This is a genomic window from Aquabacterium soli (genome assembly GCF_003933735.1).
Lineage (GTDB): Bacteria > Pseudomonadota > Gammaproteobacteria > Burkholderiales > Burkholderiaceae_C > Aquabacterium > Aquabacterium soli.
The window spans coordinates 54,642-109,721 of the sequence record NZ_RSED01000012.1 but is presented as its reverse complement, the minus strand read 5'-3'; the positions used below and the strand labels follow the sequence as shown (position 1 = coordinate 109,721).

General features: G+C 67.2%; 54 protein-coding genes (2 of these 54 running past the window's edge). 18 read left to right on the top strand and 36 right to left on the bottom strand.

What is annotated here, in order from left to right:
- On the top strand, positions 1 to 105 hold the final stretch of the coding sequence (locus tag EIP75_RS15870) for a hypothetical protein (protein ID WP_125244248.1). Its footprint begins 312 nt before the window's first position; the window shows 105 of its 417 coding nt (coding positions 313-417); its start codon lies off the left edge, out of view; it ends in the stop codon at positions 103 to 105.
- 151 nt (positions 106 to 256) lie between these two features.
- On the opposite strand, the gene EIP75_RS15865 is transcribed toward EIP75_RS15870, so the two are convergent.
- The 8 genes from EIP75_RS15865 to EIP75_RS15830 form a co-directional block, all read right to left on the bottom strand.
- Positions 257 to 1,024, bottom strand: a complete 768-nt coding sequence (locus EIP75_RS15865) for a ParA family protein (protein WP_125244247.1) — start codon at positions 1,022 to 1,024, stop codon at positions 257 to 259.
- A 66-nt stretch (positions 1,025 to 1,090) separates the two neighbouring features.
- Positions 1,091 to 1,351 carry a cell division topological specificity factor MinE gene (gene minE, locus EIP75_RS15860; protein WP_125244246.1) on the bottom strand — a complete coding sequence of 87 codons (261 nt, stop codon included), beginning with the start codon at positions 1,349 to 1,351 and terminating at the stop codon, positions 1,091 to 1,093.
- Positions 1,352 to 1,355: 4 nt separating this feature from the next.
- The gene (gene minD / locus EIP75_RS15855) at positions 1,356 to 2,171 is read right to left on the bottom strand and encodes a septum site-determining protein MinD (RefSeq protein WP_125244245.1); all 816 of its coding nucleotides are present in this window, start codon (positions 2,169 to 2,171) and stop codon (positions 1,356 to 1,358) included.
- Between the two features lie 44 nt (positions 2,172 to 2,215).
- A complete protein-coding gene (minC, locus tag EIP75_RS15850; protein WP_125244244.1) occupies positions 2,216 to 2,980 on the bottom strand; it encodes a septum site-determining protein MinC in 765 nt (254 codons plus the stop codon).
- Between the two features lie 141 nt (positions 2,981 to 3,121).
- Positions 3,122 to 3,958, bottom strand: a complete 837-nt coding sequence (locus EIP75_RS15845) for an alpha/beta fold hydrolase (protein WP_158622870.1) — start codon at positions 3,956 to 3,958, stop codon at positions 3,122 to 3,124.
- A 94-nt stretch (positions 3,959 to 4,052) separates the two neighbouring features.
- Positions 4,053 to 5,192, bottom strand: a complete 1,140-nt coding sequence (locus EIP75_RS15840; RefSeq protein WP_125244242.1) for a thiolase family protein — start codon at positions 5,190 to 5,192, stop codon at positions 4,053 to 4,055.
- A gap of 79 nt (positions 5,193 to 5,271) precedes the next feature.
- The gene (locus tag EIP75_RS15835; RefSeq protein ID WP_125244241.1) at positions 5,272 to 5,886 is read right to left on the bottom strand and encodes a TetR/AcrR family transcriptional regulator; all 615 of its coding nucleotides are present in this window, start codon (positions 5,884 to 5,886) and stop codon (positions 5,272 to 5,274) included.
- Between the two features lie 96 nt (positions 5,887 to 5,982).
- Complete coding sequence (locus EIP75_RS15830) at positions 5,983 to 8,475, bottom strand: YgiQ family radical SAM protein (RefSeq protein ID WP_125244295.1); 2,493 nt, start codon at positions 8,473 to 8,475, stop codon at positions 5,983 to 5,985.
- Positions 8,476 to 8,890: 415 nt separating this feature from the next.
- Between EIP75_RS15830 and EIP75_RS15825 the strand changes: the two genes are divergently transcribed.
- Positions 8,891 to 10,060 (top strand): hypothetical protein, encoded by a 1,170-nt coding sequence (locus tag EIP75_RS15825; RefSeq protein ID WP_125244240.1) that lies wholly within the window; start codon positions 8,891 to 8,893, stop codon positions 10,058 to 10,060.
- A gap of 132 nt (positions 10,061 to 10,192) precedes the next feature.
- Positions 10,193 to 10,831 carry a hypothetical protein gene (locus tag EIP75_RS15820; RefSeq protein ID WP_125244239.1) on the top strand — a complete coding sequence of 213 codons (639 nt, stop codon included), beginning with the start codon at positions 10,193 to 10,195 and terminating at the stop codon, positions 10,829 to 10,831.
- A 2-nt stretch (positions 10,832 to 10,833) separates the two neighbouring features.
- Here the strand turns inward: EIP75_RS15820 and EIP75_RS15815 are convergent, their stop codons facing one another.
- From EIP75_RS15815 to dbpA, 3 genes are all read right to left on the bottom strand, one after another.
- Positions 10,834 to 11,682 carry a metallophosphoesterase family protein gene (locus EIP75_RS15815; protein ID WP_125244238.1) on the bottom strand — a complete coding sequence of 283 codons (849 nt, stop codon included), beginning with the start codon at positions 11,680 to 11,682 and terminating at the stop codon, positions 10,834 to 10,836.
- The gene (locus EIP75_RS15810) at positions 11,682 to 12,677 is read right to left on the bottom strand and encodes a diacylglycerol/lipid kinase family protein (protein WP_125244237.1); all 996 of its coding nucleotides are present in this window, start codon (positions 12,675 to 12,677) and stop codon (positions 11,682 to 11,684) included. The genes EIP75_RS15815 and EIP75_RS15810 overlap by 1 nt, the downstream gene beginning before the upstream one ends.
- A 101-nt stretch (positions 12,678 to 12,778) precedes the next feature.
- The gene (gene dbpA, locus EIP75_RS15805) at positions 12,779 to 14,251 is read right to left on the bottom strand and encodes an ATP-dependent RNA helicase DbpA (RefSeq protein WP_125244236.1); all 1,473 of its coding nucleotides are present in this window, start codon (positions 14,249 to 14,251) and stop codon (positions 12,779 to 12,781) included.
- Positions 14,252 to 14,365: 114 nt separating this feature from the next.
- On the opposite strand from dbpA, the gene EIP75_RS15800 reads away from it, so the two are divergent.
- Positions 14,366 to 15,343: a Tim44 domain-containing protein gene (locus EIP75_RS15800; protein WP_125244235.1), complete on the top strand. Its 978-nt coding sequence runs from the start codon at positions 14,366 to 14,368 to the stop codon at positions 15,341 to 15,343.
- A 638-nt stretch (positions 15,344 to 15,981) separates the two neighbouring features.
- Here the strand turns inward: EIP75_RS15800 and EIP75_RS15795 are convergent.
- On the bottom strand, positions 15,982 to 17,811 hold the full coding sequence (locus EIP75_RS15795; RefSeq protein ID WP_125244234.1) for an ABC transporter ATP-binding protein: 1,830 nt from the start codon (positions 17,809 to 17,811) through the stop codon (positions 15,982 to 15,984).
- 163 nt (positions 17,812 to 17,974) lie between these two features.
- Positions 17,975 to 18,889, bottom strand: coding sequence for a polyphosphate kinase 2 (gene ppk2, locus EIP75_RS15790; RefSeq protein WP_125244233.1), 915 nt, complete (start codon positions 18,887 to 18,889; stop codon positions 17,975 to 17,977).
- 153 nt (positions 18,890 to 19,042) lie between these two features.
- On the opposite strand from ppk2, the gene EIP75_RS15785 reads away from it, so the two are divergent.
- The gene (locus EIP75_RS15785) at positions 19,043 to 19,624 is read left to right on the top strand and encodes an NAD(P)H-dependent oxidoreductase (protein WP_233584900.1); all 582 of its coding nucleotides are present in this window, start codon (positions 19,043 to 19,045) and stop codon (positions 19,622 to 19,624) included.
- A 120-nt stretch (positions 19,625 to 19,744) separates the two neighbouring features.
- Positions 19,745 to 20,626, top strand: coding sequence for a 1-acylglycerol-3-phosphate O-acyltransferase, YihG family (gene yihG, locus EIP75_RS15780; RefSeq protein WP_125244231.1), 882 nt, complete (start codon positions 19,745 to 19,747; stop codon positions 20,624 to 20,626).
- Here yihG and EIP75_RS15775 read toward each other — a convergent pair.
- The 3 genes from EIP75_RS15775 to EIP75_RS15765 all read right to left on the bottom strand — a co-directional run bounded on the left by EIP75_RS15775 (position 20,598) and on the right by EIP75_RS15765 (position 23,304).
- Positions 20,598 to 21,365, bottom strand: a complete 768-nt coding sequence (locus EIP75_RS15775) for a hypothetical protein (RefSeq protein ID WP_125244230.1) — start codon at positions 21,363 to 21,365, stop codon at positions 20,598 to 20,600. The genes yihG and EIP75_RS15775 overlap by 29 nt on opposite strands.
- 14 nt (positions 21,366 to 21,379) lie before the next feature.
- Positions 21,380 to 22,138 carry a class II aldolase/adducin family protein gene (locus tag EIP75_RS15770; protein ID WP_125244229.1) on the bottom strand — a complete coding sequence of 253 codons (759 nt, stop codon included), beginning with the start codon at positions 22,136 to 22,138 and terminating at the stop codon, positions 21,380 to 21,382.
- 194 nt (positions 22,139 to 22,332) lie between these two features.
- Complete coding sequence (locus tag EIP75_RS15765) at positions 22,333 to 23,304, bottom strand: bifunctional helix-turn-helix transcriptional regulator/GNAT family N-acetyltransferase (RefSeq protein ID WP_125244228.1); 972 nt, start codon at positions 23,302 to 23,304, stop codon at positions 22,333 to 22,335.
- A 127-nt stretch (positions 23,305 to 23,431) separates the two neighbouring features.
- Between EIP75_RS15765 and EIP75_RS15760 the strand changes: the two genes are divergently transcribed.
- Positions 23,432 to 23,743 (top strand): hypothetical protein, encoded by a 312-nt coding sequence (locus EIP75_RS15760; RefSeq protein ID WP_125244227.1) that lies wholly within the window; start codon positions 23,432 to 23,434, stop codon positions 23,741 to 23,743.
- A 36-nt stretch (positions 23,744 to 23,779) separates the two neighbouring features.
- Here EIP75_RS15760 and EIP75_RS15755 read toward each other — a convergent pair whose 3' ends face one another.
- The 5 genes from EIP75_RS15755 to EIP75_RS15735 all read right to left on the bottom strand — a co-directional run bounded on the left by EIP75_RS15755 (position 23,780) and on the right by EIP75_RS15735 (position 29,638).
- On the bottom strand, positions 23,780 to 25,063 hold the full coding sequence (locus tag EIP75_RS15755; protein ID WP_125244226.1) for a solute carrier family 23 protein: 1,284 nt from the start codon (positions 25,061 to 25,063) through the stop codon (positions 23,780 to 23,782).
- A gap of 12 nt (positions 25,064 to 25,075) precedes the next feature.
- Positions 25,076 to 26,620 (bottom strand): AMP-binding protein, encoded by a 1,545-nt coding sequence (locus EIP75_RS15750; RefSeq protein WP_125244225.1) that lies wholly within the window; start codon positions 26,618 to 26,620, stop codon positions 25,076 to 25,078.
- Positions 26,617 to 27,471, bottom strand: a complete 855-nt coding sequence (gene fghA / locus EIP75_RS15745) for an S-formylglutathione hydrolase (RefSeq protein WP_125244224.1) — start codon at positions 27,469 to 27,471, stop codon at positions 26,617 to 26,619. The genes EIP75_RS15750 and fghA overlap by 4 nt, the downstream gene beginning before the upstream one ends.
- Before the next feature lie 31 nt (positions 27,472 to 27,502).
- Entirely contained in the window at positions 27,503 to 28,621 is a 1,119-nt protein-coding gene (locus EIP75_RS15740) for an S-(hydroxymethyl)glutathione dehydrogenase/class III alcohol dehydrogenase (protein WP_125244223.1), read from the bottom strand.
- A 135-nt stretch (positions 28,622 to 28,756) separates the two neighbouring features.
- On the bottom strand, positions 28,757 to 29,638 hold the full coding sequence (locus tag EIP75_RS15735; protein WP_125244222.1) for an ion transporter: 882 nt from the start codon (positions 29,636 to 29,638) through the stop codon (positions 28,757 to 28,759).
- A gap of 94 nt (positions 29,639 to 29,732) precedes the next feature.
- Here EIP75_RS15735 and EIP75_RS15730 point away from each other — a divergent pair, with 94 nt between their 5' ends.
- Complete coding sequence (locus EIP75_RS15730) at positions 29,733 to 30,266, top strand: DUF302 domain-containing protein (RefSeq protein ID WP_125244221.1); 534 nt, start codon at positions 29,733 to 29,735, stop codon at positions 30,264 to 30,266.
- A gap of 51 nt (positions 30,267 to 30,317) precedes the next feature.
- On the opposite strand, the gene EIP75_RS15725 is transcribed toward EIP75_RS15730, so the two are convergent.
- Both EIP75_RS15725 and EIP75_RS15720 read right to left on the bottom strand, forming a co-directional pair.
- Positions 30,318 to 31,967, bottom strand: a complete 1,650-nt coding sequence (locus EIP75_RS15725) for an acyl-CoA synthetase (RefSeq protein ID WP_125244220.1) — start codon at positions 31,965 to 31,967, stop codon at positions 30,318 to 30,320.
- A gap of 139 nt (positions 31,968 to 32,106) precedes the next feature.
- On the bottom strand, positions 32,107 to 32,370 hold the full coding sequence (locus tag EIP75_RS15720; protein WP_199758609.1) for an RNA-binding S4 domain-containing protein: 264 nt from the start codon (positions 32,368 to 32,370) through the stop codon (positions 32,107 to 32,109).
- A 250-nt stretch (positions 32,371 to 32,620) separates the two neighbouring features.
- On the opposite strand from EIP75_RS15720, the gene EIP75_RS15715 reads away from it, so the two are divergent.
- The 6 genes from EIP75_RS15715 to EIP75_RS15690 all read left to right on the top strand — a co-directional run bounded on the left by EIP75_RS15715 (position 32,621) and on the right by EIP75_RS15690 (position 38,050).
- A complete protein-coding gene (locus tag EIP75_RS15715; RefSeq protein ID WP_125244219.1) occupies positions 32,621 to 32,899 on the top strand; it encodes a hypothetical protein in 279 nt (92 codons plus the stop codon).
- Between the two features lie 5 nt (positions 32,900 to 32,904).
- Positions 32,905 to 34,377, top strand: a complete 1,473-nt coding sequence (locus EIP75_RS15710; RefSeq protein ID WP_125244218.1) for an aldehyde dehydrogenase family protein — start codon at positions 32,905 to 32,907, stop codon at positions 34,375 to 34,377.
- Between the two features lie 128 nt (positions 34,378 to 34,505).
- Positions 34,506 to 35,429: a branched-chain amino acid ABC transporter permease gene (locus EIP75_RS15705; RefSeq protein ID WP_125244217.1), complete on the top strand. Its 924-nt coding sequence runs from the start codon at positions 34,506 to 34,508 to the stop codon at positions 35,427 to 35,429.
- A gap of 13 nt (positions 35,430 to 35,442) precedes the next feature.
- Complete coding sequence (locus EIP75_RS15700) at positions 35,443 to 36,513, top strand: branched-chain amino acid ABC transporter permease (RefSeq protein ID WP_125244216.1); 1,071 nt, start codon at positions 35,443 to 35,445, stop codon at positions 36,511 to 36,513.
- Positions 36,510 to 37,328 (top strand): ABC transporter ATP-binding protein, encoded by an 819-nt coding sequence (locus tag EIP75_RS15695; protein WP_125244215.1) that lies wholly within the window; start codon positions 36,510 to 36,512, stop codon positions 37,326 to 37,328. Before EIP75_RS15700 ends, EIP75_RS15695 begins: the two co-directional genes overlap by 4 nt.
- Positions 37,325 to 38,050 carry an ABC transporter ATP-binding protein gene (locus EIP75_RS15690; protein ID WP_199758608.1) on the top strand — a complete coding sequence of 242 codons (726 nt, stop codon included), beginning with the start codon at positions 37,325 to 37,327 and terminating at the stop codon, positions 38,048 to 38,050. The genes EIP75_RS15695 and EIP75_RS15690 overlap by 4 nt, the downstream gene beginning before the upstream one ends.
- 8 nt (positions 38,051 to 38,058) lie before the next feature.
- Here the strand turns inward: EIP75_RS15690 and EIP75_RS15685 are convergent, their stop codons facing one another.
- The 3 genes from EIP75_RS15685 to EIP75_RS15675 are packed head-to-tail and all read right to left on the bottom strand — an operon-like array spanning position 38,059 to position 40,745.
- Entirely contained in the window at positions 38,059 to 38,865 is an 807-nt protein-coding gene (locus EIP75_RS15685) for a DUF817 domain-containing protein (RefSeq protein WP_125244292.1), read from the bottom strand.
- A 37-nt stretch (positions 38,866 to 38,902) separates the two neighbouring features.
- Entirely contained in the window at positions 38,903 to 39,712 is an 810-nt protein-coding gene (locus EIP75_RS15680; RefSeq protein WP_158622869.1) for a GNAT family N-acetyltransferase, read from the bottom strand.
- Complete coding sequence (locus EIP75_RS15675; RefSeq protein WP_125244213.1) at positions 39,681 to 40,745, bottom strand: CDP-6-deoxy-delta-3,4-glucoseen reductase; 1,065 nt, start codon at positions 40,743 to 40,745, stop codon at positions 39,681 to 39,683. Before EIP75_RS15675 ends, EIP75_RS15680 begins: the two co-directional genes overlap by 32 nt.
- Positions 40,746 to 40,803: 58 nt before the next feature.
- On the opposite strand from EIP75_RS15675, the gene EIP75_RS15670 reads away from it, so the two are divergent.
- The 4 genes from EIP75_RS15670 (at position 40,804) to EIP75_RS15655 (ending at position 45,920) form a co-directional block, all read left to right on the top strand.
- Positions 40,804 to 41,721, top strand: coding sequence for an NAD-dependent epimerase/dehydratase family protein (locus EIP75_RS15670; protein ID WP_125244291.1), 918 nt, complete (start codon positions 40,804 to 40,806; stop codon positions 41,719 to 41,721).
- A gap of 147 nt (positions 41,722 to 41,868) precedes the next feature.
- Positions 41,869 to 42,834 carry an SGNH/GDSL hydrolase family protein gene (locus EIP75_RS15665; protein WP_158622868.1) on the top strand — a complete coding sequence of 322 codons (966 nt, stop codon included), beginning with the start codon at positions 41,869 to 41,871 and terminating at the stop codon, positions 42,832 to 42,834.
- A gap of 202 nt (positions 42,835 to 43,036) precedes the next feature.
- A complete protein-coding gene (locus EIP75_RS15660; RefSeq protein ID WP_125244211.1) occupies positions 43,037 to 45,205 on the top strand; it encodes a PhoX family protein in 2,169 nt (722 codons plus the stop codon).
- Positions 45,206 to 45,230: 25 nt separating this feature from the next.
- Positions 45,231 to 45,920: a PEP-CTERM sorting domain-containing protein gene (locus EIP75_RS15655; protein WP_125244210.1), complete on the top strand. Its 690-nt coding sequence runs from the start codon at positions 45,231 to 45,233 to the stop codon at positions 45,918 to 45,920.
- Between the two features lie 33 nt (positions 45,921 to 45,953).
- Here EIP75_RS15655 and nth read toward each other — a convergent pair whose 3' ends face one another.
- The 10 genes from nth to rsxB form a co-directional block, all read right to left on the bottom strand.
- A complete protein-coding gene (gene nth, locus EIP75_RS15650) occupies positions 45,954 to 46,598 on the bottom strand; it encodes an endonuclease III (protein WP_125244209.1) in 645 nt (214 codons plus the stop codon).
- Between the two features lie 81 nt (positions 46,599 to 46,679).
- The gene (locus EIP75_RS15645; RefSeq protein WP_125244208.1) at positions 46,680 to 47,312 is read right to left on the bottom strand and encodes a DUF3617 domain-containing protein; all 633 of its coding nucleotides are present in this window, start codon (positions 47,310 to 47,312) and stop codon (positions 46,680 to 46,682) included.
- Positions 47,313 to 47,413: 101 nt separating this feature from the next.
- Positions 47,414 to 47,935 (bottom strand): TPM domain-containing protein, encoded by a 522-nt coding sequence (locus tag EIP75_RS15640; RefSeq protein ID WP_125244207.1) that lies wholly within the window; start codon positions 47,933 to 47,935, stop codon positions 47,414 to 47,416.
- An 8-nt stretch (positions 47,936 to 47,943) separates the two neighbouring features.
- Positions 47,944 to 48,891 carry a TPM domain-containing protein gene (locus EIP75_RS15635; protein ID WP_420797172.1) on the bottom strand — a complete coding sequence of 316 codons (948 nt, stop codon included), beginning with the start codon at positions 48,889 to 48,891 and terminating at the stop codon, positions 47,944 to 47,946.
- A gap of 2 nt (positions 48,892 to 48,893) precedes the next feature.
- Complete coding sequence (locus EIP75_RS15630) at positions 48,894 to 49,514, bottom strand: LemA family protein (protein WP_125244206.1); 621 nt, start codon at positions 49,512 to 49,514, stop codon at positions 48,894 to 48,896.
- 130 nt (positions 49,515 to 49,644) lie between these two features.
- The gene (locus tag EIP75_RS15625; RefSeq protein WP_125244205.1) at positions 49,645 to 49,866 is read right to left on the bottom strand and encodes a hypothetical protein; all 222 of its coding nucleotides are present in this window, start codon (positions 49,864 to 49,866) and stop codon (positions 49,645 to 49,647) included.
- 197 nt (positions 49,867 to 50,063) lie between these two features.
- Entirely contained in the window at positions 50,064 to 51,146 is a 1,083-nt protein-coding gene (locus tag EIP75_RS15620) for an alkene reductase (protein WP_125244204.1), read from the bottom strand.
- Positions 51,147 to 51,284: 138 nt separating this feature from the next.
- On the bottom strand, positions 51,285 to 52,067 hold the full coding sequence (locus EIP75_RS15615; RefSeq protein WP_125244203.1) for a PEP-CTERM sorting domain-containing protein: 783 nt from the start codon (positions 52,065 to 52,067) through the stop codon (positions 51,285 to 51,287).
- A gap of 28 nt (positions 52,068 to 52,095) precedes the next feature.
- Positions 52,096 to 54,912, bottom strand: coding sequence for an ExeM/NucH family extracellular endonuclease (locus EIP75_RS15610; protein ID WP_125244202.1), 2,817 nt, complete (start codon positions 54,910 to 54,912; stop codon positions 52,096 to 52,098).
- A gap of 164 nt (positions 54,913 to 55,076) precedes the next feature.
- Positions 55,077 to 55,080 carry the end of an electron transport complex subunit RsxB gene (gene rsxB / locus EIP75_RS15605; protein WP_125244201.1) on the bottom strand. The gene runs 683 nt beyond the window's last position, so the window shows 4 of its 687 coding nt (coding positions 684-687); its start codon lies off the right edge, out of view; its stop codon occupies positions 55,077 to 55,079.

Sequence of the window (55,080 nt, the reverse complement as noted above, 5' to 3'; positions counted from 1 at the left end):
CTGGCCTTCGTGCTGGCGCAGGCGGCCGCGGTGGTGGTGTTTGCCGAGCTGCAGTGGTGGGGACTGCGTCGTGGCCGTGTGGCGCGGGTTGCTGCACTGGCCTGAGAGCGTTTTGTCGGTGCAGCGCGGGGCACCCAGGGACCGCCAACATGGAAGCCCGGCCAGAGGCCTACTCCGACCCCGCCCGGCGCTGCCACGACAAAGCCCCAAGCCCAAGGCAGGCAAAAGACCCCAAAGCGCGATCAAACGCGCAAGATCAATCCCGCAGCCCGTCGTGCAAGGCCACCATCTCCTGCGTCAGCTTGTGCCGCGCATCCAGGTGGATCATCGGCCGCGCCAGTTGGTGCGATTCCTTGATCTTGACCGAGGCGCTCAAGTAAGGCTGCAGCACCGGCAACCCCTCATCCACCAGCTCACGCACCAATTGCTGCGGCAGATTGGCACGCGGCTGGAACTGGTTGACCACGATGCCGCTGACCTTCAGGTCGGCGTTGTGGTCGGCCTGGATCTCCTGAACGTTGTCCAGCAGGCTGTACAGCGCGCGGCGCGAGAAATCGTCGCAGTCGAAGGGGATCAGGCAGCCCTCGGCCGCGATCAGGGCCGAGCGCGTGTAGAAGTTCAGCGCGGGCGGCGTATCGATGTAGATGCGGTCGTAGGTGTCGGCCAATTCGGCCAGCGCCTCGCGCAGCTTGTAGATCTTGTAGCGCGATTCCAGCTTGGTTTGCAACTCGTCGAGTTGCGGGCTGGAGGGCATCAGGTCCAGGTTGTCCCAGGGCGTGGCCACGATGAACTCGGGCGTGTCCTTGGGGCGGGCCGTGAACTTGAGCGTCTGGTCGAAGAAGCCGGCGGCGCCCAGCGTGCCCTCAGGCGCGTTGTCACCCAGCAGGTAGTGCGTGGTGTTGCCCTGCGGGTCCAGGTCGACCACCAGGGTGCGCAGGCCCTGTTGGGCGCTGATGGCTGCCAGGTTGCAGGTGATGGTCGACTTGCCGACCCCACCCTTCTGGTTGAACACGACATACCGCATGGCTGTGCACCCTCGTCCGCTGTCAATCGTGCATCCATTGTGCACTGCAACAAGGGTGCTTTCAGCTCAGCGGTGGGCGTCGGGCAGCTCGATCTTGACTTCCAGCACTTCGAGGTCGTCCTGGCGTTCCAGGTTGACCTTGATGTCGTCGGGATTGATCGACACGTACTTGGAGATCACCGCCACCAGTTCGCGCTGCAGATCGGGCAGGTAATCCGGGCTGCTGGAACGGCCGTTGCGTTCGTGCGCCAGGATCAGCTGCAGCCGCTCCTTGGCCACGCTGGCCGTCTTCTTCTTTTCACCGAGGAAGAATGTGAGGAATCCCATGGCCTTACTTGCCTCCGAACAGGCGCTTGAAGAAGCCGGGCTTTTCGGCCTCGACGAAGCGCAGGGGCTTGTCTTCGCCCAGGAAGCGGGCGATCACGTCCTTGTAGGCCTCGGACACGTCGGAATCCTTCATGTGGATGGCCGGCACGCCCTGGTTCGAGGCGCTCAGCACGGTCTCAGATTCGGGGATCACGCCGATCAGCTTGATGCGCAGGATCTCGTGGATGTCCTCCAGCGACAGCATCTGCCCACCCTCGACCCGGTTGGGGTTGTAGCGTGTGATCAGCAGGTGTTCCTTGATGGGCTCGAGCTTGTCGATGGCGCGCTTGGTCTTGCTGTTGAGCATGCCCAGGATGCGGTCGGAATCGCGCACGGAGGACACCTCGGGGTTGGTCACCACCAAAGCCTCGTCGGCGAAGTGCATGGCCATCAGGGCGCCCGTTTCGATGCCGGCGGGCGAATCGCACACGATGTACTCGAAGCCCATCTCGCCCAGGTCCTTCAGCACCTTCTCGACGCCATCCTGCGTGAGGGCGTCTTTGTCGCGCGTCTGCGAGGCGGCCAGCACGTACAGGTTGTCGCACTGCTTGTCCTTGATCAGGGCCTGGTTGAGGTTGGCCTCGCCGTGGATCACGTTGATCAGGTCGTAGACCACGCGGCGTTCGCAGCCCATGATCAGGTCGAGGTTGCGCAGGCCGACGTCGAAGTCGATCACGGCGGTCTTGTGGCCGCGCAGGGCGAGGCCGGAGGCGAAGCTGGCGCTGGTGGTCGTCTTGCCGACGCCACCCTTGCCGGAGGTCACCACGATGATCTTGGCCATGGAAGGCGGTCCTTTCGAGAGGTTGTTCGGTCGATTTTCAGGAATCAGGATTTGTTCAGCGCCTCGTACACCAGTCGATCGCCTTCCAGCCGGATCTGCGCCGGCTTGCCGACCACATCGGGTGGCAGGGGATTGTCGGTGGTGCGGTAGGTGCCGGCGATGGAAATCAGCTCGGGCTCCATGCACGAGGCAAAGATGCGCGCATCGGTGTTGCCCTTGGCGCCGGCGATGGCCTTGCCGCGCAGCGGGGCATACACGTGGATGTGGCCGTCGGCAATGACCTCGGCGCCGTTGTTCACGGCGGCCAGCACGATCAGGTCGCCGCCCTTGGCATAGACCTGCTGGCCGGAGCGCAGCGGCTTGTCGATCACCAGCGTGGGCACGGCCGTGGGCACCTGCACTTGCACTTCGACCGGCACTTCGCGGATCACCTCGCGCACGACCTCCTGCACCACGGTTTCGACGCGGGCGGGGGCGGACTGGCCATCGGGTGCCTCACCCAGGCCAGCCTTGAGGGCCGCGGCCATCTGGCCGGGGTTGCCGCCGCGCACGGCCACGGGCGTGAGCTGAAAGCGCGTGAGCAGTTCGATCAGGCCGACAAAGTTGGGCAGCGAGTCCAGGCTGGCCAGGTGCGTCAGGTCGATCACCACCGGGTCGCGGCTGAAGAAGTCGGGCGTCTCGCCGAAACGCTCCTCCATGGCTTGCGCCAGGGTCTGCAGACTCATGGTCTTGAGCACGAAGGACATCAAGGTGAGCGAGGCGCTCTTGAAGTCGAACGGCGAGGATGCGTTCCCGGTGGAGGCTGACATGGACGGCGGTCGCTGAGAAAGCGCCGATTTTAAGTCAGCGAACGGGCCGTTCCCGGTCGGGCGGCAAGGGAGTTGCCCTCGAGATGTCGTGTGGGGCGGGATGGCGGGCGGTCTGGCGCCGCCATCCCATGCTTCATCGGCTCAGGCGGCCAGTGCGGCCGGGGTGCTCAGGCTGCCGATCACCAACGCGATGACTTCGGGTGCGCGCAGGATGCGCCGGTGGCCCACGCCGTCCACGCTGAGCAGTTGCGACAGCGACCAGGCCTCGTGGAGGGCCAGCGATTCGGTGAAGGGCACCTCCTTGTCCTGCGGATCGTGCAGGATCAGCGCGGGGTGGCGCAGGCCGCCTTGCAGCGCTGGCAGGTCCATCTCTGCCATCGGGAAGCCCAGTTGCAACTCCAGTGCTGTGCGGAAGGCGGCGATCTCTTCACGCGGCAGGCCGTGCGCCAGCGCGAAGCCCGTGGCCACGCGCTTGAGCGAGGCAGGCCCGGCGATGTGCACGCTGGCATCGACCTGCAACCCGTGGGCAAACGCATACAGCGAGGCGGCCGAGCCCGCCGAATGCCCGATCACGGCATGGATGCGGCCGAAGGCCTGCGCCACGGCCAGCAGGCCCTGGCCCCACAGGCGCACATTGGCCGTGTCGCCGGTGGACTGCCCGTGCGCCAGGTTGTCCACGGCGGTGACCTGGAACCCCGCCCGCAGCAGCGGGTGCACCCAGGCATGCCAGTGGCTGGCACGGCTCTCCCAGCCGTGCACCAGCAGCACACGCGGGCCTTGCCGGCCCCACGACCAGGTGGCCAGGGTGTGCGCTTCGTCGTGACCCCTCACCGTGTGCCGCACGCTGATGTCGCGGCGCTGGGCCGTGTCCAGCAGGGCGGTTTCGGCTTCGGTGAACGGCTTGGCCGGTCCGGGGTGGCCGAAGGCCCGGACGATGGCCTGGGTGCTGGGGCGTTGCAGGGTGTCGGTGGCAGACATGGTGAGCTCCTTGGCGTGGGGCCGACGCGCTGGGCGCCGCGTCGGCCGGTGGTGGGTGACAAGCGAAGCCGGGCGTGCCGAGCCGCTGGCGGCCTCAGGCCAGCGATTCGAGGATGGTGGCGACGCCCTGGCCGCCGCCGATGCACTGGGTGGACAGTGCATAGCGGCCCTTGGTGCGTGCCAACAGCGCCGCCGCCTTGCCGGTGATGCGCGCGCCGGTGGCGCCCAGCGGATGCCCCAGGGCCAGCGCGCCGCCGTCCACATTGACCTTGTCGATGTCCAGGCCCAGTTCGCGGATGCAGGCCAGCGCCTGTGAACCGAAAGCCTCGTTGATCTCGATGATGTCCAGGTCGGCGGCGGTGAGCCCGGCGCGGGCCAGGGCCTTGCGCGTGGCGGGCACAGGCCCGATGCCCATCACGGCCGGATCGCAGCCGATGCTGGCGAAGGTGCGGATGCGGGCCAGCGGCACCAGGCCATGGCGCGCGGCGAAGTCCTCGTGCACCACCAGCACGGCGGCGGCGCCATCGGTCAAGGGCGAGGAGGTGCCGGCCGTGACCACGCCATCAGGGCGGAAGGCCGGCTTGAGCTTGGCCAGCGCTTCCAGGGATGTGGTCGGGCGGATGCAGCCATCGCTGTCGATCACCTGGCCATCGGGCGTGGTGATGGGCACGATCTCGTCCTTGAGCAGGCCTTGTTCACGCGCGGCGGCGGCCTTGTGGTGGGACACCACGGCGAGCTGCTCCTGGTCGGCACGGGACACGTCCCAGCGCTGCGCCACGTTCTCGGCGGTCTGGCCCATGGCCATGTAGGCATCGGGATAGGTGGCGATCAGTTCGGGGCTCGGGTCGAAGGTCAGGCCGCCCTGGGGCACCATGGTCATCGACTCGACGCCGGCGCACACATAGGCCTCGCCGATACCGGCTTCGATCTGCGCAGCCGCCACGTGGATGGACGACATCGACGAGCCGCAGAAGCGGTTCACCGTCATGCCGCCGACGTGCTCGGGCAGGCCGGCCAGGAAGCCGACGATGCGGGCCAGGTTGTTGCCTTGGGGGCCTTCGGGGTAGGCGCAACCCAGGATCAGGTCTTCCAGCAGGGCCGGGTCCAGGTCCACCCGACCCAGCAAACCTTTGACGGTTTGCGCGGCCAGGGTGTCAGGGCGGGTGGTGGCCAGTGCGCCCTTGGTGGCGAAGTGGAAGGGCGATCGGGCATAGGCGGCGATGACGGTTTTCATGGTGGCTCCTTCTGGATATCTACCTGTCGGTTGGTAGGGTGTGCGGTCAAAAAAATGGCTCATGCCCCGGCGGCCGGAATCAGGAACCTGCGGAAAATGGGGAGGCCGAGGGTGCGTCGTCCAGCCCGAGCTGGTGGCGCAGCAGGCCGAGGGCGGAGTCGAAGTCCTCAACGCGCCCGGTGATGCGAGCGGCGATCAGCGAGCCCTGGCACAGCGCAAAGATCTGGCCGGCCACGGCAGCCGGGTCTTGCACGCGCCCTTGCCGGGTCAGTTGCACGGTCAGCCAGTCGACCTGCATCTGCCGCAGGCGGGTGACGGCTTGGTGGATGTCGCTGTCGACCGCGTCCCAGCCAGGAATGAATGCGGCCGCCGGGCACACGCGCTGGCCCGCGCCGATCACGTTGCGGAAACCGTTGATGTAGGTGCGCAGGCCTTCTTCCGGTGTGCCCTCGAAGGCCTTGAACCACTTTTCATAGGCGGCCATGGCCTGCTCGAGCACAGCCACGCCCAGCGCTTCCTTGGAGGGGAAGTGGTGGTACAGGCTGGCCTTGCGGATGCCCACGCGCTCGGCCAGATCCTGGAAGCTGAAGCCCAGGTAGGAGCGCGTCTGGATCAGCTCACGCGCCGCACGCAGGATGGCGTGGCGCGTGGAGCCGTGGACGGCATCGGCAGAGGTGGCAGTGGCGTTGCTCATGACTACCTACTGTAAGGTAGGGGAGAGTCCATGTCAAGCGCAGGGCATGCTGTGCGTGGCACGGGCCCATGCAACTGCCGGCCCGTTGCCTGCATCTCAGCGCGGCTTCTTGCGTGGTCCGCCGCTGCCCGGTTGCCCTGGGCGGGCGCCTGCAGTGGGGCCGCCAGCTTGGCGCCGTGGGCCTTTCGGGCCGTTGGGGCCGCCATCACGCTGAGCGCCGTGCTCGCGCGGAGGCAACCCGGTGTGCTGCGTCAGGATCCGGCCCGGCGGCGGGGTGCCACCCGACTTCACCCGACCTTGTGTCACCACGGAAGTCTTGGTACCGGCCTGGGTGGAGTTCTTGCGGCGCGCGCTCTGGTACCCGCCATCCCCGGTGGGCTGGAAGGTGGGGATCAGGTGGTGCTTGCCATTGCCGATCAGGTCGGCGCGCCCCATGTCCTTCAGGGCCTCGCGCAGCAAGGGCCAGTTGTTAGGGTCGTGGTAGCGCAGGAAGGCCTTGTGAAGGCGGCGGCGTTTGTCGCCCCGCACGATGTCCACGCGCTCGGCCTTGCCGTCGATGCGGCTGATGCCCTTGAGCGGGTTCATGCCCGAGTGGTACATGGCCGTGGCCGTGGCCATGGGGCTGGGGTAGAAGGTCTGCACCTGGTCGGCCTTGAAGCCGTTGCGCTTGAGCCAGATCGCCAGGTTCATCATGTCTTCATCGGTGGTGCCCGGGTGGGCCGCGATGAAGTAGGGGATCAGGTACTGCTTCTTGCCGGCTTCTTCGCTGAACTGCTCGAACAGCTGCTTGAAGCGGTCGTAGGCGCCCATGCCGGGCTTCATCATCTTGGACAGCGGCCCGGTCTCGGTGTGCTCGGGGGCGATCTTGAGGTAGCCGCCCACATGGTGGGTGACCAGCTCCTTGATGTACTCGGGCGACTTGACGGCCAGGTCGTAGCGCAGGCCCGAGCCGATCAGGATCTTCTTGACGCCCTTGAGCGCGCGCGCCCGGCGGTAGATCTTGATCAGCGGGCCATGGTCGGTGTTGAGGTTGCCGCACACATCGGGGTACACGCACGAGGGCTTGCGGCAGGCCGCTTCGATCTCGGGCGATTTGCAGCCGATGCGGTACATGTTGGCCGTGGGGCCGCCCAGGTCGGAGATGACGCCGGTGAAGCCCTTGACCTTGTCGCGGATCTCCTCGATCTCCTGGATGACGGATTCTTCCGAGCGGCTCTGGATGATGCGGCCTTCGTGCTCGGTGATCGAGCAGAAGGTGCAGCCGCCGAAGCAGCCACGCATGATGTTCACGCTGAAGCGGATCATCTCCCAGGCAGGAATCTTGGTGGCGCCGTCGTGGCTGCCGTGTTCATCGGCATAGGCCGGGTGCGGGCTGCGGGCGTAGTCCAGGCCGAAGATGCGGTCCATCTCGGCCATGGTGAGCGGGATGGGCGGCGGGTTGATCCACACGTCGCGGTGGGCATGGGCCTGCACCAAGGCGCGGGCGTTGCCCGGATTGGTCTCCAGGTGCAGCACACGGTTGGCGTGGGCGTAGAGCACCGGGTCGCTCTTGACCTGCTCGTACGAGGGCAGGCGGATCACGGTGCGGTCGCGCGGGGGCAGGGCGAGCCGGCCGCTGCGGGCGGGCAGCTCTGCGTTGGCCGAGGCATTGGCCTTGATGGCCGCGGACTTGGCTGCCAGGGCAGGGTTCGCCACGAGCTTGATCGGCTTGGCGCCGCCCTGCAGATCCTGCAGGGCTGGGGGCGCATCCAGCTTTTTGAGCGGGTCGAAGGCGCCTTCTTCTTCACGCGCACAGGTCTCGCCCTGGGCCTCGGCCTGCTGGGCCATGGTCATGTAGGGATTGATGTGCTGGTCGATGCGGCCGGGCATGTCGACCTCGGTCGAGTCCATCTCGAACCAGCCTGCGGCGGTCGGGTCGTTGGTGCGCCGCAGGAAGGCCGTGCCGCGCACATCGGTGATCTGCTCGATCGGCTCGCGCGCGGCCAGGCGGTGGGCGATCTCGATGACGGCGCGTTCGGCGTTGCCGTACAGCAGCAGGTCGGCCTTGGCGTCCATCACGATGGAGCGGCGTACCTTGTCCTGCCAGTAGTCGTAGTGGGCGATGCGGCGCAGCGAGGCCTCGATGCCGCCCATGATGATGGGCACCTCAGGGAAGGCTTCCTTGCAGCGCTGCGCATAGACCAGCGAGGCGCGATCGGGGCGGGCGCCTGCCTGGCCGCCGGGCGTGTAGGCGTCGTCGCTGCGGATTTTTCGATCAGCCGTGTAGCGGTTGATCATGGAATCCATGTTGCCCGCGGCCACGCCCCAGAACAGGTTGGGCTTGCCCAGCACCTTGAACGGGTCGGCGCTCTGCCAGTCGGGCTGCGCGATGATGCCCACGCGAAAGCCCTGGTTCTCGAGCACGCGGCCGATCACGGCCATGCCGAAGCTGGGGTGGTCCACATAGGCATCGCCCGTGACGATGATGATGTCGCAGCTGTCCCAGCCGAGCTCGTTCATCTCTTCGCGGCTCATGGGCAGGAACTTGGCCCGCCCGAAGCGCTTGGCCCAGAAGGGCTTGTAGCTGTTCAGGGGCTTGGCGACCGGCATGGCGGGCGCGGGCTTGCTCACCTTGGCTTCCAAGGTGGGCGCAGTCAGGGCTTTGGCCTTGTTTTCGGCGGTGACGGGGGCGTTGGACACGGGGATTAGGGGCGGAGCGGGCGCAGGGGGAACAACCCAGGCGCACGGGCCTGCGGGCGGGCAATCCGACATTGTGCCTGCTGGGGCCGGATTTGTGTACCTGCGGGCCTGCGCGCCGACGGGGATTTGCCGTCGATTTCACGCCATGGCCGCCGGCTGGCCGACAGGGAGAGCCCCCTCTTGAGAGGGCGGCGGCGGGCCTGGCGTGCGCTAGGATGCCTCCCCCACGAACACACACCGGGCCGGGGTTGACAAGCAAGGGATGCGCATCGCCATGGACATTGACGATTTGAAGGCTGTTCTTCTGCGATCCCGGCGCCAACCGATGCAGTTCGCCGTCGTGCTGGGCAAACGGCCCGAAGACCACCGCGTGAGCCTGCATGCCTCGCGCAGCGGGCGGGCGATGGCCAAGGTCCTGCGGGAAGAGACCGGCCACAAGCTGGCTACCTGGGGCGTGACTGAGGTGGACGACTCACGGCGTGACACGCTGGTCCTGGTTCTGGAAGAGCGCGTCCTGGCTGGTATGGCGAAAAAGCTCCAGGCATGGCTCAAGCTCATGGGCGCGCCGATCCGAAAGGTGGCGATCAAGGTCGACGGGCAGGAAGTCGACGATGCCGAGGACATCGATGCTGCCGACGGCGCTCCGGCTCCTGTGCTCGCTGCGCCGTCGGCGAAGCCGGCCGCGCCGGACGTGAAGGACGCGGCCGCAGAATTGACCCGGCTGGCACAGGCTTTCAAGCGCCTGGCCCCGGACATCAAGGCCGCCCTGCTGGCTCAGAAGGGTGCAGCCAAGGACCTGGCCCAGCTGGTCAAGGCCTGTCAGCAGACACTGGACGAGCGCGACCTCGAGCGCGCACGCCCGGCGCTGCAGATGCTGGTGGCGCGTCTGCGCCAGGTCGAGGCGGTCGCCACCATCGAGCCGCGACTGGGCCATGCCGTGCTGCGGGTGCAGCACCTGGCGGCAAGCCTCAAGAACACCCCCCAGCGCAAGAAGCTGGCTGAGCAGGGGGGTGCGGCCGTGGACACCGTGCGGCAGCTTCGGGCAGCCAAGCGCAGTGGTGACAAGGCAGCCATCGCCGCCTTGCAGACCCAGCTGGACACCACGCGCCAGAAGGCCCGCGAGGACCTCAAAGGCTTGCTGCCCACCATTGACAAGATCAAGGCCGGTGATCCGCCAGCCGATGAGGCGTGGGTGGCCATGGTGGCCTTGCTGGACCTGGAGTCGCCGGAGAATGGCGCGGTGTTCTGGTCTGGCGGCAAGGACAATGCGGTGGACCTCGCGGTCGAGCGTGGTGGCGTGTCTCTCGAATCCACCGCAGGGGGCTCGCTGATCGACGACTGGCTCAGAGAGGTCCCCTGGGACGAAAAACGCGGCGAAGGCCCGCCTTTCCTGAAGGACCTGTGGGCACTGGCGTCTGCCACTTACGCCTTGCAGGCCCGTGGAGAGATCACAGTGATCCAGACGCCCGAGAAAAAGGCGCTGGGGGGGCGGTGACATGTGGAAGTTTGTCGAGCGGCAAATCCTGCTGAAGATGCGGCGCCAGAAGCTGTTGAGCTTCGGCGCCAAGCTGGTGAAGTCAAAAGCCCCTGACGATCAATGAACGGGCAGGGCCCGGGAATCCAACCAATGACTGCTGCTTACGATCTTTTTCTTCGCGAACTGCACGCCACCGGGCGCGAGTATGGCGATGGCTTTTCTTTCATCGATCCGCAGCAGCTGACGGCTGAAGAGCGCGTGAAGACCCGCGATGCGCTGCGCGCCTGCATTGGCCGCCAGGAGGCGAGGGCGCCCAAGACGCTGGCCGTGGTCGATCCAGGCCCGGACACGGTGGCCCTGCTCCAGGTCCTGTTCAAGGCGTCAGCGGGTGCTGCGGCGCCCAGCGATTTCGACATCGCTGTGGCTGGTGCCCTGGCCTACTTGGTCGACGCCCCGCCAGCCCTGGACTTGCTGGAGCGCACGGCCGTGGGCGGTGGCGGGATGTGGATCAGGGGGGCGGCCATGGAAGGGCTGATCATCGCCTACGAAAGCAGCAATGCCAGCGCACGCCTGGCCCGCCTGGTGCGGACACAGTCGGACGAGGATGCGCTGCAGTTGTGCGCTGATGGCCTGCTCCAGCGCCATGGCTGGCACATTGAGGATGAGGCAACGCAGGACGAGGCCCTGGCGCTGCTCGATGACATGATGTCCGGGGATGCCGCACGGCGTGATGCTGCACTTCTGACAGTGCTGAAGGCGCCGGTTCACCGCTGGCCCTGGACGGCTTGATTTCAGCCCGAGGCCTGCCGCCTGCCGTTCAGTGCCTGACCGGCAGGCAACTCCAGTTCGTGCACCCGTGCCGGCGTGAATCCTTCGCCGGGATGGTGGTCCCAGCGTTCGACGGTGCACAACCGCTCGCCGCGGTCGCTGTAATGCAATGGCCTGATCAGGTTGAAGGAGTTGCCGGCCTCGAAACGAACCCTTCTCGACACCGCGGTGCCCGCGTTGACCACCCACACAGGGCCGCGACCCTCGCTGGCGCCTTCAGCCAGCACCGGCAGCATGTAGGGCAGGTGGATGTGCCCTCCCAGCACCAAGTCAGCGCCGGCTTCGCGCCATGCCTGCAGGGCGCGCGGACCTCTGCGCAGGCGGTCGGGCTCGTCCAGTTCACGCGATACCTGCACGGGCTGGTGTGTCACCACGATTTTGAGCTGCTCGGGCGGGCCTTGGCGCAGCCGGTCGGCCACGGCACCGATCTGTGTGGGCGAGACCTCGCCATGCTTGTGGCGCCAGCCCCGGGTGGTGTTCACGCACACGATCAGCAGTTCGGGCGTGTCCAGGCTGGGCTCCAGTTGCGGGCCGAAGGTGTTGCGGAAGCGGCCCAGCGGCCACAGCACGCGCGACAGGGGGTTCAGCGGCAGGTCATGGTTGCCCGGCAGGATCAGGCGCTTGCCCGGAGGCAGCTGATCCACGAACGCCCGTGCGCGGCGGAATTCGCTGGCGCGCGCACGCTGGGTGATGTCGCCCGAGAGCACGATCACCTCAGGCCGCAGCAGGTGCAGGCAGCGCAGGATGTCATCGACCACCTCCGGCTGCTCGGTGCCGAAGTGCGTGTCTGAAAGATGGGCCACGAGGGGCATCAGGTGCCGGTGGATTGTTGCTGGCTTTGCTCGAACGCCGCCGGGGTCGGGCAGATCAGGTTGAGGGGCATGCTGGCCACGCTGAAACGCAGCGGCGGCGTCAGCCAGCTGATCTCGCCATCGGTGGCCACCTTGATGCGGCGGCGGCCCAGGGGCAGCAGGGGTTGCACCACCATGTCGCGCAGCGGGAAGCTGACGATCTCGTCCGCCTCGCCCAGGCGGCCGAACAAGCCCTTCACCCCCAGCCACACCATTCGCCAGGTGGGTTGGGGCTTGACCGTGATGGCGGCAAGCTGGCCCTGGCTCACACGGGGTGCTTCAGGCATGCCCAACTGCTCCAGTTGCAGCTGGTTGTTGCCCACGAACAGGGTCGGCGTCTTGATCGTCTGCTGACGTTTGCCCAGGGCGCCGCTTTCCATCTGCAAGGTCAGGCGCAAGTGACGGTGACGGTGCAGCAGGGTTCGCAAGCCCGCCCACATTGCGACCACGCGGCTGCGCCCGTGCGCCTGCTTGGCGGCCTCACGCTCTTCCAGCAGTTCCGGGTACAGGCCCAGGCTGGCGTTGACCAGGAACACCTTGTCATTGACCAGCCCGACCTGCACCGGGTAGGCCTCGCGTGTGTTGAGCAGCAGGCGGACCGCCTCCACCGGGTCGGCCGGGATGTGGTGCGTGCGGCTGAAGTAGTTGAAGGTGCCCTGCGGCAGCACGCCGAAGGCGCAGTCCTTGCCCAGCGCGGCCTGGGCGACGGCGTTGATGGTGCCATCGCCACCGGCCGCCACGATGATGCCGTGGTGCTCCACGGCCTGCTGCACCGCCCGTGCCGCCACGGTGGACAGATCCTGCCCCGGTTCCAGCATGCGGAAGAAAACGCTGCGGCCGGCGCGGTGCACCTCGCGCTCCACCGTCTCGCGCACGGCTTGGGAATCCTGGCTACCCGAGGCCGCGTTCATCACGACGAACAAGGGGGCGTAACGGTGGATGTCGATGGGTTGCATGGTGAGACCGATCTCAACATGCAGGCCGAACCGCCACCAGCCGTCAACGCCGCATCCTGCTGTAGGGCGCGGCTGACAGATTGCACCAACCCTGTGGGGCGTCAGGCGTCCTTGCCGTCCTCGATCACGTCCTTGAGCAGCCGCGCCTTGACCTTCTTGCCCTTGACCTTGACGGATGCGAGCTGGCGCAAGGCATCCTCAGCAATGCCGCGTTCCACGGCCACGTAAGTGTGGAAGTCGGTCACGTTGATCTTGCCAATGCGCGAGCCTTCCAGGCCGGCCTCGCCCGTGAGCGCACCCAGCACATCGCCCGGGCGGATCTTTTCCTTGCGGCCGCCCAGGATCTGCAGCGTGACCATGGGTGGGGTCAAGGGCTCGCGGCTGGTGGGCTGCAGGCTGTCCAGCGGCTGCCACTTCACCTCGCGGCCCTGCAGCACCTCGATGCGGCCCACGCGGCCCATCTCGTCCATGCTGGCCAGGTTCAGGGCCAGGCCGTCCTGGCCGGCGCGGCCCGTGCGGCCGATGCGGTGGATGTGCACCTCGGCATCGGGCGTCACATCCACATTGATCACGGCCTCCAGCTGGGCGATGTCCAGGCCGCGGGCGGCCACGTCGGTGGCCACCAGCACCGACAGGCTGCGGTTGGCGAACTGCAGCAGCACCTGGTCGCGCTCTCGCTGCTCCAGGTCACCGTGCAGGGCCTGGGCCTCGATGCCTTCGGCATTGAGCACGTCGACCAGATCGCGGCACTGCTGGCGGGTGTTGCAGAAGGCGATGGTGTTGGCGGGCCGGTGGTGGGCCAGCAGGAGCGAGACGGTGTGCAGGCGTTCAGTCTCCTTCACCTCGTACCAGAGTTCGCGGATGGTGGAGGCCTCGTGCACGGCCTGCACCTTGACCTCTTGCGGGTTCTTCAGGAACTGCTGGCTCAGCTTGCCGATGCCTTCAGGGTAGGTGGCCGAGAACAGCAGGGTCTGGCGGTCCTTGGGGCACTGGCGGGCCACCGTCACGATGTCGTCGAAGAAGCCCATGCCCAGCATGCGGTCGGCCTCGTCCAGCACCAGGGTGTTCAAGCCCGACAGGTCGAGCGTGCCCCGCTCCAGGTGGTCCATCAGGCGGCCGGGCGTGCCCACCACGATGTGCGCACCGTGCTCCAGGCTGGCGACCTGGGGGCGCATGGTGGTGCCGCCGCACAGTGTCAGGATCTTGATGTTGCTTTCCGAACGGGCCAGGCGGCGGATCTCCTGCGCCACCTGGTCGGCCAGTTCACGCGTGGGGCACATCACCATGGCCTGCACCGCGAACCAGCGCGGGTTCAGGCGGGTGAGCAGGGCCAGCGCGAAGGCGGCGGTCTTGCCGCTACCCGTCTTGGCCTGCGCGATCAGGTCGTGTCCGGCCAGGGCCAGCGGCAGGCTGGCGGCCTGGATGGGCGTCATGTGGTGCAGGCCCAGCGACTGCAGGTTCTCCAGCAGGGAGGGCGCCAGCGGCAGGACGCTGAAGGGCGTCTGCGTGGTGGCACTTTTTGGGGTGTTCGAGGGAGCGCTCGAAGGGGAGACCGGGCGGGAATCGTTGTTCATGGAACGGGATTAGGCCTGATCTTTCAATATGAATGTAAACTGAACTAATTGGCGGCAGCTGGATCACACCCCGTGCCAAGCCATGTTTGGTTTTCTGTTGACGGAGATTTCTTCTTGAAAAAACTTCTTCTTGCGGTTTCGTTCGCCCTGGTCGGACTGTCCACCACGGTGGTGTCGTTCGATGTCGAGGCCAAGCGCCTGGGCGGCGGTCGTCCCGCTGGCATGCAGCGCCAGGCCCCGGCCAAGGCGCCTGATGCCCCCCCGGCCAAGCCTGGCCAGCCTACCAACGCCAATGCGCCCACGCAAGGCGCTGCCCCCGCCGCAGCGGGTGCCGCCGCCGGCGCTGGCAAGCGTTCCTGGATGGGCCCCATCGCCGGCATCGCTGCCGGCCTGGGCATCGCTGCGCTGATGAGCCACCTGGGCATGGGCGAAGCCTTTGGCAACTTCCTGACGATGGCGCTGCTGGCGCTGGTCGCGGTGATCGCCATCCGCTTCCTGATCAACCGTTTCCGCCAGAACAATGGTGGCGGCGCGGCGCGTGGCGCGGGTCCTCAACTGGCCGGCGCTGGTGCGCCCTGGGCCCAGCAGGGCAACCAGGCTCCGCAGCAATCGCGTTCGGCCGACGTGCTGAGCCCGATGCAGCGTGAAGCGCAGCAGGCCTTCTCGCCCGCAGCCCCTGTGGCGGGGGCCTTGGGTGGCGCGGCGGTCTCGTCGGTGCCCGAAGGTTTCGATGCCGCCGGCTTCGAGCGCATCGCCAAGATGATCTTCATCCGCCTGCAGGCTGCCAATGACGCGTCCAACGTGGACGATCTGCGCAAGTTCACCACGCCTGAGCTGTTCGCTTCGCTGCGCCTGGATCTGCAGGAGCGCGGCCAGGCCGCCCAGCAGACCGATGTGCTGCAGCTGGATGCCGAGCTGGTGGAGACCACGCAGGAGAACGGCCAGTGGATCGCTTCGGTGCGTTTCCACGGGCTGATCCGCGAGGCTGCAGACCAGGGTGCCGAGCCGTTCAATGAGCTGTGGCATCTGGTCAAGCCGGTGGATGGTGATCGCGAATGGGCGATTGCCGGGATCACGCCGGTACAAGCCTGATCGGCTCTGATCAGCGCTGATTGATTCGCGTCTGAAGGGGCGGGAGATCCTGAAAAGGGTCTTCCGCCTTTTCTCTTTTGGGCCGCTGTTTCCTTTGCCTTTTTGGGGCTGGCGCTTTTGCGTGAGAGCGCGGGGCGGGTCTGAGAGGGATTCTGGCCGGGCTTCAATGTTGGCGGTCCCGCCTTCGGCGTGACTGCTCTGCGGTGCTCGTCCGGGACAGGTGGCTGCGCAACTCGGCCCTGCGGGCTTCCGACGCCAACAAGGCGCCCGGCCAGAATCCCTTTCAGCCCTGGATGCCCCGCTCGCCGCATGCCACGGCCTTCTCCGCATGCCACCAGCGGGGCACAAAAGGGATGTGGGGGCTGACGGCCGGGCGCCTTGTTGGCGCCGAGCAGCGCAGCGGCGAGGTGGGCATGTGCGCAGCACATGCTTCGTTCATCTGACTGGCCGCAGTTGTCTGAACGCAGCGGCCAAGGGCCGCGGAGTGAGTTCTGCGGCCCCACCTCGCTGTGAGCAGCACAGGGCAGTCACGCCGCAGGCGTGACCGACAACAATGAAGCCCGGACGGCGGCCACCCCATCCCGTGCCCCGCGCTGCCACTACAAGGCGCTCAATTCGTGCAAGCAATGCGCTGGTTCTCAGGCCTCTTCGCCCAGGAACCCACCACTCTGATGCGCCCACAAGCGCGCATACAAGCCCCCCTGCGCCAACAGCGAAGCGTGGCTACCCTCCTCGACGATCCGCCCCTGATCCAGCACGATCAACCGGTCCATGGCCGCAATCGTCGACAGCCGATGCGCAATCGCCACCACCGTCTTGCCCTCCATCAGCCGATACAGGCTGGCCTGGATCGCCGCTTCCACCTCGGAGTCCAGCGCACTGGTGGCCTCGTCCAGCAGCAGGATCGGCGCATCCTTCAGCATCACCCGCGCGATGGCAATGCGCTGGCGCTGCCCGCCTGACAGCTTCACCCCGCGCTCGCCCACGTGCGCGTCATAGGCCACGCGCCCCTTGGGATCGCTCAGCGACTGGATGAACTCGTGCGCCTCTGCCCGCCTGGCCGCGATCTCCATCTGCTCATCGCTGGCATTGGGCCGGCCATAGAGGATGTTGTCGCGCACCGAGCGGTGCAGCAGCGAGGTGTCCTGCGTGACCATGCCGATCTGGGCGCGCAGGCTGTCCTGCGTGGCCTGGGTGATGTCCTGCCCGTCGATCAAGATGCGGCCCTGCTCGACGTCGTAGAAGCGCAGCAGCAGGTTCACGATCGTGGATTTGCCAGCGCCCGAGCGGCCGACCAGCCCGATCTTCTCGCCAGGGCGGATGCGCAGCGACAGATCGTTCACCACGGGGCGCACGCCGCCGTAGGCGAAGCTCACCTTGTCGAACACGACTTCGCCGCGCGTCACGGCCAGCGGCTGCGCGCCAGGCGTGTCGACCACGGTGTGCGGACGCGACAAGGTGTTGATGCCGTCCTGCACCGTGCCGACGTGCTCGAACAAGGCCGCCACCTCCCACATCATCCAGTGCGAGATGCCGTTCAGGCGCAGGGCCATGGCGGTGGCCGCGGCCACGGCGCCCACGCCGACCTGGCCCTGGGTCCACAGCCACAAGGTGGCGCCTGCCGTCGACAGGATCAGCAGCATGCTCAGCGTGTGGTTGACCACCTCGAAGCCACTGACCAGGCGCATCTGCCCATGCACGGTGGTCATGAAATCGCGCATGGCCGAGCGCGCGTAGTCGGCCTCGCGCCGCCCGTGCGAGAACAGCTTGACCGTGGCGATGTTGGTGTAGGCATCGGTGATGCGGCCCGTCATCAGCGAGCGGGCATCGGCCTGGGTGCGGGCGCGCTCGGCCAGGCGGGGCACGAAGTACCAGACGGCCAGCGCATAAGCCACCACCCAGCCCAGGAAGGGCAGCAGCAGCCAGGCATCGAAGCTGCCGACCACGGCCGTCATCGTCAGGAAGTAGATGACCACGAAGACCAGGATGTCCATCACGATCATCACGGTGTCGCGCACCGACAGGGCCGACTGCATCACCTTGGTGGCCACGCGGCCGGCGAACTCGTCCTGGTAGAAGCCCATGCTCTGGCCCAGCATCAGGCGGTGGAAGTTCCAGCGCAGGCGCATCGGGAAGTTGCCCGCCAGGGTCTGGTGCTTGAACAGGGTCTGCAGCAGCACCGCCAGGGGGCTGACCAGCACGATGCCGACCAGGAGCAGCAACTGGCCCCGCGACTGCGTCCACAGCTGCGCAGGCTCCACCTTGCTGAGCCAGTCGACGATGGAGCCCAGCATGCTGAACAGCAGCGCCTCGAACGCGCCGATCAATGCCGTCATCAGCGTCATGCCGGCGATGTAGGGGCGGGTGCCCTTGGTGCAGGCCCACAGGAAGGCCATGAAGCCCTTGGGCGGCGGGGTGGGCTCGTCGGTGGGGTAGGGGTCGATCAGTTGTTCGAAGAAACGCAGCACGCGCGGGGCTCCCTTGTCGGTCTTGACAGGATTGGACAGATCCCGCCCCGGCAACACCGGGCGGAACCGTCAAGGGTAGCCGATGGCGGCGCGGCGCGCCATGGCGGGTCTCAAAGGCACGCCAGGCCGTGAGGGCCTGACATGGCTGCGCGGCCTGCCTGGCTCAGTACACCTCGGGCACGAACATGGTGTCCGGCACCGGGCGGCGGATGTAGTCTTCATGGCGCTCGCGCGGCGGCAGGTACACGGGCGTGTGTTCCACCTCGTGATACGCCATCTGGCTGAGCAGGTGGTGGATGAGGTTCAGGCGGGCGCGCTTCTTGTCCACGCCCTGCACCACCCACCAGGGCGCCTCGGGGATGTGGGTGCGCTCCAGCATGGTTTCCTTGGCGCGCGTGTAGGCCTCCCAGCGGCGGCGGCTCTCCAGGTCCATGGGGCTCAGCTTCCACTGCTTGAGCGGGTCATTGATGCGGGCGATGAAGCGCGCGTTCTGCTCTTCGTCGGTGATGGAGAACCAGTACTTGAACAGGCGGATGCCGCTGCGCGCCAGCATCTTCTCGAACTCGGGCACCGAGCGGAAGAACTCTTCGTACTCTTCATCGCTGCAAAAGCCCATCACGCGCTCTACGCCGGCGCGGTTGTACCAGCTGCGGTCGAACAGCACGATCTCGCCAGCGGCCGGCAGGTGGGCCACGTAGCGCTGGAAGTACCACTGCGTCTTTTCGCGGTCGTTGGGGGCGGGCAGGGCGGCCACGCGGCACACGCGCGGGTTCAGGCGCTGCGTGATGCGCTTGATGGCGCCGCCCTTGCCGGCTGCGTCGCGACCCTCGAACAGCACCACGATGCGCTCGCCGGTGTGCACCACCCAGTCCTGCAGCTTGACCAGCTCGCCCTGCAGGCGGAACAGCTCGCGGAAGTACAGGCGGCGGGCTTCGCGGCTCTCATCGTCCACGACGCTGTCGCCTTCCAGCAGGCGGTCGTCGATCTCCATCTCCAGTTCTTCGTCGTAACTGTCGAGCACGTCGTCCTGCAGGCGGCGCAGCAGTTCAGGGTCGATGGGGCCGATGGGGTGGGTCATGGTGGCACTCTATGGCGAAACGGCAAAGTGCCCAGCGTGCCGGGTTTGTGTGTCAGTTTGATGAGGGGCAGCGGTTGGCCATGGCGGCGGAGGGCTTGGGCGGTCCAGGCCTGGCCCATACTGGATGCCGTCCAAGCAACCAGAGGAAGCGCCTTGAGCCGAAAGATCACCGTCATCCTGGGGCACCCCGATGCCGCCAGCTACTGCGGCGCCCTGGCCGACGCCTATGTCGAATCCGCCCGCCAGGCCGGCCATGAGGTGAGGCTGTTCCGCCTGGGCGATGCCGCCTTCGACCCGGTGCTGCACCACGGCTACCGCCAGATCCAGCCACTGGAGCCCGGCCTGGTCGAGGTGCAGCAGGCCATCACCTGGGCCGAGCACCTGGTCTTCGTGTTCCCGATGTGGTGGGGCGGTCTGCCGGCGCTGCTCAAAGGCTTCTTCGACCGCGTGTTCCTGCCTGGGTTCGCCTTCAAGTACCGCACTGGCTCGCAACTGTGGGACAAGCTGCTGGCCGGACGCACGGCACGGGCCTTCGTGACGATGGACACCCCGCTCTGGTACTACACCCTGTTCTACTGGCGCCCGCTGCACCTGCAGTTTCGCCGCGCCATCATGGGTTTTTGCGGGATCACGCCGACGCGCATCAAGGTGTTTGCGCCCGTGCGGTACGCCGACGATGCCAAGCGCAGCCGCTGGCTGGATGAAGTGCGGCGGGTTGGCGCACGCGGGGCCTGAGCAGCCTGCCGCCGCCTTCAATGCGGCCCTGACATTTGATCCTGTACGACAGACGTGGCGCGCAAACTGTCCATAATCGCGCCTGTTCCGGAAAAAAGGCCTTCGGGCCACTCTGCCTACATGTCCAATCCCGTGATTTCCTTCGTCAAGGGTGTCGTGGCCAGCTTGCAGCTGGTGGTCGTCACCCTGCCGCTGTTCTCTTTCGTGCTGATCCCGGGGGCGCTGATCAAGCTGATCCTGCCCTTCAAGCCGGTGCGCAAGGTGATGGATTCCCTGCTCAACGGCACGGCCGAATTCTGGATCGGCAACAACAACGCCTGGATCCGGATGGCCAATCCCAAACCCTGGCACCTGCCCGATGTGAGCCACCTCAAGTACGAAGGCTGGTACCTGGTCAGCAGCAACCACCAGAGCTGGGTCGACATCCTGGTGCTGCAGCGTGTGTTCAACCGCCGCATCCCGCTGCTCAAGTTCTTCCTGAAGTACGAACTGATCTACGTGCCCATCATGGGTTTGGCCTGGTGGGCACTGGATTTCCCGTTCATGCGACGCAAGGGCGGCGCCAGCGTGGCGCAGGATCTGGCCGTGGCGCGCAAGGCCTGCGAGAAGTTCCGCGTGATCCCCACCTCGGTGATCAGCTTCATGGAAGGCACGCGTTTCACGCAGGCCAAGCACGATGCGCAGAAATCGCCCTACCAGCACCTGCTCAAGCCCAAGACGGGCGGCATCGCGATGGCGCTGCAGACGCTGGGCGACAAGTTCGACTGCTTCCTCGACGTCACCATCGTCTACCCCAAGGGCGTGCCCGAGTTCCATGACCTGCTCACCGGCAAGGTGGAGGACGTGGTGGTGACCGTGCGCGAAGTGCAGATCCCCCGCTCCCTGCAGATGCCGGATGATCCGGGCTCGCCGGCCTACCGCGCCGAGCTGCAGGCCTGGATGGGTGAGCTGTGGGCCCGCAAGGACGCCGAGATCAAGGCGCTGACGGCGCAGTACCGCTGAGAGGGGCCGAGGCCGCAGCCTGTGCCTTGGCGGCCAGCAAGGGCGCGCGCAGTTCTTCGAACCGCGCCGGTGCCACGTACTGGATCAGCTCGCGCCCCTTGGGCGAGATGACCACGTCCACGCCCTTGGCGGGGTAGAGCAGGTGTTCGCTGCCTGCCGCGCCAGGCAGGCGCTGGGCGGGCTGGCCGAAACGGCCGATCACTGTGTCGGCATCCAGCTGGGCCTGCGGCACGAAGGCCGCGGCCACGACGGGGGCGCTCTGCGCCTGGGCCAGATCTTCGGCTGAAAGCAGGAACTTGCGGGTGGTGCTTTCCATGAACGCCACCTTGGCCGCACGCCGCTTGAAGTCGGCGATGCGCAGCGGGTCCATCTGCAGGCTCAGCACGAGCTTGCCGGCCACGAAGCCCAGCATGGCTGGGTCCACGAAGGCCTCCAGCGACCCGATCTCGTCGGGGGTGGCCACCACGGCCACCTCGATCTTGTCGGACCACAGGCGCATGGCATCGGCCAGGGTGCCGTCGCCCGGCTGAGGTTTGCCCGGCAGGGCCAGCACCAGGCCGGCCACGCGCGATCGGCCTTCAGCGACCAGGTCCACCTGCCAGGGCGTGCCCACCTCGGCGCCCGAGGGCGCGTTGGTCTGCGTGTCGTAGCCCTTGACCACGTCGCCACCCACCACGATCAGCGTGGACAGGCCCAGCGCCGCGATGACCAGGGTGATGATCACCCACAGCTTGTTCATGCGTGCAGGCCTGCTCAGTTCTTGTAGTCAGGCGCCTGGCGCTCGACCTTGCGGATCAGCGAGGGCCACACGAAGGCGCCCCCCATGCCGCCTGTCTGCACTTTCATGGCATGGCCCACGCCCTGCACGATCTGCGGGTGCACCTGTGTCAGCTCCGCGCCGCCCGACTGCGCCGCCAGCTGAATCTGGCAGGTGCTTTCGAACACGTACATGCTCAGGAAGGCATCGGCCACGGTGCGGCCCACGGTCAGCAGGCCATGGTTGCGCAGCATCAGGAAGTTGGCCTCGCCCAGATCGGCCTGCAGGCGTGGCTTCTCGTCTTCGCGGAAGGCCACGCCTTCGTACTCGTGGTACGCCAGCGAGGCCAGCACGAAGGTGCTCTGCTGCGAGATGGGCAGCACGCCGGCCTTCTGCGCCGACACACCCACCCCGGCGCGCGTGTGCGTGTGCAGCACGCAGCCGGCATCCTCGCGCACGGCATGCACCGCGCTGTGGATGGTGAAGCCGGCCGGGTTGACGGGGAAGGGCGATTCGCTGAGCTTGTTGCAATCCTGGTCCACCTTGACCAGGCTGGACGCCGTGATCTCGTCGAACATCAGTCCGTAGGGGTTGATCAGGAAGTGGTGTTCGGGCCCCGGGATGCGGGCCGAGATGTGCGTGAAGACCAGGTCGCTCCAGCCATACAGCGCCACCAGTCGGTAGCAGGCGGCCAGGTCGGTGCGCAGCTGCCATTCTTCGGGGCTGACGCTGTCCTTGAGGGAGGGGATGTTCATCGCGGGGGCTCCTCGGTCGCTCGTGGCGATCGTGTGGTTGTGGAAGCGGAGATGTCTTGAACCAGCAGGGGAAGGGCGGCGTGGACGTGCAGCGGTCCAGGCGCGTGTCTTCGTCAGGCACTAAATTAGCACGCAGATCAAGCGCCTGGCTTGACGTGAGACAGCTTTTTGCAGGCCTGTGCCGCCACCTGTCTTCAGGCGATGCCCGTGAGGTCCAGCTCCCACATCTCGCTGACCAGGTCCTGTCCGAAACTGTGGTGGGGCGCGCTGGAGATGAGTCGGTAACCCGCCTTGCTGTAGATGTGGCGGGCGCCGGTCAGGAGGCTGTCTGTCCCGAGACGCACACGGCGGTAACCGGCCTCTCGCGCAAACCTGTGGCATTCGGCGACGAGCCGCTCTCCCAGGCCCAGGCCGCGGGCAGACGGCTCAACCAGCAGCAGCCGCAACTGGGCGGTGCCCTCGATGGCCTGTCTTGATGTTTCATCGCGGGCCTGCACCAGGCACACGCAGCCGATGTTGACGCCGTCGCGTTCGGCGATCCAGCAGGCCTCGCGGCGCGCATCGAAGTGGTCGATGAAGTCCGCGGCGATGCGGGCCACCAGCGCTTCGAAGCGCATGTCCCATTGGTGGTCGCGGGCATAGAGCGCGCCGTGCCGCGACACCAGCCAGCCCATGTCGCCCGGGCGGTGTGGCCGCAGGATGAAGCTGCCTTTCGCGGGCTTGTCGCCGGGCTCGTCCAGCAGCATCTGTACGCGTTGGAAAGCCTGCAGCAGGTCGGCCTGCTGCCCATCGCTCAAGCGGCTGAGCAAGGCGTCGACCTGTTGCTGCGAACGGCTGTTCAAGGGTGCAAAGGCACGGCGGCCGGCGGGTGTGAGTTGCAGCAGTGACTGGCGGGCGTCGTCCTCGCTTCGGCGGGCCTTCACCAGCTTGCGCTCCTTCAGGGCGCGCAGCACCCGGCTGAGGTAGCCGGCGTCCAGATCGAGCACCTGCCCGAGCGCCGTGGCGGTGATGCCGCCAGGCTCTTCCACGTGAGCCAGTTCCCAGAGGATGCGGCACTCCGTGAGGTTGAAGTCGGAGTCCAGCAGGACCTCGTTGAGCACCCCGATGCGGCGGGTGTAGAAGCGGTTGAAGCGGCGCACGGCTTCGATGCGGTCGATGGATTCCATCTGCACATCGTGCGACAATTGATTGCTTTTGGCAAGTAAATAGTTGACCAAGCAAGGCCGCTGAGCGCGCCATGGGCACTGAGGGGCTCCCTGGATAATGGCTTTTTCAAGGCATTAGCGCAGGCCCGTGGAAACATCCGCCATCCAATCCATCAAGCTCGCGATCGTCGGTTTCTCGGGGCTTTCAAAAGACGCGCTTCACATCTACGTGGGGCTGACGGTCTTCCTGATCATCGCGGTCGTGCATCGCCGCAGGCTCAAGTCCTTGTGGCCCCTGGGCGCCGTGGTGCTGGTCGCGGCGGTGGGCGAGTTGCTCGACATGCGCGATGACTTCCGCAGCCTCGGTCACTGGCGATGGCGGGCGAGCCTTCACGATGTCGTGAACACCGTGTTCTGGCCCCTGGTCTGGTGGCTGCTGGCCAGAACAAGGCTTTTGTGAGGCTCAGCGGTCGCAGTCACCCCGCGCGGCACAGGGTCAGCGGTCCTTGCCCCAACTGAGCAGCGCGTAGAGGATGATGGCCGAGAAGGTGGCGGTACCGATGCCACCCAGCTCGAAGCTGCCGAAGTGCAGGGCGAAACCACCGGTGCCCAGCACGAGCGGGATTGCCGCGACCATCAGGTTGCGGTTGTCCGAGAAATCGACCTTGTTGTCGACCCAGATCTTGGCGCCGGCCACGGCGATGAGCCCGAACACCACGATCGAGACGCCGCCCATCACCGGCAGCGGGATCGCCTGGATCACGGCGCCGAACTTCGGCGAGAAGCCCAGCAGGATGGCCACCAGCGCAGCGACCACGAACACCGCGGTCGAATAGATCTTGGTGGCGGCCATCACGCCGATGTTCTCGGCATAGGTGGTGACGCCGGTGCCCCCGGCCGCACCGCTGACCATCGTCGCGACCCCGTCGCCGATGAAGGCGCGGCCCATGTAGCGATCGATGTCCCGGCCGGTCATGGCCGTGACGGCCTTGATGTGCCCCAGGTTCTCGGCCACGAGGATGACCACGACAGGCACGATGAGCAGCGCCGCATTGCCCGTGAACACGGGGGCGTGGAGTGCAGGCAATCCGAACCAGGGTGCCGCGATGATGCCGCTGAGGTCCACCGGCTTGCCCAGGCCCAGGCCGTTGGTCAGCACCGCGTACACCAGGCTGGCCACGATCAGGCCCACGAGGATCAGCAGGCGCTGCAGCATGCCCCGGGTGAACACGGCCACCAGGGCCACGCTGGCAAAGCTCACCAGCTGCATCCAGGCATCGAAGTGGCTGGATGCCATGTTCTTGATGGGGATGGCGGCCAGGTTCAACCCGATGACCGCGACGATGGTGCCGGTGACCACGGGTGGTGTGAAGCGCTCGATCCACCCGGAACCCGCCACCTGGACGGCGAACCCGATGAGCGTGTAGACCAGCCCGCACAGGATGATCCCGCCCAGTGCGGGGCCGATGTTGGTGTTCGGCCCGGTGCCGGCGTAGCCGGTGGCCGCGATGACCACGCCGATGAACGCGAAGCTCGAGCCCAGGTAGCTCGGCACCTTGCCTTTCGTCACCAGGAAGAAGATGAGCGTGCCGATGCCACTCATCAGCACCGCGATGTTCGGATCGAACCCCATGAGGATGGGCGCCAGCACCGTGGAGCCGAACATGGCGACCACGTGCTGGATGCCCATGGCGATGGTCGGTGGCCAGGGGAGGCGCTCGTCGGGCGCGACGACAGTCCCGTCAGACGGCCTTGGGGTCCAGCTGAAAAATCGCAACATGGCGGTGAAAGCTCAATCGAAAGTGTGGCGGTACTGCTGCTGCAGCACGTTCTTCTGCACCTTGCCCATGGCAGTGCGGGGCAGGTCGTCCACGAAGACCAGGCGCTTGGGCACCTTGAAGCCGGCGATGGTGTCCTTGAGCGAGGCCAGCAGGGCGGCTTCATCGAGCGCCACGCCCTTGGGCGTGACCAGCACGCCGAGCACGCCTTCGCCGAAATCCGGGTGCGGCACGCCGATCACGGCGGATTCGACCACGCCGGGCAGGCGGTCCAGGTGGGTCTCGACCTCGGCCGGGTAGACGTTGAAGCCGCCGGTGATGATCAGGTCGCGTGCGCGGCCCACCAGGTGCACATAACCGTTCTCGTCGATGCGGCCGACATCGCCGGTGCGGAACCAGCCGTCGCGCGTGAAGGCCTCGCGGGTCTTGTCGGGCATGCCCAGATAACCCTTGAACACATTCGGTCCGCGCACTTCCACGTGGCCGGCATCGCCCTGCGGGCTGGGGTGGCCGTGGTCGTCCACCACGCGCACGCCTACGCCCGGCAGGGCGCGGCCCACGCTGCCGGGCAGGCGGGCACCCTCGGCGCTGCGGCAGGGGTTGGAGCACAGCATGCCGGTCTCGCTCATGCCGTAGCGCTCCAGGATGGCGTGGCCGGTGGCGTGCAGGAAGGCATCGGCCGCGGCGGCCGACAAGGGCGCCGAGCCACTGATGAACACGCGCATGTGTGCGCTGGCCTGCGGCGTGAGTCCGCCATCGGCCAGCAGGCGGCCGTACATGGTGGGCACGGCCATGAACACGGTGGCACGGGGCCCCTGGGCATCCTTGATCTGCGCGATCACCTTGGCCGCGTCGAACTTGCCGATCCAGCGCATGGGCGTGCCCGACAGCAGGGCGCAGTGCCCAGCCACGAACAGGCCATGGATGTGGAAGATGGGCAGGGCGTGCACCAGCACGTCGTCGGTGCGCCAGTCCCAGTGGCGCAGCAGGGTGCGCGCGTTGCTCAGCAGGTTGCCGTGGCTGAGCTGGGCGCCCTTGCTGCGGCCGGTGGTGCCCGATGTGTACAGGATGGCGGCCAGGTCGTCGGGCTGGCGCACGGCCACCTCGTGGTGGCGCGCCATCTGCGCGGCGTGGGTGAGCAGACTTCCCGTTCTCGTGTCGTTCAGGGTGAACAGGTGCCCCACGTTGCGGTGTGCCGCCAGCGGGGTCACCCAGTCAAGGTCGTCGGAGCGGCACACCAGCACGGCGGGCCGCGCATCCTCGACGAAGTAGTCCAGCTCCGCGGCCCGGTAGGCCGGGTTCAGCGGCAGGAAGACGGCGCCGGCGCGCAGGGTGGCCAGGTACAGCAGCAGCGCCTCGACGGATTTATCGACGTGCGCGGCCACCACCGGCGGGCGCCCGCCGGTGCCACGCAGCTTGAGGCTGCCCAGCAGGTTGGCCAGCATGGCCGTGGCCTCGTCCAGGTCGCGCCAGGAGTAGACCAGCCCGTCATCGGTGAGGATGGCGGGCTCGTCCGGCTGGGCCGGCAGCGCGGCCTGGATCGCGGTGTACAGGTTCATGGCGTGGCTTTCAGCGTGGCCGCATGGTGTTCGATGTGATCACGCATGAAGGTCGAGATGAAGTAGTAGCCATGGTCGTAGCCGGCATGCCGTCGCAGGGTCAGGGGTTGCCCCATCTGCCGGCAGGCGTTTTCGAACAGGTGCGGGTGCAGCTGGTCGGCCAGGAACTTGTCGCCCAGGCCCTGGTCGATCAGGATCGGCGGGCAGTAGCCGCCATCGTTGACCAGCTCGGTGGCGTCGTGCCTGCGCCAGCTGCTGGTGTCCGCGCCCAGGTAGCCCGTGAAGGCCTTGCGCCCCCAGGGGCACTGGCTGGGCGCGGCGATCGGAGCGAAGGCCGACACGCTGTGGAACAGCTCGGGGTACTTCAGCGCCAGGGTCAGCGCGCCGTGGCCCCCCATCGAATGGCCGAAGATGCCGACGCGGTCTTCACGGCCCTTGAAGCGGTCCAGCACCAGGGGCAGCAGTTCCAGCGTGAGGTAGCTCTCCATGCGCCAGTGCTTGTGCCAGGGCGCCTGGATGGCGTCCAGGTAGAAGCCTGCCGCGGTGCCGAAATCCCAGGCCGCGTCGGCCTCGGGGATGCCGGTGTCGCGCGGGCTGGTATCGGGTGCGACCAGGATCAGGCCGTGCTGCGCGGCGTACTGCTGCGCCCCGGCCTTGATCATGAAGGTCTCTTCGGTACAGGTCAGGCCGGCCAGGTAGAGCAGCACCGGCAAGGCTGGCGCCCCTTCGGCCAGGGCCTGCGGGGGTTGGTACACCGAGAACTTCATCGGCAGGCCGATGGCGTTCGAGTGGTGCTTGTAAAAGCCCTGCGTGCCGCCGAAGCAGCTGTGTTCGCTGAGGGTGTCGATCATGGTGCTGCTTCTTTCAGATCGCGGACCAGGCTCAGTAGATCACGACAGAGCGGATGGACTCGCCCTTTTTCATCAGGTCGAAGCCTTCGTTGATCTGCTCCAGCTTGAGCTTGTGCGTGATCAGGTCGTCGATGTTGAGCTTGCCGTCCATGTACCAGTCGACGATCTTGGGCACGTCGGTGCGGCCGCGCGCGCCGCCGAAGGCCGAGCCCTCCCACTTGCGGCCCGTCACCAGTTGGAAGGGTCGGGTGCTGATCTCGGCGCCGGCCTCGGCCACGCCGATGATGATGCTGCGGCCCCAGCCCTTGTGCGTGCATTCCAGCGCCTGGCGCATCACCTTGGTGTTGCCGATGCACTCGAAGCTGTAGTCGGCGCCGCCATCCGTCAGCTGCACGATGGCGTCGACGATGTTGCCGCCCGCGGCCTCGATGTCCTTGGGATTCAGGAAGTGCGTCATGCCGAACTGGCGGGCCATGGCTTCGCGCGCAGGGTTGAGGTCGACGCCGATGATCTTGTCGGCGCCCACCATCTTGGCGCCCTGGATCACGTTCAGGCCGATGCCGCCCAGGCCGAACACGACCACGTTGGCGCCTGCCTCCACCTTGGCGGTGAACAGCACGGCGCCCACGCCGGTGGTCACGCCGCAGCCGATGTAGCAGACGGTCTCGAAGGGCGCGTCTTCACGGATCTTGGCCAGGGCGATCTCTGGGGCCACGATGTGGTTGGCGAAGGTGGACGTGCCCATGTAGTGCAGCAGCGGCTCGCCGTTGAGCGAGAAGCGCGAGGTGCCGTCGGGCATCAGGCCCTTGCCCTGCGTGCTGCGGATCTTCTGGCACAGGTTGGTCTTGCGGCTCAGGCAGAACTTGCACTGGCGGCATTCGGGCGTGTAGAGGGGGATGACGTGGTCGCCCTTCTTCAGCGATGTCACGCCTGGGCCCACATCGACCACCACGCCCGCGCCTTCATGGCCCAGGATGGCGGGGAACAGGCCTTCCGGGTCGGCGCCCGACAGGGTGTAGTAATCGGTGTGGCAGATGCCTGTGGCCTTGATCTCGACGAGCACCTCGCCCTCGCGCGGCCCTTCCAGGTCAACGGTTTCGATGGTCAGGGGTTGGCCGGCCTTCCAGGCCACGGCGGCGCGCGTTTTCATGGGCTTGTCCTTGTGGGAATCTTGGGGAAATGGGTGTGTGGCGCCATCATAAGCACCCAAGGGCCGGACAGTCCTGTCGGGCAGGTGCCAAGACCGACATCCCGGTTTGCAAAAGCGGAAAAGCGGCCAGCGGTGTCAGGCGCCGGGCGGGTCTGTGTCTTCCGGCAGGGCCGCGCCGCAGCGCCAGCAGAAGCTGGCGTACACCGGGTGGCCGCCGGTCGAGCAGGCGCGGCAGGTGCGTGTGGGGCCGCCCGGGCCCGCCTGCTGGCGCTGGGCGCTCATCTCGGCGGTGACGATGCCCGTGGGCACGGCCAGCACGCCCCAGCCCAGCAGCATCATCAGCGACGAGATCAGCCGGCCCAGGTCGGTGCGGGGGGTGATGTCGCCGAAGCCCACCGTGGTCATCGTGGTCACGGCCCAGTACATGGACGTGGGGATGCTGGTGAAGCCGTGCTCGGGCCCTTCGACCACGTACATCAGCGAGCCCATCACCAGCACCACCATCAGCACGAAGGACAGGAACACCAGGATCTTGCGCTGGCTGGCCTTGAGCGCCCGGCCCAGCGAGGTGTACTCGGCCACGTAGCCCGTGAGCTTGAAGATGCGGAACACGCGCAGCAGGCGCAGGATGCGCACGTCGATCAGCGCATGGGCCTCGGGCACCAGCAGGGCCAGGTAGGCGGGCAGGGTGGACAGCAGGTCGATGATGCCGAAGAAGCTGGTGGCGTAGGCCAATGGCCGGCGCACGCACAGCAGGCGCAGCACGTACTCCACGGTGAACACGGCCGTGAACAGCCATTCGAGTGAGGCGAGCGGCAGGTTTAGGCGCCCGCCGTAGGGTTTCACGCTGTCCATGATCACCACCCCCACGCTGAACAGGATGATCAGGATCAGTGCCTGGTCGAAGCGTCGCCCCGCCGCGGTGTCCGCCTCGAAGATGATGATGTAGAGCCGTTCGCGCCACCCTCCCTGGGGCTTGTCGAGCGCACTGTCCGGGAATGAGCCTCTGTTCAGCATGGTGCGGGTCTGCATTTACGTAATGAAACGAGGATAGCCTTGAACTTCCGCTGCTTGCCTCCATCTACTGAACTTGTAGCATGGAGGTGCCCCGATGCGCATGTCGAGATACTGGATGAGCGGTTGCATGGCCCTGGTGCTGATGGCCGCAGGGCAATGGCCTTCCCTCGACCGCGAGGCGCCTGAATCCGACCTGGAGCGCCAGGGCTGGGTTTCCATGACCAGTCGCCTGCCGCTGGACCAGGCCGTGAAACAACTGCAACGTGCTGCGCGTGCCCAAGGCATGCCGGTGGTGGCTGACGTGGCCTCTGGCACGTCAGCCGGCCAGGGCGCGGAGCAGATGGCCGACACGGGCGGTACACGGGTGCTGGTGCTGGGCCGTCACGACGGCCACACCCCTATTTTCCAGGCCGCTGATTCCCGCACGATGGATTTGCCGTGGCGCGTGCTGCTGCAAAGCCTGCCCGACGGGTCCACCCGCGTGCTGTTCAATGACCCGGCCCACATCGCAGCAAGGATCGACCACGCAGATCCGGCCGATGGCGCGCTGGCCGATCTGGGCGCCTTGCCCGCGGTGATTTCTGCAGCGCTCAGCCGGGCTGGGGGCCGCGGCGGCACCCTGGCCTGAAGCGGGGCCTGACTGACTGGCCGACGCGATGGCCCGGGAGGGCCGTCCGGTTCAGGCGTCGATCGCGCCCTTCGACCCCGCCTTCTTGCGCAGCTCGAACTTCTGGATCTTGCCGGTCGAGGTCTTGGGCAGCTCCCCGAACACCACCGCGCGCGGCACCTTGAAGCCCGCCAGGTGCTGGCGGCAGTGGGCGATCAGCTCTTCGGGCGTCACGGTGGCGCCGGCCTTGGTCTCCACGAAGGCACAGGGCGTCTCGCCCCACTTCTCGTCGGGTTTGGCCACCACGGCCGCGGCCAGCACTGCCGGGTGCCGGTAGAGCACGTCCTCCACCTCGATGGACGAGATGTTCTCGCCGCCCGAGATGATGATGTCCTTGCTGCGGTCCTTGATCTTGACGTAGCCATCGGGGTACTGCACGGCCAGATCGCCTGAATGAAACCAGCCCCCCGCAAAGGCCTCCTGCGTGGCGCGTGGGTTCTTCAGGTAGCCCTTCATCGCGATGTTGCCGCGGAACATGATCTCGCCCATGGTTTCGCCATCGGCAGGCACGGGCTGCATGGTCAACGGGTCCATCACCGTCACGCCGCGCTGCAGGTGGTAGTTGACGCCCTGGCGCGCGTTCAGGCGGGCCCGCTCGCCCACGTCCAGGCTGTCCCAGGCATCGTGCTGCACGCAGACGGCCGCGGGGCCGTAGACCTCGGTCAGGCCGTACACGTGGGTCAGATCGAACCCCAGCCGCTCCATGCCCTCGATCATCGCGGCCGGCGGCGCAGCCCCGGCCACCATGGCCTTGACGGGGTGGCCGATGCCCTGCTTGAGTTCGTCCGGGGCATTGACCAGACCGGCGTGCACGATGGGCGCACCGCAGTAGTGGCTGACCTTGTGCTCACGGATCGCGTCGAACACCGCCTTGGGCTCGACCTTGCGCAGGCACACGTTCACACCGGCGCGCGCGGCCACCGTCCACGGGAAACACCAGCCGTTGCAATGGAACATGGGCAGCGTCCACAGGTAGACCGCGTGCTTGGGCATGTCCCATTCCAGGATGTTGGATACGGCGTTCATGGCCGCGCCCCGGTGGTGGTAGACCACACCCTTGGGGTTGCCGGTGGTGCCCGACGTGTAGTTCAGGCTGATCGCGTCCCACTCGTCCTCGGGCAACTGCCACGCGAAGGCGGCATCGCCTTCGGCCAGCAGGGCCTCGTAAGCCAGCGCGCCGATGGGCTCGCCAGGGCCGGTGTACACGGCGTCGTCGGCATCGACCACCAGCACGGGCTCGGTGCGCGTGCGCAGCGCCAGGGCACGCGACATCACACCGCTGAACTCGCGGTCCACGATCACCACGCGGGCTTCGCCATGGTCCAGCATGAAGGCCAGGGCCTCGGCGTCCAGCCGGGTGTTGAGCGCGTTGAGCACGGCGCCGGCCATGGGGATGCCGAAATGCGCTTCGACCATGGGCGGGGTGTTGGGCAGCATCACCGCCACGGTGTCGCCCTGGCCGATGCCCCGCCGCTGCAGGGCGCTGGCCAGTTGGCGGCAGCGGGCATAGGTCTGGGCCCAGGTCTGGCGCAGCGTGCCGTGCACCACGGCCAGCCGGTCAGGGTAGACCAGGGCGGTGCGCTCCAGGAAGGACAGTGGCGTGAACGCGGCGAAGTTGGCCTCGGTGCGAGGCAGGTCCTGACTGAAGGTGTGGTTCGGCATGGGCTTCTCCCGTGGGGATGGCGCGCATCTTGCCCCTGACGGCGGCAGGGCGAACGTCGGGTTCGCCCTGTGTCAAAGCGGCGCACCGGGCAGATGTTGCGCGCTCAATATGGCATGGACTGGTCGACCGTTGACGGGATCAGGCGTCGCCTTCGCCCTCGGGGGCTGCCCCTTCGCCTTCCGCCACCACGCGGATGCGGGCACCTTGCAGGCTCACGACCTGGCCGGCGCGGATCTTGGCGGTCTTGCGCAGCTCATCCTGCCCGTTCACCTGCACGCGGCCCTCGGCCACCAGGGTCTTGGCCCGCCCACCGCTGTCGGCCAGCCCGGTGGCCTTGAGCAGGCTGTCCAGGGCGATGAACTCGCCGCGCAGTTCGAAGGTGATCTGTTGCAAGGGGGGCATGAAGGAGGTTGTAAATGGAAAAAATGAAATCCCGGCAGGCCCGGACGGCCTCAAAAGCAAGGGTCTGCCGTCTGCCCGTACCCACGGATCGCGTGCACAATCCCGCCAAGGCGGGCCAATGTGCATGTCGGCGTTTTCAGATGGAACGCTGGAGTACCAAGCGCCTGCGAGGCTTGTGTGGCGGGGTGCGAAGGATTATGGTCCTCCTCTGGCCGCCGGGCCGCCCTGTCAGTGGAATTGGTCGAGAGCGATGAAGAAAACAGATCTGGAAAAGAGCAAGGGCCTGAAGATCCAGGGCCAGATGCGCCAGGCCGGTGTGCCCGGCCGTTTCGGCCAGGGCGCAGCCCAGGTGCCCGACCGGCGCGAGCAACGCAAGCTGGACCAGGCTGCCGGCCTGGTGCCCTTCGCGGCCAAGCTGCACGCCGAGCTGGTCAAGCAGTTGCAGGACCTGGCCACGGCACAAGGCGTGAGTCTCAACGAGGTGGCCGATCGCGTGATCCGTGCCGGCCTGAAGCAAGAGAAGGAGTGATCAGGATGAACCGCCCCATGATGCATGTCGTCGACCCGTCCACCGGCGAAGCCGACCCCGCCGCCATCCAGCGCGCCTTCGATGCCCAGCTGGCCACCTCGCTGGCCTGGCGCACCTCTACCGCGGCCCAGCGCATCGCGCGCCTCAAGAGCCTGCGCGAGGCCATGCTGGCCCGCCGCGAAGACTTCTACAAGGCTTTCTACGCGGACTATCACAAGCCCGCCTCCGAGGTGGAGAGCACCGAGTTCCTGCCCGTGATGGACGAGATCCGCCACGCCATTGGGGATCTGCGCAAGTGGATGCGTCCCAAGCGCGTGTGGCCCACCATGACCACCGGCGGCACCTCGGCCTGGATCGAGGCCCAGCCGCGCGGCCGCTGCCTGATCGTGGCGCCCTGGAACTTCCCGCTGAACCTGTGCTTCGGTCCGCTGGTGTCGGCCCTGGCCGCCGGCAACACGGTGATCCTCAAGCCCTCGGAAATGACGCCGCAGGTCAGCGCGCTGATGGTGAGCATCATCCGCGACCTGTTCCGCGAAGACGAAGTGGCCGTGTTCGAGGGCAGCCTGCCCACGTCCACCGCCCTGCTGGCGCTGCCTTTCGACCACATCTTCTTCACTGGCTCGCCGGCCGTGGGCAAGGTGGTGATGGCCGCCGCCGCCAAGCACCTGACCAGTGTCACGCTGGAGCTGGGCGGCAAGTCGCCCGTGATCGTCGATGAGACGGCTGATCTCAAGTCGGCCGCCGAAACCCTGATGTGGGGCAAGCTGGCCAATTGCGGCCAGACCTGCGTGGCGCCTGACCACGTCTACGTGCACGAATCGGTCAAGGACCAGTTCGTGGCCGAGTGTCGCCGCGTGATCGGCGAGCGCTACGGCAAGACGGCGGAAGAACAGAAGGTCTCGCCGCACTTTGCCCACGTGGTCAACCAGCGCCACACCCAGCGCATCGCTGGCCTGCTGGAAGATGCCCGTGCCCGGGGCGCCCGCTTCCTGCAGGGCGGCGAGGTCGATGTGGCCAGCGCCTTCGTCGCGCCCACGCTGCTGGACAACATCCCGGCCGACGCGGCCATCATGAGCGAAGAGATCTTCGGCCCGGTGCTGCCCATCATCGCCTGGCGTGATCTCGATGCCGTGGTGCGCGAGATCAACGCCCAGCCCAAGCCGCTGGCCCTGTACATCTGGAGCCACAACAAGGACCGCACGCGCCGCATCATGGCCCAGACCAGCTCGGGCGGGGTGGGCATCAACCACTGCGTGCTGCACTACGCACATGGCAACCTGCCTTTCGGTGGCGTGAACAACTCCGGCATCGGCAGTGCGCACGGCATCTACGGCTTCAAGGCCTTCTCGCATGAGCGGGCCGTGCTCAAGTCTGGTCCGGTGATGGTGGCCAAGCTGTTCTTCCCGCCGTACACGGGCTTCAAGCCCAAACTGATCCGGATGGTGGTGGACTCGCTCAAGCTGCCCAAGCTGTTCTGACACATCCTGCGCCGTCCACGTCCGGAAATGGCCGGATAATGCCGATCCCAGGGCATCAGCCCGCCTCGCAGCCCTTGCGTGGCGGGCTTTTTGCATGAGCCAGTCAACGACGTAGACGCATCGCGCCTGTGGACACCTTCATTCAACAAATCATCAACGGCCTGGTGCTGGGCAGCATGTATGCCCTGGTCGCACTGGGCTACACCATGGTGTACGGCATCATCAACCTCATCAACTTCGCCCACGGCGAGGTGCTGATGGTGGGGGCCCTCGTGGCCTGGACGGTGGTGACCTGGCTGGCCGATGCCGGCATGCCCGGCTGGGCCCTGCTGCTGCTGGCGCTGGCCGTGGCCATGGTGGCCTGCATGGCGCTCAATTACGTGATCGAGAAGCTGGCCTACCGGCCGCTGCGCAGCGCGCCGCGGCTGGCGCCACTGATCACGGCCATGGGGGTTTCGCTGCTGCTGCAGACCCTGGCCATGATCCTGTGGAAGCCCGACTACAAGCCTTTCCCGATCCTGCTGCCCGACGAGCCCTATGAAATCATGGGCGCCACCATCAACCTGGTGCAGATCCTGATCCTGGTGGTGGCCGCCGGCACGATGGCGGGGCTGCTGGCGCTGATCCACCTCACGCCGCTGGGCCGGGCCATGCGCGCCACGGCCGAAAACCCGCGCGTGGCGCAGCTGATGGGCGTGCAACCGGACAAGGTGATCTCGGCCACCTTCGTGATCGGGGCCGCGCTGGCCGCGCTGGCGGGTGTGATGTGGGCCGCCAACTACGGCTCGGTGCAGCACACCATGGGCTTCCTGCCGGGCCTCAAGGCCTTCACGGCGGCGGTGTTCGGCGGCATCGGCAACCTGGGCGGCGCCATGCTGGGCGGCATCCTGCTGGGCCTGATCGAGGCGCTGGGCGCCGGCTACATCGGTGACCTGACCAATGGCCTGCTGGGCAGCAACTACCAGGACATCTTCGCCTTCACCGTGCTGATCCTCGTGCTCACGCTCAGGCCCCAGGGCCTGCTGGGCGAGCGCGTGGCCGACCGGTCGTGATGGAGGCGCTGTGATGACAACGATCAACCGCCAGAAATCGCTGACCTTCCTGGTCTGTGCCGCCTTGCTGATGGTGCTGCCGCTGGGTCTGCAGGACGTGGGGCAGGCCTGGGTGCGCATCCTGGACATCGCGCTGCTGTACATCCTGCTGGCGCTGGGCCTGAACATCGTGGTGGGCTTCGCCGGCCTGCTCGACCTGGGTTACATCGCGTTCTACGCGGTGGGGGCCTACATGTTCGCGCTGCTGGCCTCGCCGCACCTGACGGACAACCTGCCAGCCGTGGCCGCCATGTTCCCTCAAGGGCTGCACACGCCGATCTGGCTGGTGATCCCGCTGGGCGCGGGCCTGGCCGCGGTGGTGGGGGTGCTGCTGGGCGCGCCCACGCTCAAGCTGCGGGGGGATTACCTGGCCATTGTCACGCTGGGCTTCGGCGAGATCATCCGCGTGTTCCTGAGCAACCTCAACGCGCCGGTCAACCTCACCAATGGCCCGAAGGGCATCGACAGCATCGACCCGCTGGTGTTCTTCGGCGTGAGCCTGGGCGAGCCCTGGCACATCGGTGGCTTCACCCTGCCGCCCGTCACCTTGCACTATTACCTGTTCCTGGCGCTGGTGGTGCTGGCCGTGGTGATCAGCCTGCGCCTGAACAATTCGCGCACGGGCCGTGCCTGGCGGGCCATCCGCGAGGACGAGATCGCCGCCAAGGCCATGGGCCTGAACACGCGCAACCTCAAGCTGCTGGCTTTTGGCCTGGGCGCCACCTTCGGCGGCGTGGCCGGCGTGCTGTTCGCCAGCTTCCAGGGCTTCGTGTCGCCCGAATCCTTCAGCCTGAACGAATCGATCATGGTCGTGGCCATGGTGGTGCTGGGCGGCCTGGGCCATGTGCCCGGCGTGATCCTCGGGGCCTTCCTGCTGGCGGCCTTGCCTGAGGTGCTGCGCCATGTGGCCGGCCCCTTGCAGGCCATGACCGATGGCCGGCTGGATGCTGCCATCCTGCGGCAGTTGCTGGTGGCCCTGGCCATGATCGGCATCATGCTGACACGCCCGCGTGGCCTGTGGCCCTCGCCGGAGGGCAGGGCATGAGCGTGGGTTCCGTCGTCCTGCCCACCGATCCTGGTGTGGCCATGCTGCATGTGGAAGGCGTCAGCAAGCGCTTTGGCGGCGTGCAGGCGCTCAGCGAGGTGGGCCTGAGCATCGCGCCAGGTAGCGTGCACGGGCTGATCGGCCCCAACGGCGCGGGCAAGACCACCTTCTTCAACGTGATCACCGGGCTGGTGCTGGCCGACAAGGGCCGGTTCGAACTGAGCGGCCTGCGCTACAAGCCCTCGGCCGTGCACAAGGTGGCGCAGGCCGGCATCGCGCGCACCTTCCAGAACATCCGCCTGTTCGCCGACATGAGCGTGCTCGACAACGTGCGCGTGGGCCGGCATGTGCGCACCCGCGTCGGTTGGTGGCAGGCCCTGCTGCGCACGCGGGCCTTCAAGCGCGAAGAATCCGCCATCGCGGGCGATGCCATGGCGCTGCTGGACTTCGTCGGCCTGGCCGACCAGGCCCACCGCACCGCGCGCACCCTGAGCTATGGCGACCAGCGCCGCCTGGAGATCGCCCGGGCCCTGGCCACCGAGCCGCGCCTGCTGGCGCTGGACGAGCCTGCCGCCGGCATGAACGCCACCGAGAAGGTGGCACTGCGCGAGCTGATCGAACGCATCCGGGCCCAGGGCCGCACCATTCTGCTGATCGAGCATGACGTGAAGCTGGTGATGGGCCTGTGCGACCGCGTCACCGTGCTGGACCAGGGCCGCCTCATCGCCGAAGGCACGCCCGCCGAGGTGCAATGCAACCAGGCCGTGATCGAGGCCTACCTGGGCTCGGCCGCCCAAGCCACCCACGCGCCATGACAACCGACCACAAGAAACCGCTGCTGTCCACCCGGGGCCTGAGCGTTGCCTATGGCGGCATCCAGGCCGTCAAGAACCTGTCGCTCGAACTGCACGAGGGCGAACTGGTCAGCCTCATCGGCGCCAACGGGGCCGGCAAGACCACCACGCTCAAGGCCATCTGCGGGCTGCTCAAGCCGCAGGCGGGTGACGTGCACTACCTGGGCCGCAGCATCGCGGGGCAGGGGCCCTGGTCGCTGGTGGAACAGGGCCTGGTGATGGTGCCCGAAGGGCGGGGCATCTTCACGCGCATGTCCATCGACGAGAACCTGCGCATGGGCGTCTACCTGCGCCGCGATGCTGCGATCGAAGCCGATGTCGAAGCGGTGTACCAGCGCTTTCCGCGCCTGAAGGAGCGCTCGCGCCAGTTGGCGGGCACGCTGTCCGGCGGCGAGCAGCAGATGCTGGCGATGGGCCGGGCCCTGCTGGCGCGCCCGAAGCTGCTGCTGCTCGACGAGCCGTCCATGGGGCTGTCGCCGATCATGGTCGACCAGATTTTCTCGGTGGTGGCCGATGTGTCGAAGCAGGGTGTGACCGTGCTGCTGGTGGAGCAGAACGCCCACCGCGCGCTGGAGATGGCCGACCGCGCCTACGTGATGGAATCGGGCGAGCTGACGCTCAGCGGCCCGGCGCGCGAACTGCTGGGCAATCCCCAGGTGCAGGCCGCCTACCTGGGTGCTTGAACCTGGCTCTACTCCGGCACATGCACGCGGGCTTTCACGTGCTTGAGGTGCGTGACGATGGTGAAGGTCATGATCACCAGCAGCGACCATGAGCTCCACTTGCTCACATGCACCGTGGTCCACGCGCCCATCTGGTTCGGGTATTTCCAGATGCCCATGAAGGTGCTGATGTTCTCGGCCAGCCAGATGAAGAAGCCGATCAGCACGAAGGACAGCAGCAGCGGCATGCGCAAGGGCCGTTGCCGCGGCGTGAACACCACGGTGGCTCGGGCATACAGGCCCAGCGTGCAGGCCGCCAGGTACCAGCGGTAATCGCCGATGAAATGGTGGGTGAAGAAGTTGGCGTAGATGGCGCAGGCCAGCAGCGTGGCCATCCAGTAGGGCGGGTGGTGAAGGATGCGCAGATCCAGCAGGCGCCAGGCCTGGATGATGTAGCTGCCCACCGCCGCGTACATGAAGCCCGAGAACAGGGGCACGCCCAGCACCTTGGTGAAGCCGGGATCCGGGTAGGACCACGACTGGATGTGCGAGGAGGTCTTGAACACCTCCAGCGCGAAGCCGACCACGTGGAACAGGCTGATGGCCTTGAGTTCGTCCCAGGTCTCCAGCTTCGTCCACACCATCACGGCCTGGATGCCCAGCGCGATCACCAGCAGCAGGTCGTAGCGCGGGATGCCGGCCCAGCCGGCCTTGGGCACCAGGAACACCGACAGGAAGAACAAGCCGGCGAACAGGCAGGCCTGCGCCTGCTTCAACCCGAAGGCGAGGAAGTCCAGCCCGGCATCACGCAAGGTGTGGGGCAGGCCGTGGCCCATGGCCGAGGGCGGTTGTTCAACGGCAGGCGAGGGCAGGTCAGCCACGGATGCGGTACCAGTATCGATAGAGCTCTTCGAAGCCGAGACGGCGATAGAGTTCCACGGCACTGCGGTTGTCTGCCACCACCTGGAGGTAGGCCGTGTGCGCACCCTGATCGCGGCCCCAGTTCAGCAGCCCTTCGCACACCGCCTTGCCCAGGCCCTGGCGCCGGTGCGCCGGGTGCGTGGCGATGTCGAACAGGCCCAGATGCCCCTCAGCCACCACCCCCAGGCCGCAGCCCTGGGGCTGGAGGGCTCCGGGTGGCTTGACGACCGCGAAGGCGGTGGGGCTGGCGATGGCGTCCAGGATGGCCAGATGGGTGCGCTGATGCGGACCCTGGTCATTCTTGAGGCGAACGAACTCGGGCAGCCAGGCCTTGGCGTCGGGCAGCAGCGCGAACGATGGCGGGGACGGAGGATGGATGTCGCCTGGGAGCGGACGGACCATCACCGAGCACGGGTCTTCGCACCGTCGGTAGCCCCGCTGGTCCAGCGCGCGGTCGATGGCTTCGTCGCCCGCGGTGGACAGCAGACGGAAGGTCGTGGGCAAGCCACGTTGCGCGAAGAACCGCTCGATCAGGGGCAGATCTGCATCGAGGTGCCCTGCAGATGCGCCTGCGGCGTTGGCCGAGTTGGTGCGGCGGGTGTAGCCCTGCGAGGCACGCAGCAGCCAGCCATCGAGGCGCTCTTCTTCCAGCGCCGGCCACGAGGCGAGTCCGGCCCGCTCGATGGCTTCGATCGAGGGGCGGCCGACACGGGTCACATGGCCGCTGCCCTCAGGGCTGGCTGGCGGGCACGCTCTGGCCATGCTTGTCGGCTTCGCTGGTGAAGGCATCGGCGTAGAAATCGTCTTCCGACAGGCCGGCCCGCGCGACGAAATCGCGCCTGGCCGATTCGACCATGATGGGGGCGCCGCAGGCGTACACCTCGTGGGCGGACAGGTCGCGCCAGTCTTCCAGCACAGCCAGGTGCACCAGGCCCTGGCGGCCGGCCCAACCATCTTCGGGACGGGCATGCGACAGCACCGGCACGTAGGTCAGCCAGGGCAGTTCGTCCGCCTGGGTCTGTGCCCAGTCGTGCAGGTACAGGTCAGCCTTGGCGCGGCAGCCCCAGTACAGGGACACGGGCCGCGTGTTGTTCTTGAAGCGCAGGTGCTCGACGATGGCCTTGATGGGCGCGAAGCCCGTGCCTGAGGCCAGCAGCACGATGGGCCGCTCGGAGTCCTCCCGCACGAAGAAGGTGCCCAGCGGGCCTTCCATGCGCAGGATCTCTTTTTCCTTCATGGCCGTGAACACGTGGTCGGTGAACAGGCCGCCAGGCATGTGGCGGATGTGCAGCTCGATGCCGTTGACGGCCGGGTCCTTGGCCGTGTGCGGCGCATTGGCCATGGAGTAGCTGCGGCGGCTGCCGTCTTTCAGGATGAACTCGACGAACTGGCCGGCGCGCCAGCCGAAGTTGCTGGTGGCCGGCAACTGCAGGCGCAGGATGGCCACATCAGAGGACGGGCGGGTGATGCTGGTCACCCGCGTGGGCATTTTCATCACCGGGAAATCGCCCAGGCCCACGACCTGCCGGGATTCGAGCACCAGGTCGGTCTGCGGGGTGGCGCAGCAGGTCAGCACGTAGCCGGCCTGTTCCTCGGCGGGCGACAAGGCCTTGAGCTGGTGCGCACCGTGGATCACGCGGCCTTCGACCAGTTTGCACTTGCATGAACCACAGGCGCCATCCTTGCAGCCATAGGGCAGGCCCACGCCGGCGTGGAGGGCTGCGCCCAGCACGGTCTCGTCGCGCTGCATGTTGAACTGGCGGCCACTGGGTTGAACGGTGACGGAAAAGCTCATGGAAACGGCCTTGGATGCGGTCAGAATCGGCAATCCCGAGATTGTCCCCCAAGCCGCCATGTTCAACCCGATGCCCTCTCGATGCCGTCAGTTCCGCCAGAGCCGTGTGCTGATCGTGGGGTGTGGCGATGTGGGCCTGCGCGCGGCCAGGGCCCTGCTGCCACGCTGCCGCGTGCTGGCGCTGACGACCTCCGCCGAGCGTGCGCAGGTGCTGCGTGCCCACGGCCTGCTGCCGTTGCGGGGCAACCTGGACGAGCCGGCCACGCTGGCCCGCCTGGCTGGCCTGGCACCGCACGTGCTGCACCTGGCGCCGCCGCCGAGCCATGGGCACACCGATCCGCGAACCGCCCACCTGCTGCAGGCCTTGTCCCGCCGGGGCGCCACGAGGGCGCTGGTCTATGGCAGCACCTCTGGCGTCTATGGCGATGCAGGCGGGGCCCGTTTCGACGAGACGCGGCCCGTGGCCCCGGCCTCAGACCGAGCGCGCAGGCGCGTGCATGCCGAGGCGCTGGTGCGCTGGTGGGGACGCCGGCAGGCAGGCGGGCAGGGCGCACATGCCAGCGTGCTGCGCATTCCCGGCATCTATGCGCTGAACCGCGAAGGCGGTGATCCACGCGAGCGTGTGCGCCGTGGCACGGCGGTGCTGGCCGCGCAGGACGATGTCTACACCAACCACATCCACGCCGACGACCTGGCCCGCGCCTGCGTCGCAGCGCTGTGGAGAGGCGCGCCGCAACGCGTGGTGCACGCCTGTGATGACACCGAGCTCAGAATGGGCGACTACTTCGACCTGGTGGCCGACCTGTGGGGGCTTGAGCGTCCACCCCGTCTGCCCGCCGAAGAAGCACGCGCCACGATGAGCCCTTTGCAGTGGTCCTTCCTGAGCGAATCCCGCCGGCTGGACAACCGGCGCCTCAAGCAGGAGTTGCGCACAAGCTTGCGTTATCCCACGGTGCGCGACGGGCTGCGAGGCTGAACAGGGGTGACCTCCCTCTTCGGAGGGTGGTGTGCCTGGCGGGCCACAGCAGGCTCGCAGGCGGTGATAAGTTTCCGGCATTCCAAATTCCTGCCGGGGTTCACCATGCCAACACGTTCTATCCGATCCGTCCTGCCTCTCCTTCGCATGCGCCCACTGGCCGCGGGCGCCCTGGCCCTCATCGTGGCCGCCTCGCAGGCCCAGGCCGCTCCCAGCAAGCTGGTCGTCTTCGGCGACAGCCTGTCCGACAACGGCAATGCCTCGGCCCTGGTCGGCCAGTACGGACTGGACCTGCCGGCCGAGCCCTACTTCGAGGGGCGTTTCAGCAATGGCCCGGTGGCCGTGGAAGTGATGGCCAGCCAGCTGGGGCTGAGCCTGGACAACCATGCCTTTGGTGGCGCGTTGTCAGGCGTCAACAACCGCATCAATGCCCTGGGCCTGCTGGATGGCACCGGCGTGCAGGGCCAGATCACCAGCTACCTGAGCGGCACCGGCGGCACGACGGATGCGTCCGCGCTGTACGTGGTCTGGGGCGGTGCCAACGACTTCCTGTCCTCGCCCACGGCCGCCACGGTCAACACCGCGATCAGCAACCTGGCCCAGAACGTCAACCTGCTCTACCAGGCCGGCGCGCGCGATTTCTTCATTCCCAACCTGCCTGATCTGTCCACCACCGCCGATGCCATCGAGGCGGGCGGCGCGGAACAGGCCGGTGCCCACCAGCTCTCGGTGGCCTTCAACACGGCGCTGGCGCAGACCATGGCGGGTTTGCAGAGCAGCCTGCAGGGCGCACACATCCAGGTGTTCGACACCTTCGGCGCACTGGCCACGTTGCGGGCCGACTACATCGCCCAGGGCTACAACGTGACGCAAGGCTGCTGGGACGGCGACATGTTCGGCCAAGGCTCGCTGTGCGCCGATCCTTCGAAGTACTACCTGTGGGATGGCCTGCACCCCACGGCGGGCGTGCACCAGGCCGTGGGCCAGGCCTTTGCGCAGGCCGTGGCCGTGCCGGAGCCCGCCGCCTGGGCCCTGTCCCTGGTGGGCGTGGGCATGGTGGGCCTGATGGCACATCGCCGCCGCACCACGGTGGCTCAAACCGTGGCGGCCTGAACACGGGTGGCTCGGGCGGGCGGGTAGCGCCTGGCGGCGTTGGCCGTACCGCCGGTTTTGAGCGACCTTGATCAAGCACCCCTCTCGATCGAGAGGGGTGCTTTCGCTCGTCCATATGCCTCATGCCATGTCGTCAGCGTGACATATGCACTTTCTATCCTGCGTGGCGATTGCCCACCCACTTGTCCGCAGGAGTCCCCGCATGAAAGGTATCAACCACCCGACCAATGACCTGACGCTCAACCCGTCGGGCAACGAGTCGATCCTGGAGGTGGCGCAGCGCGCCGATGTCAGCCGCCGCCGCTTCATCCAGGGCGCGGCCTCCGCCCCCATGCTCGCTGCGGCGGGCGGCCTGACCCTGTCGGGCCTGACCGGCACGGTGCAGGCCGCCACCAACACCTGCGGCGCCAGCACCACCGTGGGCATCGGCTTTGCCAACCTGCCCGCCGCGCTGGCCCCCGTGCCCGACGCCGTGCGCGTGGCCGCCGGCCACAAGGCTGAGCTGCTGGTCGCCTGGGGCGATCCGATCATGCCCGGTGCTCCCGCGTTCAAGGGCGATGCCTCCGAAACCGCCGCCGACCAGGCCAAGCAGTTCGGCGAGCACAACGATGGCATGCACTACTTCGGCTTCAACGTGCGCGGCGCCGAGTCCAGCGACCGTGGCCTGCTCGTCGTCAACAACGAGTACACGCAAGAGTCCATCCTGCACGCCGATGGCCTGAACGCCGGCAACCAGACCCTGCCCAAGGCCCGCAAGTCGCAGGCTGCGCATGGCGTGTCCATCGTCGAGATCCGCAAGGACGGCGCAGGCCGTTGGGGCGTGGCCGCCACCTCGGCCTACGGCCGCCGCATCACCGCCAACACCCCTATGCGCGTCTCGGGCCCCGCCGCCGGCCACCCCTTGCTGCAATCGCGCAAATACGACATCGCGCCCACAGGCTCGATCGACATCGGCCAGAACAATGGCTTCGAGGCCAACGGCACGATCAACAACTGCGCCAACGGCTACACGCCCTGGGGCACCTACCTGACCTGTGAAGAAAACTGGAACGGCAACTTCGGCGCCACCGGCAGCCTGCCGGCCGCCAGCACCGAACTGGGCAAGATGAACAACCGCTACGGCGTGAACGCCGCCGGCAATGGCTACCTGTGGCATTCGGTGGACCCGCGCTTCGACGTGAGCACCAACCCGCTCGAGCCCAACCTGTTCGGCTGGGTGGTCGAGATCGACCCGTTCGATCCGTACAGCCTGCCCGTCAAGCGCACCGCGCTGGGCCGCTTCAAGCATGAGAGCGCGCAGTACGTGCTGGGCCCCAACAACGAGCTGGCCGTGTACATGGGCGACGACGAGCGCAACGAGTACATCTACAAGTTCGTGGCCGCGGGCCGCTACAACCCCACCAACCGCGCCGCCAACCGCAACCTGCTGGACACCGGCGTGCTGTATGCCGCGCGCTTCCTGGACAACGGCCAGGGTGTGTGGCTGCCCCTGCTGCCCGGCTCGGTCGGCCTGAATGGCGTGGCCCTGCGCGACAACCCCAACTTCGCCGGGGCCGATGACACCGAGGTGCTGGCCAAGATCCTGGTCAAGACCCGCATGGCCGCCGACGCCCTGGGCGCCACGATGATGGACCGCCCCGAGTGGACCGGTGCCCGCCCGCGCATCTGCGGCTTCGACGAGATCGAGGTGTACTGCACGCTGACCAACAACAACCGCCGCGGCACCACGCCCCCGTCGTCGAACCAGGCTGATGGCTCCACCGGTGCGGCCACTGCCCGCCCGCCGGTCGATGCCGTCAACCCCCGTGCCGACAACGTGTACGGCCACATCGTGCGCTGGCGCGAAGCCGGCAAGAACGTGACGGCCACCGGCTTTGCATGGGACCTGTTCGTGCAGTGCGGCGACACCGCCACCACCAAGACCCCGGCCTCGCGCTACGTGGGCAATGTCAACGACACGCCCAACGGTTCGGCCGATTTCGGCGCGCCCGATGGCCTGTGGTTCGACCAGTTCGGCCGCCTGTGGGTGCAGACGGACCAGGCCGGCACGGCCTCGGGTGACTGGGTCAACATCGGCGCCAACAGCATGGTGTGCGCCGATCCGGCCACTGGCGCCATCAAGCGCTTCCTGACCAGCCCGGTGCAGTCCGAGGTCACCGGCATCGCCATGACGCCCGATGGCAAGTCGCTGTTTGTGGGCCTGCAGCACCCGGGTGAGGAAGCCGCCAATCCGGCCAACCCCACACAGTTCTCGAACTGGCCTGCCAGCCAGTTCAGCACCAACTCGGCGGGCCAGCCCGTCGTGGGTGGACGCCCTCGTTCCGGTGTGGTGGTGATCACCAAGACCGGCGGCGGCATCGTTGGCAGCTGATCGACCATCGCACAAGGAGTTCTACATGCGTCAAGTTTCCGCCATCATCGCCCTGGGCCTGGCCTCGCTGGCCTTCCAGGCGCAATCCGCCGTCATCACCAACCCGGCCCAGGTGCCGGGCACCCATCAGGTGATCGACTTCAACAACGAAGACGGCCTGTTCATCGGCGCCGGCTCGGGCTACACCGTGGGCACGCCCTCGGTGACCTTCAGCTCGCTCGACGGTGACTTCACCGTGGGCCAGCGCATCGCCACCGACCTGGGCATCAACGGTAGCTGGGGTGCCGGCAAGTCCTTCCTGTCCTTCGACACGATCGGCGAGATGACCCTGCGCATCGACTTCGGCAACCTGCGCACCCGCGCCTTCACGGCCGACTTCAGCCTGTACGAACAGGCCGGTGTGCACAGCCTGCTGACGGTCACGGCCTACGGGGTCGATGGCAGCTCGAGCTCGTTCACGCTGGGTGGCTTCAGCACCTCGCTGGGCGGTGTGGATCTGGACGACAACGCCCTGATCGACTCGACCAACTACGCGATCACCCAGGGCCTGCGCCTGGCGCATGCCGACATCGCCTACATCACCATCAAGGGTGATGGCGTGGTGCTGGACAACTTCACGCTCACCACCCCGGTGCCCGAGCCGCAGACCTATGCGCTGATGCTGGCTGGCCTGGGTGTGCTGGCCCTCGTGGTCCGCCGCCGTCAGCAGGCCTGATCCCTTTCAGGCGCTGAGCAGGCCCCGCGCGGTTCACGCCGCCGGGGCCTTTGTCTTGGGCTTGAACTTGCACCAGGGCGCCACGCTGCACTCCCAGCAGCGCGGCTTGCGTGCCTGGCAGATGTAGCGCCCGTGCAGGATCAGCCAGTGGTGGGCGTGCAGCATGTAGGGCGCCGGTATGCGCTTGAGCAGTTGCAACTCCACCGCCAGCGGTGTCTTGCCCGGGGCCAGCCCGGTGCGGTTGCCTACGCGGAAGATGTGCGTGTCCACCGCCATGGTGAGCTCGCCGAAGGCCACGTTCAGCACCACGTTGGCCGTCTTGCGGCCCACGCCGGGCAAGGCCTCCAGGGCCTCGCGCGTGCGGGGCACCTCGCCGCCATGCTGCTCCAGCAGGATGCGGCAGGTCTCCATCAGGTGCTTGGCCTTGCTCTTGTACAGGCCGATGGTCTTGATGTAGTCGCTTAAACCCTCGATGCCCAGATCGAGGATGGCCTGCGGGGTGTTCGCCACCGGGAACAGCTTGCGCGTGGCCTTGTTGACACCCACATCCGTGGCCTGGGCCGACAGCAGCACGGCGGCCAGCAACTCGAAGGGCGTGGTGTATTCGAGCTCGGTTTCAGGGTGGGGGTTGGCGGCTTGCAGGGTCGCGAAGAACGACTCGATCTCCGCGGGTTTCATCAAGGTGCTCATGGGGATGGGCAGGGAGCGGGCAGGGCAGATGAGCTGCGGGGCACCAGGCCCCGGGGGTGTGGCGCAGGCTCAGCGTTTGGACGCTGCCGCACCCTTGACCGGTTTGAGTCCGCCGCAATCGGCAGAGACCCAGCGGGCGCGGTGCTTCATGGACATGACCTGCGGCTTGCCATTGTCCTGCGTGGTCATGCGCACCTCGCCGGTGTAGCTCTCAGGGTTGGTGAAGGTGGTGGCGCCTTCGCCCTGGGCTGGGGGCTGGGTGCAGCTCATGGTCCACCGCCAGGTGTTGCCGCTGCGGCTGGTGACCTGGCTCTTGCAATCGCCTTCGGCCTGCTGCCAGCGGTTCTGCTCCAGCATGTCCTTGGTCAGGCACATGCGGGCCGCGATGCCGCCACCGGCCGCCGACGGGTTGATCTGGATGCCCTGGGCTTTCATCTGGGCTTCGATCTGCTGGCGCATCTCCGGCGGCATGTTCTTGAGCTGGGCGGCCATCTGCGCCGACTGGTCGGGCACGGGCTTGCCATTGAGCTGCTGCGAGTCGGAGGTCATCTCCCACAGGCCGGGCTTGATGGGCGGCGGGGTATCGGCGGCCTGGGCCAGGTTGGCGGCCAGCAGCGCTGTCAGTGCCAGCGCGGTGTGGCAGGCGGGTGTGACGAGGGCGGCGGCGAAACCAGGGCGACGGCGATCAGCGTGACGGGACATGGTGAAAGCTCCTGTGGGGTGTGGATGGTGTCATGCCGCGCAACAAATCGGCGCGTGGATGATGACACAGGAGCATCGCCGCGAATGCCCTCCAAAGGGCGTCAGAGCACGACCACCGCGTCGGCCAGTTCGTTGCTGTCCTGCTCGCCTGGCTTGAGCGGATAACGCTCGCGCATCAGGGCGCCGACCTCGTCGATCGCATGGGCCAGGCCTTGCTCGAACTGGGCTGCGCGCAGCGATTGGGCCAGGGCATCCGTCATGCGGCGCCAGGTGTCGGCCGGTGTCTGCGCGGCCAAACCCCGATCGGCCAGGATCTCGATGCGGTGATCGGCCAGCAGCAGGTAGATCAGCACGCCGTTGTTGTGCTCGGTGTCCCACACGCGCAGCCGGCCGAACAGGTCGATGGCCCGCGCATGGGCATCGACGCCGGCCCACAGGGCACCGGCAGGCAGGCCGCCCTCGACGCACAGACGCAGCTCGCCCCGGTGGCGGGTTTCGCTTTCACGCACCTGGGCTTCGAGGCGTTGCAGTCCTTGGGGGGTGATGATGCGCCGGGCATCGTCTGCGTCCAGCCACAGGTGGCGCGCCCAGCGTTGCAGGGGATTGGTTTGAGTGGTTGCCATGGCCGTGTTCACCAGTTGCCCGAAGCGCCACCGCCGCCGAAGCTGCCGCCGCCACCGGATGAGAAGCCGCCACCGCCGCCGGACGAGCGCCCGCCCCAGCCACCCCCCATGCCGCCGCCATAGCCGATGCCACCGGCCCCCCAGCGCGCGGCGCCGCCGCTGCGCCGTCCACCGGTGCCGATGGCCGCGATCAGCAGCGTGCCGGCCACCAGGGCGATGCCGGCGATCAGCACGCTGGTGGTCCACCACCAGGCCAGCCCGCCGGCCGCCAGGCCCGTGGCCACGGTGCCCAGCTTGCGGCCCAGCACGGCCGTGAGCACCGCTCCCACGATCGGCACGCCCATGAACAGGAAGATGCCCAGGTCTTCCCACTGTGAACCCGGGTTGCCACGTTGTGCGGAGGCCTTGGGCGCGGGCAGTTGCTCACCCTTGATGAGGGTCTGCAACTGGTCCACCGCGGCGTTGAGTCCGCCGGCGTAGTCACCGGCCTTGAACGCCGGCCGGATGGCCTGGTCGATGATGCGGTAGGCAGCCAGATCGGGGATGGCGCCCTCCAGCGCCCGGGCCACCTCGATGCGCACCTGGCGCTCGTTCTTGGCCACCAGCAGCAGCACGCCATCGCCCACATCCTGGCGGCCCACCTTCCATTGGCTGGCCACACGGTGGGCATAGGCTGCGATGTCTTCAGGCGCTGTGGCCGGCACGATCAGGATGACGATCTGCGAGCCTTGCGCCTGCTCGACGGCTGCCAGCTTGTTCTCCAGGGCCTCGCGCTGGGCGGTGCTGAGCGTGGCCGTCTGGTCGGTGACACGGGTGTTCAGCGGCGGCACCGGCAGCGGCTGCCCAGGCACCCACGCAGGGTCGGCGTGAACGCGCAGCGGCATCATCAGCAGCATGACCAGGGCGATCAAGGCCCAGGCCAGCCCCCTGGATGCCGGCAGGCGAGGCAGGCTCATCGTCACTTGCTGAAATCCACCGAGGGCGGCTTGGAGATCTCGGCTTCGTTCTGCACGGTGAAGTTGGGCTTGGGCTCGTAGCTGAAGACCTTGGCCGTGAGGTTGGTCGGGAAGCTGCGGGCCAGCACGTTGTAGTCCTGCACCGTCTTGATGTAGGCATTGCGTGCCACGGTGATGCGGTTCTCGGTGCCTTCAAGCTGCACACGCAGATCCTGGAAGCCCTGGTTGGCTTTCAGGTTGGGGTAGTTCTCGCTGACCACCAGCAGGCGCGACAGCGCACCGGACAGCTCGCCCTGGGCCTGCTGGAACTTGTTGAAGGCCTCGGGGTTGTTGACCAATTCGGGCGTGGCCTGGATGCTGGTGGCCTTGGCGCGGGCCTCGACCACCTTGGTGAGCGTGTCGCGCTCGAAGTTGGCCTCGCCCTTGACGGAGGCCACGATGTTGGGAATCAGGTCAGCGCGGCGCTGGTACTGGTTGAGCACCTCGGACCAGGCGGACTTGGATTGTTCGTCGAGCCGCTGGAAATCGTTGTACCCGCAGCCCGTGAGGGACAGGGCGGATGCCACGGCGAAGGCAGCGCCGAGGCGGCGTGCGGTGGTGGCAAGGGGGGAGAGGCGGGGCATCACGATCCTTTCATCGGTCGGCACAGCGGCGGGGGGCCGCAGCCGCAACGATAAATCAGGTCGCGACGGAAATCTTCAAGGCCGTCGGGCAAATGTGCCCGATGGCAACCATCGTGCTGGCTCGGGGATATCAGGCCCAGGCCATGCCGGGCAATTCATTGCGCGACAGCACTTCGTGGGCGCGGGACCGGGGGTAACGGTCACGCACGATGCGCACAGCGCCCATGGGCGTGTCCGCCAGCACTTTCAGCACGCGCTTGACGGCGCGTTGCGAGGGGTCGATCACCACCATCGCCGATACCTCGAAGAGGTGCAGGGCAGGCTCGATGGCCAGATTCATCAATGCACGCATGGCATGTCTCCTACGTCATGACACGGTGCGCGGGCCCCATGTCATGCAATGAGAATGCATTTTGTGGGCCAAGCGTGACACGGTGATGACCCTCATTCGAGGGCCGTTCAGGCCATCGGGTTCCCCTTTGGTGGGCATATTCGCATCGGGGAAATCCCTGGATTGGTGCCAGGGAGCCACCAGGTGCAAGCCGTGCCTCAGGCCAGGGCGGGGTAGTCCGTGTAGCCCTTGGCACCGCCGCCATAGAAGGTCTTGGAATCCAGCACGTTGAACGCGGCCCCGGTGCGCAGGCGCAGGGCCAGGTCCGGGTTGCTGATGAACGGGCGGCCAAACGCCACCAGATCGGCCTGGCCGCGTGCCAGGGCCTGCTGTGCCAGCCCGATGTCGTAGCCGTTGTTGACCATCCACGGGGCCTTGGCGCGTGTGCGCAGGGCTTCGTAGTCGAAGGGGATGTGGCGCGTGCCGCCGGTGGCGCCTTCGATCACGTGCACGTACATCAGGCCCAGCTTGCCCAGCTCATCGGCCACATGGTTGAACAGCGGTTGTGGGTTGCTGTCGCTGGCATCGTTGGCGGGCGTGACGGGTGACAGGCGGATGCCCGTGCGGCCCGCACCCACCTCGGCCACGACGGCCTGCATCACCTCGTTCAGGAAGCGCGTGCGGTTTTCGATGGAGCCGCCATAGGCGTCGGTGCGGTGGTTGGTGCCGTTGCGCAGGAACTGGTCGATCAGGTAGCCGTTGGCCGCGTGCACCTCCACGCCATCGAAGCCGGCCTTGAGCGCATTGCGTGCCGCCTGCCGGTACTGCTGAACGATGCCGGGGATCTCGCCGATGCCCAGGGCGCGCGGCGCGGACACCGGCGCGAAACCCGTGGCGATGTAGGTCTTGGTCTTGGCGGGGATGGCCGATGGCGCCACGGGCACTTCGCCCACGGGCTGCAGCGAGTTGTGCGAGATGCGGCCCACATGCCACAGTTGGATCACGATCTTGCCGCCCTTGGCGTGCACCGCATCGGTCACCTTCTTCCAGGCCGCGACCTGCTCGTCGCTGTAGATGCCGGGCGTGTCCAGGTAGCCCTGGCCTTGCTGGCTGATCTGGCTGGCTTCGGTGATGATCAGCGAGGCGCCCGTGGCGGGGTTCGCGCGCTGGGCGTAATAGGTGATGGCCAGCTCGCTGGGCACCTGGCGTGGCGCCGCGCGGTTGCGCGTGAGCGGCGCCATCACGACGCGGGTGGGCAGCGACAGATCGCCGAGGCGGATGGGATCGAACAAACCAGGCATGCAAGGCTCCTGTCCATCGGATGTCATGGACGTGACAGCGGAAAAAAGAAGGGGCGCGTACCCACATGGGCACACGCCTCTAGATTAGCCGCTTTGGCAAAGGGCCTGCGTGAACAGGGATGCTGGTCTTGTGCTTGATCAAGCCTGCAGTGTGCGGCGGCGCGTGGCCAGGCCCGCCACCGCCAGGCCGGCCAGCAGCAAGGTGATGGAGGCAGGCTCCGGCACCGCTGTGACCGACACGTTGCCGATGGACAGCACAGAGGTGTTGCCGTGGTCGTTCACATCGCCGATGGCCCAGGCCAGGGTAATGCTGCCGGCCTGTGAGAAGGTGATCGATTGGCTGGCCAACGACGATGCGCTCCAGCCTTGCCCCACATCAAGCAGTGACAGCGAGGCTGTGTCGCCCAGCCTGGTGAGCTGCGTGCCAGAGGCGGTGGTCAGCACCAGCCAGGCGGTGTCGCCCAGGTTGATGCCGCCCGCACCTTCACGGGTGAAGAGCTGCCAGTCGAAGTGCAGGGTGTCACCGGCCCGCACGCTGAAGCTTTGCGATGCGGACGAGCCTTCCATGACGAAGCTGCCGGTGTCGGCATCATCCAGCGAACCGGGTGCCAGGTTCACCGACGGCTCCAGGTCCAGCCCGCCGGCCACGGCGTCCTGGCCCGACAGGTTGTAGTGACCGATGGCGGCGGGGCGGTCGTCCTGGTAGAGGCTGCTGGCGGTGCCCAGCAGCAGTCGGGGGGCGCTGCCGATGTCCAGTTCATTGAACACGGTGCCCTGGGCCACGGCGACGTCGCCCGCGGTGGTCCAGCCTGACAGGCCGGCGCTGAAGCCGCCATTGTCCAGCGGGGCGGCCTGCGCGGCGCAGGCCAGTGCCAGCGCACCGATGGTGGCGGCGATGGAGGTGAGAGCGTTGCGTTTCATGATGCTTGTCCTTTGGTGTCTGCGGGCATCACAGGCCCAGATCGCGGGCGGGCTGCAGCTGGGCGGCCGTCATGCCGCGAAGCAGGGCCAGCGGGCGTGCGGCGGCCGGGCCGGCGCTGCCGTCGGTGTCGATCTGCACCTGCACGCCGGCGCTGGTGGACACCAGCTTGACCACGCCTTGCGCCAGGGCCTGGCCGGGCTGCACGCCGATCGATGCCAGCAGGGCGCCGAGGTCCAGGCGGTCGCTGCCCGGTGTGAAATCGGTGATGGTGTCGAGCCCATCACGCACGCTGCCGTAGACCAGCACATCGCGGCCGGTGCCGGTGGTGATCGTGTCGGCGCCTTCGCCGCCGTTGATCAAGTCATCGCCCGCGGTGCCGGTGATGGTGTCGCGGCCAGCACTGCCGTCCACATGCTTGATCAGGTTCAGGCCGATGACGACAGGGTCGTGGTCCGACGAGCGGTAGGGCGTGGCGGTGTAGTAATCCGGCCCGCAGGCGGCGCAGGCCGGCTGCTTGAACTCGGTGTTGTAGTCGATCACGGTGGGCTCGTCGGCATTGATGTGCCAGTGGTGCACGCCCGTGGTCTGGCTGCTCAGCGATGCCGTGGCCAGGGCATGGTCCAGGTAGCCCACCTCGCCATCGAACACGTAGGAGTAGTCGCCCGGGCCGTTGAAGCGTTCGCTCAGGTCGACGAAGCCGTTGGACGTGAACTCGTGCACTGGGTCTTCCTTGGCGTAGGCGTTGAGGTCGCCGATCACCATCACGTCGCTGTCGGCCTGGGCCGCCTGCAGGTTGGTGATGAAGCCGCGCAGCGCCTGGGCTTGCAGCAGGCGCCGGCCGTTGTAGCAGCCCTGGCCGTCGCCCTGGTCGGCATCCACCCCGCCATCATCGCCGCAGCCCTTGGACTTGAAATGGTTGACCAGCAGCGTGAACTTCTCGCCATTGGGGGCCGAGAAGGTCTGGGCCAGGGGCGGGCGGTTGTGGATGCTGGCGGTGTCGCTGACCGAGCTGCCCACGCGGGTGAGCTTGCCCGGCTTGTAGATCATCGCGACCTTGATCTCGTCACTGCCCGTGCCCGTGGCCGGGTCCGGCACCACGGCGTAGGTGCCGGCGCCCATGGCGGCGTTCAGGCCGTTGACCAGGTCCACCACGGCGCTCTGCGCGCCGGTGCCGTCGTTCTCGATCTCCATCAGCCCGAGCACGTCGGCATCGATGGCCTTGATCGCCGCGATGATCTTGGCGCGCTGGCGGTTGAACTCGGCCAGCGTGGTGGCACCGCGCGAGGTCGGGAAGCCCGCGCCCAGGCCGTTGCCGTTGAAGTAGTTCAGCACGTTGAAGCTGGCCACCTTCACGTTGCCGCCCACATCGGCGGGCGCGTCGGTGCGCGGGTGGGCACGGGTGAAGACCACGGCTTCGGTCGGGTGAATGCGGTAGTCGGCCAGACCGGTGTTGCTGGCGGTGGCCAGGCCGTAGTCGATCACACCCGTGACCGAAGGCGTGGTGTCGCCAGCGCGCTGCGTGTTGTCTGCCGAGAAGTAGGGCGTGGGATTGGGATTCTGCAGGCTGCTGCCGTCATCGAGGATGATGCGGCGGCGGGCGTTGTCCTGGTCCACCTGCCGGGCATCGACGCTGCCGGGGCGGTGCAGGTTGGTGGCCTTGTGCAGGCGGCCGTTGGCCGACAGCGTGATCTGGCCGTAGCGGCCCAGGAAGTAGTTCTGGCTCGCCGTCAACTCGGTGTCGATGGTGACCAGCATGCCTTCCACACGCTCCAGATCGTCATTGGTGGCCTGGGGGAAGGTGATGACGGTGGGTGCGATGCTCTGGCCGCTGGCCAGCACGCTCAGGCTGGTGATGGTCTTGAGTTCGGTGACGGTGTGCGCGGCCGTGAGGGCGTTGCCCGCCGCGCCGACGTTGTATTCATCGACCACGCCGGTCAGCTGCACCAGTTGGCCCACGACCACGGTGGGCACCGTGCTGGTGAACACCAGGATGCCTTCGGAGGTGGCGGGATCGCTGTCGGCATCGGGCTCCTGCATGAAGAAGCCGTTGTTGAGCAGCTTGGTGACCACACCGCGCGTGGTGACCGTATGGCCCACCAGCGGGCTGGTGGCACCGCTGCCCTGGATGGTGTGGATGGAGACGGACGAAGGCGAAGGGGACGGCGAGGGCGAGGGGCCCGGGGCGGGCGCGCCGTTGCAGGGCGAAGGCTCGCGGCTCATGTTGCGCGGTGCCGGGGCCACCAGGGTGAAGTCTGCCTGGTTGTTGCCAGTGTCGGTGCAGCCACCGCCCAGCCGCTGGGCGGCGGTGGTGTTGGTCAGCGCGTTGGTGGGCGCGCCTTCGGTGGGTGTGCTGGCGCCGTAGCTGATGATGTCCACCAAGGCCGCGTTCGACGGGTTGGTGCCGCTGAGCGTCACATTGGCATTGGTCAGGGCCACCTTGCCATTGGTGGCACTCATCAGGATCTCACCCGTGGCATCCGGCGTCGGCAGATCCTGCGAGCCGCCGGTACCGGCGCCCTCCTGGATCAGCAGGTACTGGCCGGGCGGCAGGCTCAAGGCGCCCAGGGTGGTCTTGTTGTTCCAGGTGTTGCCGGTGGATGACGCGTAATGCACTGTCCAGCCGCTCAGGTTGACCGTGTCGCTGCCGGCGTTGAACAGCTCGATGAAGTCGTTCTTCAGCGTGGCCCCCGAGTTGCCGCCACCGCCATACACCTGGCTGATCACCACCTTGGCAGAGGCGCCTGCGCAGGCGAGGCCGCCCAGGCCCAGCAGCAGGGCCGCGCACAGGGGGCGCAGCCGCGCTGGGCGCTGGTGTTGATGGGAGCTGGGCTTGTTGTCATGCATGTCACACCTCGGTCTGGCTCGGATCAATGGGATCCGGCGAGTGTGGTGGCCTCGTGTGTCATGGGCATGGACGTGCCAGTCCGGGCGGTAGTCCGGACGGACCTGCCTGTGTGGCAATGTCCGCGATGCCGTGTGCTGCACCGCTGTTGGCGCAGCCGGCTTGCTCAG

Bases quoted from the DNA above. Each gene is read 5' to 3' on its own strand.
- EIP75_RS15865 (WP_125244247.1), bottom strand. From the start codon at position 1,024: ATGCGGTATGTCGTGTTCAACCAGAAGGGTGGGGTCGGCAAGTCGACC.
- minE (WP_125244246.1), bottom strand. From the start codon at position 1,351: ATGGGATTCCTCACATTCTTCCTCGGTGAAAAGAAGAAGACGGCCAGC.
- minD (WP_125244245.1), bottom strand. From the start codon at position 2,171: ATGGCCAAGATCATCGTGGTGACCTCCGGCAAGGGTGGCGTCGGCAAG.
- minC (WP_125244244.1), bottom strand. From the start codon at position 2,980: ATGTCAGCCTCCACCGGGAACGCATCCTCGCCGTTCGACTTCAAGAGC.
- EIP75_RS15845 (WP_158622870.1), bottom strand. From the start codon at position 3,958: ATGTCTGCCACCGACACCCTGCAACGCCCCAGCACCCAGGCCATCGTC.
- EIP75_RS15840 (WP_125244242.1), bottom strand. From the start codon at position 5,192: ATGAAAACCGTCATCGCCGCCTATGCCCGATCGCCCTTCCACTTCGCC.
- EIP75_RS15835 (WP_125244241.1), bottom strand. From the start codon at position 5,886: ATGAGCAACGCCACTGCCACCTCTGCCGATGCCGTCCACGGCTCCACG.
- EIP75_RS15830 (WP_125244295.1), bottom strand. From the start codon at position 8,475: ATGCCGGTCGCCAAGCCCCTGAACAGCTACAAGCCCTTCTGGGCCAAG.
- EIP75_RS15825 (WP_125244240.1), top strand. From the start codon at position 8,891: ATGCAGTTCGCCGTCGTGCTGGGCAAACGGCCCGAAGACCACCGCGTG.
- EIP75_RS15820 (WP_125244239.1), top strand. From the start codon at position 10,193: ATGACTGCTGCTTACGATCTTTTTCTTCGCGAACTGCACGCCACCGGG.
- EIP75_RS15815 (WP_125244238.1), bottom strand. From the start codon at position 11,682: ATGCCCCTCGTGGCCCATCTTTCAGACACGCACTTCGGCACCGAGCAG.
- EIP75_RS15810 (WP_125244237.1), bottom strand. From the start codon at position 12,677: ATGCAACCCATCGACATCCACCGTTACGCCCCCTTGTTCGTCGTGATG.
- dbpA (WP_125244236.1), bottom strand. From the start codon at position 14,251: ATGAACAACGATTCCCGCCCGGTCTCCCCTTCGAGCGCTCCCTCGAAC.
- ppk2 (WP_125244233.1), bottom strand. From the start codon at position 18,889: ATGACCCACCCCATCGGCCCCATCGACCCTGAACTGCTGCGCCGCCTG.
- yihG (WP_125244231.1), top strand. From the start codon at position 19,745: ATGTCCAATCCCGTGATTTCCTTCGTCAAGGGTGTCGTGGCCAGCTTG.
- EIP75_RS15775 (WP_125244230.1), bottom strand. From the start codon at position 21,365: ATGAACAAGCTGTGGGTGATCATCACCCTGGTCATCGCGGCGCTGGGC.
- EIP75_RS15770 (WP_125244229.1), bottom strand. From the start codon at position 22,138: ATGAACATCCCCTCCCTCAAGGACAGCGTCAGCCCCGAAGAATGGCAG.
- EIP75_RS15765 (WP_125244228.1), bottom strand. From the start codon at position 23,304: ATGGAATCCATCGACCGCATCGAAGCCGTGCGCCGCTTCAACCGCTTC.
- EIP75_RS15755 (WP_125244226.1), bottom strand. From the start codon at position 25,063: ATGTTGCGATTTTTCAGCTGGACCCCAAGGCCGTCTGACGGGACTGTC.
- EIP75_RS15750 (WP_125244225.1), bottom strand. From the start codon at position 26,620: ATGAACCTGTACACCGCGATCCAGGCCGCGCTGCCGGCCCAGCCGGAC.
- fghA (WP_125244224.1), bottom strand. From the start codon at position 27,471: ATGATCGACACCCTCAGCGAACACAGCTGCTTCGGCGGCACGCAGGGC.
- EIP75_RS15740 (WP_125244223.1), bottom strand. From the start codon at position 28,621: ATGAAAACGCGCGCCGCCGTGGCCTGGAAGGCCGGCCAACCCCTGACC.
- EIP75_RS15735 (WP_125244222.1), bottom strand. From the start codon at position 29,638: ATGCTGAACAGAGGCTCATTCCCGGACAGTGCGCTCGACAAGCCCCAG.
- EIP75_RS15730 (WP_125244221.1), top strand. From the start codon at position 29,733: ATGCGCATGTCGAGATACTGGATGAGCGGTTGCATGGCCCTGGTGCTG.
- EIP75_RS15725 (WP_125244220.1), bottom strand. From the start codon at position 31,967: ATGCCGAACCACACCTTCAGTCAGGACCTGCCTCGCACCGAGGCCAAC.
- EIP75_RS15720 (WP_199758609.1), bottom strand. From the start codon at position 32,370: ATGCCCCCCTTGCAACAGATCACCTTCGAACTGCGCGGCGAGTTCATC.
- EIP75_RS15715 (WP_125244219.1), top strand. From the start codon at position 32,621: ATGAAGAAAACAGATCTGGAAAAGAGCAAGGGCCTGAAGATCCAGGGC.
- EIP75_RS15710 (WP_125244218.1), top strand. From the start codon at position 32,905: ATGAACCGCCCCATGATGCATGTCGTCGACCCGTCCACCGGCGAAGCC.
- EIP75_RS15700 (WP_125244216.1), top strand. From the start codon at position 35,443: ATGACAACGATCAACCGCCAGAAATCGCTGACCTTCCTGGTCTGTGCC.
- EIP75_RS15695 (WP_125244215.1), top strand. From the start codon at position 36,510: ATGAGCGTGGGTTCCGTCGTCCTGCCCACCGATCCTGGTGTGGCCATG.
- EIP75_RS15690 (WP_199758608.1), top strand. From the start codon at position 37,325: ATGACAACCGACCACAAGAAACCGCTGCTGTCCACCCGGGGCCTGAGC.
- EIP75_RS15685 (WP_125244292.1), bottom strand. From the start codon at position 38,865: ATGGGCCACGGCCTGCCCCACACCTTGCGTGATGCCGGGCTGGACTTC.
- EIP75_RS15680 (WP_158622869.1), bottom strand. From the start codon at position 39,712: ATGGCCAGAGCGTGCCCGCCAGCCAGCCCTGAGGGCAGCGGCCATGTG.
- EIP75_RS15675 (WP_125244213.1), bottom strand. From the start codon at position 40,745: ATGAGCTTTTCCGTCACCGTTCAACCCAGTGGCCGCCAGTTCAACATG.
- EIP75_RS15670 (WP_125244291.1), top strand. From the start codon at position 40,804: ATGTTCAACCCGATGCCCTCTCGATGCCGTCAGTTCCGCCAGAGCCGT.
- EIP75_RS15665 (WP_158622868.1), top strand. From the start codon at position 41,869: ATGCGCCCACTGGCCGCGGGCGCCCTGGCCCTCATCGTGGCCGCCTCG.
- EIP75_RS15660 (WP_125244211.1), top strand. From the start codon at position 43,037: ATGAAAGGTATCAACCACCCGACCAATGACCTGACGCTCAACCCGTCG.
- EIP75_RS15655 (WP_125244210.1), top strand. From the start codon at position 45,231: ATGCGTCAAGTTTCCGCCATCATCGCCCTGGGCCTGGCCTCGCTGGCC.
- nth (WP_125244209.1), bottom strand. From the start codon at position 46,598: ATGAAACCCGCGGAGATCGAGTCGTTCTTCGCGACCCTGCAAGCCGCC.
- EIP75_RS15645 (WP_125244208.1), bottom strand. From the start codon at position 47,312: ATGTCCCGTCACGCTGATCGCCGTCGCCCTGGTTTCGCCGCCGCCCTC.
- EIP75_RS15640 (WP_125244207.1), bottom strand. From the start codon at position 47,935: ATGGCAACCACTCAAACCAATCCCCTGCAACGCTGGGCGCGCCACCTG.
- EIP75_RS15635 (WP_420797172.1), bottom strand. From the start codon at position 48,891: ATGAGCCTGCCTCGCCTGCCGGCATCCAGGGGGCTGGCCTGGGCCTTG.
- EIP75_RS15630 (WP_125244206.1), bottom strand. From the start codon at position 49,514: ATGCCCCGCCTCTCCCCCCTTGCCACCACCGCACGCCGCCTCGGCGCT.
- EIP75_RS15625 (WP_125244205.1), bottom strand. From the start codon at position 49,866: ATGCGTGCATTGATGAATCTGGCCATCGAGCCTGCCCTGCACCTCTTC.
- EIP75_RS15620 (WP_125244204.1), bottom strand. From the start codon at position 51,146: ATGCCTGGTTTGTTCGATCCCATCCGCCTCGGCGATCTGTCGCTGCCC.
- EIP75_RS15615 (WP_125244203.1), bottom strand. From the start codon at position 52,067: ATGAAACGCAACGCTCTCACCTCCATCGCCGCCACCATCGGTGCGCTG.
- EIP75_RS15610 (WP_125244202.1), bottom strand. From the start codon at position 54,912: ATGCATGACAACAAGCCCAGCTCCCATCAACACCAGCGCCCAGCGCGG.